At 43.9% G+C, this 44,661-nt stretch carries 44 protein-coding genes and 1 rRNA gene (1 of these 45 running past the window's edge); 26 read left to right on the plus strand and 19 right to left on the minus strand.

Features of this window, described 5'->3' with window-relative positions:
• The 3 genes from ACX17N_RS13780 to ACX17N_RS13790 all read left to right on the plus strand — a co-directional run.
• Positions 1-392, plus strand: partial view of a GNVR domain-containing protein gene (locus tag ACX17N_RS13780; protein WP_458893138.1) — the 3' portion only. It extends 1,732 nt beyond the left edge of the window; only the last 392 of its 2,124 coding nucleotides appear in the window; its start codon lies off the left edge, out of view; it ends in the stop codon at positions 390-392.
• Between the two features lie 189 nt (positions 393-581).
• A complete protein-coding gene (locus tag ACX17N_RS13785) occupies positions 582-1,286 on the plus strand; it encodes an FKBP-type peptidyl-prolyl cis-trans isomerase (protein ID WP_458893139.1) in 705 nt (234 codons plus the stop codon).
• 172 nt (positions 1,287-1,458) lie between these two features.
• On the plus strand, positions 1,459-2,148 hold the full coding sequence (locus tag ACX17N_RS13790; protein WP_458893140.1) for an FKBP-type peptidyl-prolyl cis-trans isomerase: 690 nt from the start codon (positions 1,459-1,461) through the stop codon (positions 2,146-2,148).
• A 99-nt stretch (positions 2,149-2,247) separates the two neighbouring features.
• On the opposite strand, the gene murJ is transcribed toward ACX17N_RS13790, so the two are convergent.
• Both murJ and ampD read right to left on the minus strand, forming a co-directional pair.
• The gene (gene murJ / locus ACX17N_RS13795) at positions 2,248-3,798 is read right to left on the minus strand and encodes a murein biosynthesis integral membrane protein MurJ (RefSeq protein ID WP_458893141.1); all 1,551 of its coding nucleotides are present in this window, start codon (positions 3,796-3,798) and stop codon (positions 2,248-2,250) included.
• A gap of 84 nt (positions 3,799-3,882) precedes the next feature.
• Positions 3,883-4,458: a 1,6-anhydro-N-acetylmuramyl-L-alanine amidase AmpD gene (gene ampD / locus ACX17N_RS13800; RefSeq protein ID WP_458893142.1), complete on the minus strand. Its 576-nt coding sequence runs from the start codon at positions 4,456-4,458 to the stop codon at positions 3,883-3,885.
• Between the two features lie 169 nt (positions 4,459-4,627).
• On the opposite strand from ampD, the gene nadC reads away from it, so the two are divergent.
• Entirely contained in the window at positions 4,628-5,473 is an 846-nt protein-coding gene (gene nadC / locus ACX17N_RS13805) for a carboxylating nicotinate-nucleotide diphosphorylase (RefSeq protein WP_458893143.1), read from the plus strand.
• Positions 5,474-5,602: 129 nt separating this feature from the next.
• A complete protein-coding gene (locus tag ACX17N_RS13810) occupies positions 5,603-7,444 on the plus strand; it encodes an LTA synthase family protein (protein ID WP_458893144.1) in 1,842 nt (613 codons plus the stop codon).
• Between the two features lie 4 nt (positions 7,445-7,448).
• Here ACX17N_RS13810 and ACX17N_RS13815 read toward each other — a convergent pair whose 3' ends face one another.
• Positions 7,449-7,610, minus strand: coding sequence for an ABZJ_00068 family colistin stress protein (locus ACX17N_RS13815; RefSeq protein WP_458893145.1), 162 nt, complete (start codon positions 7,608-7,610; stop codon positions 7,449-7,451).
• Positions 7,611-7,760: 150 nt separating this feature from the next.
• Positions 7,761-8,477: a ribonuclease PH gene (rph, locus tag ACX17N_RS13820; RefSeq protein WP_458893146.1), complete on the minus strand. Its 717-nt coding sequence runs from the start codon at positions 8,475-8,477 to the stop codon at positions 7,761-7,763.
• A gap of 205 nt (positions 8,478-8,682) precedes the next feature.
• Here rph and ACX17N_RS13825 point away from each other — a divergent pair, with 205 nt between their 5' ends.
• A complete protein-coding gene (locus ACX17N_RS13825) occupies positions 8,683-9,351 on the plus strand; it encodes a TetR family transcriptional regulator (protein ID WP_458893147.1) in 669 nt (222 codons plus the stop codon).
• A gap of 37 nt (positions 9,352-9,388) precedes the next feature.
• On the opposite strand, the gene ACX17N_RS13830 is transcribed toward ACX17N_RS13825, so the two are convergent.
• The gene (locus ACX17N_RS13830; protein ID WP_458893148.1) at positions 9,389-10,009 is read right to left on the minus strand and encodes a thiol:disulfide interchange protein DsbA/DsbL; all 621 of its coding nucleotides are present in this window, start codon (positions 10,007-10,009) and stop codon (positions 9,389-9,391) included.
• Positions 10,010-10,186: 177 nt separating this feature from the next.
• On the opposite strand from ACX17N_RS13830, the gene ubiG reads away from it, so the two are divergent.
• The 12 genes from ubiG to ACX17N_RS13890 all read left to right on the plus strand — a co-directional run bounded on the left by ubiG (position 10,187) and on the right by ACX17N_RS13890 (position 20,814).
• Positions 10,187-10,903, plus strand: coding sequence for a bifunctional 2-polyprenyl-6-hydroxyphenol methylase/3-demethylubiquinol 3-O-methyltransferase UbiG (ubiG, locus tag ACX17N_RS13835; protein ID WP_458893149.1), 717 nt, complete (start codon positions 10,187-10,189; stop codon positions 10,901-10,903).
• Positions 10,900-11,589, plus strand: a complete 690-nt coding sequence (locus tag ACX17N_RS13840; RefSeq protein ID WP_458893150.1) for an HAD family hydrolase — start codon at positions 10,900-10,902, stop codon at positions 11,587-11,589. Before ubiG ends, ACX17N_RS13840 begins: the two co-directional genes overlap by 4 nt.
• 32 nt (positions 11,590-11,621) lie before the next feature.
• Entirely contained in the window at positions 11,622-12,368 is a 747-nt protein-coding gene (locus tag ACX17N_RS13845) for a YciK family oxidoreductase (protein WP_458893151.1), read from the plus strand.
• A 177-nt stretch (positions 12,369-12,545) separates the two neighbouring features.
• On the plus strand, positions 12,546-12,701 hold the full coding sequence (locus ACX17N_RS13850; protein WP_458893152.1) for a hypothetical protein: 156 nt from the start codon (positions 12,546-12,548) through the stop codon (positions 12,699-12,701).
• Positions 12,702-12,958: 257 nt separating this feature from the next.
• Positions 12,959-13,357, plus strand: coding sequence for an RcnB family protein (locus ACX17N_RS13855; RefSeq protein WP_458893153.1), 399 nt, complete (start codon positions 12,959-12,961; stop codon positions 13,355-13,357).
• Positions 13,358-13,619: 262 nt separating this feature from the next.
• Entirely contained in the window at positions 13,620-13,982 is a 363-nt protein-coding gene (locus ACX17N_RS13860; protein WP_458893154.1) for an RcnB family protein, read from the plus strand.
• 130 nt (positions 13,983-14,112) lie between these two features.
• Complete coding sequence (argA, locus tag ACX17N_RS13865) at positions 14,113-15,462, plus strand: amino-acid N-acetyltransferase (protein WP_458893155.1); 1,350 nt, start codon at positions 14,113-14,115, stop codon at positions 15,460-15,462.
• Between the two features lie 612 nt (positions 15,463-16,074).
• Entirely contained in the window at positions 16,075-17,070 is a 996-nt protein-coding gene (locus ACX17N_RS13870; protein ID WP_458893156.1) for an aliphatic sulfonate ABC transporter substrate-binding protein, read from the plus strand.
• A gap of 27 nt (positions 17,071-17,097) precedes the next feature.
• Positions 17,098-18,273 carry an FMNH2-dependent alkanesulfonate monooxygenase gene (ssuD, locus tag ACX17N_RS13875; RefSeq protein ID WP_458893157.1) on the plus strand — a complete coding sequence of 392 codons (1,176 nt, stop codon included), beginning with the start codon at positions 17,098-17,100 and terminating at the stop codon, positions 18,271-18,273.
• Complete coding sequence (ssuC, locus tag ACX17N_RS13880) at positions 18,273-19,088, plus strand: aliphatic sulfonate ABC transporter permease SsuC (protein WP_458893158.1); 816 nt, start codon at positions 18,273-18,275, stop codon at positions 19,086-19,088. The genes ssuD and ssuC overlap by 1 nt, the downstream gene beginning before the upstream one ends.
• Positions 19,089-19,098: 10 nt before the next feature.
• Entirely contained in the window at positions 19,099-19,908 is an 810-nt protein-coding gene (locus ACX17N_RS13885; RefSeq protein ID WP_458893159.1) for an ABC transporter ATP-binding protein, read from the plus strand.
• A gap of 282 nt (positions 19,909-20,190) precedes the next feature.
• Positions 20,191-20,814 (plus strand): TetR family transcriptional regulator C-terminal domain-containing protein, encoded by a 624-nt coding sequence (locus tag ACX17N_RS13890; protein ID WP_458893160.1) that lies wholly within the window; start codon positions 20,191-20,193, stop codon positions 20,812-20,814.
• Positions 20,815-20,870: 56 nt separating this feature from the next.
• Here ACX17N_RS13890 and ACX17N_RS13895 read toward each other — a convergent pair whose 3' ends face one another.
• Positions 20,871-21,443 carry a phosphorylase family protein gene (locus ACX17N_RS13895; RefSeq protein WP_458893161.1) on the minus strand — a complete coding sequence of 191 codons (573 nt, stop codon included), beginning with the start codon at positions 21,441-21,443 and terminating at the stop codon, positions 20,871-20,873.
• 108 nt (positions 21,444-21,551) lie between these two features.
• Positions 21,552-22,682 (minus strand): TDT family transporter, encoded by a 1,131-nt coding sequence (locus ACX17N_RS13900; RefSeq protein ID WP_458893162.1) that lies wholly within the window; start codon positions 22,680-22,682, stop codon positions 21,552-21,554.
• A gap of 209 nt (positions 22,683-22,891) precedes the next feature.
• On the opposite strand from ACX17N_RS13900, the gene ribF reads away from it, so the two are divergent.
• The 4 genes from ribF (at position 22,892) to ACX17N_RS13920 (ending at position 27,813) form a co-directional block, all read left to right on the plus strand.
• On the plus strand, positions 22,892-23,893 hold the full coding sequence (gene ribF / locus ACX17N_RS13905; RefSeq protein ID WP_458893163.1) for a riboflavin biosynthesis protein RibF: 1,002 nt from the start codon (positions 22,892-22,894) through the stop codon (positions 23,891-23,893).
• Positions 23,894-23,956: 63 nt separating this feature from the next.
• Positions 23,957-26,803, plus strand: a complete 2,847-nt coding sequence (ileS, locus tag ACX17N_RS13910) for an isoleucine--tRNA ligase (RefSeq protein ID WP_458893164.1) — start codon at positions 23,957-23,959, stop codon at positions 26,801-26,803.
• The gene (gene lspA / locus ACX17N_RS13915) at positions 26,796-27,338 is read left to right on the plus strand and encodes a signal peptidase II (RefSeq protein WP_458893165.1); all 543 of its coding nucleotides are present in this window, start codon (positions 26,796-26,798) and stop codon (positions 27,336-27,338) included. The genes ileS and lspA overlap by 8 nt, the downstream gene beginning before the upstream one ends.
• Positions 27,331-27,813, plus strand: a complete 483-nt coding sequence (locus ACX17N_RS13920; protein WP_458893166.1) for an FKBP-type peptidyl-prolyl cis-trans isomerase — start codon at positions 27,331-27,333, stop codon at positions 27,811-27,813. Before lspA ends, ACX17N_RS13920 begins: the two co-directional genes overlap by 8 nt.
• Positions 27,814-27,878: 65 nt before the next feature.
• Here the strand turns inward: ACX17N_RS13920 and ACX17N_RS13925 are convergent, their stop codons facing one another.
• The 5 genes from ACX17N_RS13925 to ilvD (ACX17N_RS13945) all read right to left on the minus strand — a co-directional run bounded on the left by ACX17N_RS13925 (position 27,879) and on the right by ilvD (ACX17N_RS13945) (position 34,757).
• The gene (locus ACX17N_RS13925; protein ID WP_458893167.1) at positions 27,879-29,027 is read right to left on the minus strand and encodes a DUF1624 domain-containing protein; all 1,149 of its coding nucleotides are present in this window, start codon (positions 29,025-29,027) and stop codon (positions 27,879-27,881) included.
• Between the two features lie 116 nt (positions 29,028-29,143).
• Positions 29,144-29,431, minus strand: a complete 288-nt coding sequence (locus ACX17N_RS13930) for a chorismate mutase (protein ID WP_458893168.1) — start codon at positions 29,429-29,431, stop codon at positions 29,144-29,146.
• The gene (locus ACX17N_RS13935; protein ID WP_458893169.1) at positions 29,412-30,749 is read right to left on the minus strand and encodes a hypothetical protein; all 1,338 of its coding nucleotides are present in this window, start codon (positions 30,747-30,749) and stop codon (positions 29,412-29,414) included. Before ACX17N_RS13935 ends, ACX17N_RS13930 begins: the two co-directional genes overlap by 20 nt.
• 150 nt (positions 30,750-30,899) lie before the next feature.
• The gene (gene ilvD, locus ACX17N_RS13940) at positions 30,900-32,585 is read right to left on the minus strand and encodes a dihydroxy-acid dehydratase (protein WP_458893170.1); all 1,686 of its coding nucleotides are present in this window, start codon (positions 32,583-32,585) and stop codon (positions 30,900-30,902) included.
• Between the two features lie 342 nt (positions 32,586-32,927).
• Positions 32,928-34,757 carry a dihydroxy-acid dehydratase gene (gene ilvD / locus ACX17N_RS13945; RefSeq protein WP_458893171.1) on the minus strand — a complete coding sequence of 610 codons (1,830 nt, stop codon included), beginning with the start codon at positions 34,755-34,757 and terminating at the stop codon, positions 32,928-32,930.
• 415 nt (positions 34,758-35,172) lie between these two features.
• Here ilvD (ACX17N_RS13945) and fmt point away from each other — a divergent pair, with 415 nt between their 5' ends.
• Both fmt and rsmB read left to right on the plus strand, forming a co-directional pair.
• Entirely contained in the window at positions 35,173-36,132 is a 960-nt protein-coding gene (gene fmt, locus ACX17N_RS13950) for a methionyl-tRNA formyltransferase (protein ID WP_458893172.1), read from the plus strand.
• The gene (gene rsmB, locus ACX17N_RS13955) at positions 36,132-37,439 is read left to right on the plus strand and encodes a 16S rRNA (cytosine(967)-C(5))-methyltransferase RsmB (RefSeq protein WP_458893173.1); all 1,308 of its coding nucleotides are present in this window, start codon (positions 36,132-36,134) and stop codon (positions 37,437-37,439) included. The genes fmt and rsmB overlap by 1 nt, the downstream gene beginning before the upstream one ends.
• Positions 37,440-37,487: 48 nt before the next feature.
• Here the strand turns inward: rsmB and zupT are convergent, their stop codons facing one another.
• The 3 genes from zupT to ACX17N_RS13970 form a co-directional block, all read right to left on the minus strand.
• A complete protein-coding gene (gene zupT, locus ACX17N_RS13960) occupies positions 37,488-38,297 on the minus strand; it encodes a zinc transporter ZupT (RefSeq protein WP_458893174.1) in 810 nt (269 codons plus the stop codon).
• 89 nt (positions 38,298-38,386) lie between these two features.
• On the minus strand, positions 38,387-38,530 hold the full coding sequence (locus tag ACX17N_RS13965) for a methionine/alanine import family NSS transporter small subunit (protein WP_067725673.1): 144 nt from the start codon (positions 38,528-38,530) through the stop codon (positions 38,387-38,389).
• 10 nt (positions 38,531-38,540) lie between these two features.
• On the minus strand, positions 38,541-40,019 hold the full coding sequence (locus tag ACX17N_RS13970; protein WP_458893175.1) for a sodium-dependent transporter: 1,479 nt from the start codon (positions 40,017-40,019) through the stop codon (positions 38,541-38,543).
• 784 nt (positions 40,020-40,803) lie between these two features.
• On the opposite strand from ACX17N_RS13970, the gene ACX17N_RS13975 reads away from it, so the two are divergent.
• Entirely contained in the window at positions 40,804-41,481 is a 678-nt protein-coding gene (locus ACX17N_RS13975) for a TIGR04219 family outer membrane beta-barrel protein (RefSeq protein ID WP_458893176.1), read from the plus strand.
• 529 nt (positions 41,482-42,010) lie between these two features.
• Positions 42,011-42,496, plus strand: coding sequence for a lytic transglycosylase domain-containing protein (locus tag ACX17N_RS13980; RefSeq protein WP_458893177.1), 486 nt, complete (start codon positions 42,011-42,013; stop codon positions 42,494-42,496).
• A gap of 64 nt (positions 42,497-42,560) precedes the next feature.
• Here the strand turns inward: ACX17N_RS13980 and ACX17N_RS13985 are convergent, their stop codons facing one another.
• The 4 genes from ACX17N_RS13985 to rrf form a co-directional block, all read right to left on the minus strand.
• Positions 42,561-42,872, minus strand: coding sequence for an ankyrin repeat domain-containing protein (locus tag ACX17N_RS13985; protein ID WP_458893178.1), 312 nt, complete (start codon positions 42,870-42,872; stop codon positions 42,561-42,563).
• A 151-nt stretch (positions 42,873-43,023) separates the two neighbouring features.
• Positions 43,024-43,854 (minus strand): class I SAM-dependent methyltransferase, encoded by an 831-nt coding sequence (locus tag ACX17N_RS13990; protein WP_458893179.1) that lies wholly within the window; start codon positions 43,852-43,854, stop codon positions 43,024-43,026.
• A 123-nt stretch (positions 43,855-43,977) separates the two neighbouring features.
• Entirely contained in the window at positions 43,978-44,358 is a 381-nt protein-coding gene (locus ACX17N_RS13995) for a SpoIIAA family protein (protein WP_458893180.1), read from the minus strand.
• 215 nt (positions 44,359-44,573) lie between these two features.
• Positions 44,574-44,661, minus strand: a 5S ribosomal RNA gene (rrf, locus tag ACX17N_RS14000); the annotation flags it as partial.

Raw genomic sequence — 44,661 nt, forward strand, 5'->3', positions numbered from 1 at the left:
CTGATTATTTACGTGGTCAAGCTCAATTAGATCAAATCATTAGCCAGACAAGTCATATCAATTTAAGTTTAATTGCACGTGGTCAGAACAGCGATGAAATCTCTTTATCGGCATATCAAGACAAGATTGCTCAGTTAATGCAGCAAGTTAAAACTCAATACGATTATGTGATTTTAAATACTACACCTATCTTGGCAAACTCAGATAGCTTGAATTTTGCACAACACACTGGTTTTAATCTTGCTCTCGTTCAATATGGCAAAACCCAACTCAAAGAGATTGAAAAAGCGAAATCCTACTTTGAAAATGCAGGCTATTCGATTAATGGTGTAATCTTTGATCAGATTCCAAGTTATCAATTGAAAAACCACCATTATCAGACCAAGTCTTAATTCTAAAAAGGCAGTGCATTTACAATTCACTGCCTTTTTCTTTTAGTTGAATATTGGGGTGATTTAAAGCACTTGATCCTTATACAAAAATCTACTTTTTTTCATGCTGAATCATTCTCCGCTTAAATTCAGACATGCTAATATCGGAATTAAGTTTTTATTAGAATAACCCCCATTCTAGGATATCTCATGAGTAAAGCCTTACCCATCGCTGTTGCTGTAATTTTAGGCGGTGCTGCACTTGTTCCAGTTTACTATGCAACTCAACATCCTGAAGCTGTAACCTCAAAAGCTTCTAGAAATGCATCAGCAGTTGAAAAAATTAGCTATGCTTTAGGTTATGAAGTTGCACATCAAACACCGCCTGAACTCGATATTAACAGCTTTGTCACAGGCGTCCGTGAAGGGCATGCGCGTACCCAACCAGCATATACAGAAGAAGAATTACAACAAGCTTACCAGCAGTTCCAGCAAGAAATGCAGAAAAAACAAGCGGATCAAGCACAACAAACACAAACAGCCAGTGATAGCTTCCTGACTGAAAATGCCAAGAAACCTGGTGTCAAAACGACCGCTTCTGGCTTGCAATACCTCATTACCCAAGAAGGTACAGGTAAGCAGCCAGCAGCCAATTCCGTCGTGACTGTTCACTACACAGGCAAACTGGTCGATGGTAAAGTCTTCGATAGCTCGATTCAGCGTGGCGAACCCATTGAATTCCCACTAAATCAAGTGATTCCTGGCTGGACGGAAGGTTTGCAGCTCATGAAAGAAGGCGGTAAAGCAACCCTATTCATTCCGGCAAAACTTGGCTATGGCGAACAAGGTGTGCCTGGTACCATCCCGGCAAACAGCACCCTGATCTTTGATGTTGAACTCATCAAAGTGAAATAAGCATGAAAGGAGAGCTCGGCTCTCCTTTTTTCACTTTGCACAAGACCTCAATTGCACTAAGCTGTTAGAAATAAGACGTAAAGTCAGACGCAGATATGCCTGTTCAACAGCTAAAAGAAATTAAGGACATGTTGTTTCAGCATAGCCATAAAAAAATACGTTAGGAAGATTAATGAAAATACACATGACACTGGCATGTGCGCTCTTTTTAAGCGCAACTGCGTATGCAAAACCAATTACCAGCAAAAGTTCGAGCTCCGAACAGATCGGTTATAGTTTTGGTTATTTAATGGGACGCAGCAATGCTGACTCTTTGAAGGATTTAAACCTTGAGGCATTTATTCAAGGTCTTAGAGAAGCTGCACAAGGTAAAGATGCGACACTGAGCGATGAAGAAATGGCGCGGGTCTTAACCCAATATAAAAAACAGGCTGAAGCGCAACAACTCATTGAACTCAGAAAAAAAGCCGAAGAAAACAGTAAAATTGGTGCCGCTTTTCTGGCAGAGAATGCCACAAAATCTGGCGTGCAAACCACCGCTTCTGGTCTACAATATCAAGTCCTGAAAGTGGGTACAGGTAAAACGCCTAAAATCAGTTCCAAGGTCAAAGTGGACTATGAAGGACGCTTGATTGATGGTACCGTTTTCGACAGTTCCATTGCCCGTCAACACCCTGCCGAATTCCAAGTGAATCAAGTGATTCAAGGCTGGACGGAAGGCTTACAATTGATGAAAGAAGGTAGCAAATATCGCTTCTTTATCCCTGCGAATTTGGCTTATGGACAAATTGGTTCTGGCGACATTATTGAACCGAATAGCACCCTGATTTTTGATGTCGAATTATTAGCAGTACTACCTTAACAACAATTCAGGGACTGATACCGTATCAGTCCCCTGAAGTTTGATGCTACGCCTTCTGTGAATGCAAAATAAAGCTCTAGCGCGTGCCTCTATCCAACATCATGGGCGAATATCGCGCGGTCTAAAACCTGTCAGGAGCAGCCCAAGTAAATACGCCAACACACCGACGACACATAAAGCCGCCACTTCTGCCACACGCATCCACTGCGAAACTGTACCATCATACCAAGTTAGACCGTATGCCAATGCTGCAATCATCACGATATTGGCAATCGCATATTGAAAAAACAGTTTGCGCCAATGCACACCAAAACGGAAAATTTTTCGTTTATGTAAATAGAAATACAGCATTCCCGCATTCACCAAAGCCGAGCCTGAAGATGCAAGTGCCAAAGCCATATGTTCGGCATGCCAATCAATCAGCTTAAAGAAACCAATAAATACCACGTTTAAAATCGCATTCGCTGCAACCGCCATTAGACCGACTCGCACAGGGGTTTTGGTATCTTGCTGCGCATAGAAACCAGGGGCGAAGACTTTAATCAGCATAAATGAAATCACGCCCGCACTCATACACTGTAGGGCTAATGCCGTCATCTGGGTATCTTCGAGGGTAAATTCACCGCGCTGGAACAAGGCCTGAATAATCGGGGTCGACAGCATAAACAACGCAATACTGGCAGGCAGCCCGACCAATACAATGACTTTTGCAGCCCAGTCCATCATGCCACGGAATTTATGTTGGTCTTGCTCCGCATGGCGAGCCGACAAAGACGGTAAAATCACCGTGCCAATTGCTACACCAATCAATCCTAGAGGGAGTTCAGTCATGCGTTCGGCACTGTATAGCCAAGACACGGAGCCATCCTGCATAAAGGAAGCCCAAATGGTATTCAACAACAAGTTAATCTGCGTGACAGAAACACCAAATAAGGCTGGGAGCATCAATTTCATGATGCGGTCTACACCTTCGTGCTTAAAGTCGACCTTTGGTGGAATCAATAGATTCTTACGCCACAGTTCGGGAATCTGGATCGCGAGCTGCAACACCCCTGCGGCCACCACGGACCAACCTAAGGCCATAATTGGCTGAGCCATGTATGGTGTGAGCCACCATGCCCCCGCAATCATCGCGACATTCAATAATACTGGTGCAAAAGCAGGGGTAGAAAAGGAACCATAACTATTCAAGATACTGCTGGCAAAGGCTGTCAGTGACATGAACATCAAATATGGTATGGTGAGGCGGAACATGCTGACCGCGAGATCAAATTTTTCTGGATCGGCGTGGAAACCTGGTGCATAGATATACAAAATGGCAGGTGCAGCAATCATGGCAATAAAGGTCAGCAAAGTCATGACCGTTAATAAGCCACCAAAGACCCGACTGATGAGAATCTGGACTTCTTCGTGCGCCTTACTGGTTTTATATTCGGTCAGGACAGGAATAAAAGCCTGCGAAAATGCCCCTTCGGCAAATAAACGCCGAAAAAAGTTCGGAATTCGGAATGCAACTACAAAGGTATCGAAATCCTTACCTGCACCAAACACATTCAGCAAGACGATATCACGGACTAGCCCCAGCACCCGAGATAACATGGTCATTGCACTGACAATAAAGGTCGACCGCCAAAGCGCCATCGCATCCACCCAAATAAAAATTAAGTCGCTATTGTAATGAAACTGGTTTAAAAAAATCGTTGTTAAATGATTAAACTCAACGGAAATGTCTTTTTATTTTGCGTTCTTCATCTGCTGAAGCAACGTTCGGAATTTGACCCAGTCAAAGTATGGCCCTGGATCGGTTTTACGCCTCGGTGCAATATCGGAATGCCCCGCCACATGCTGCTGAATAGCTGGATAGGCGAGTTGCAAACTCAGCAACACCTGAGCAAGCACCTGATATTGTGTTTCTTCAAAAGCACAATCATCACTGCCCTCTAGTTCAATCCCTATGGAATAGTCGTTACACTCAGGCTGTCCTAAATAGGAGGAACGTCCCGCATGCCAAGCCCGCTGCTCTAAGTTGACAAATTGCAGCACCTCTCCTGTCCGTAAGATCAACAAATGTGCTGAAACCTTGAGATCTTGAATGGTTTCAAAGTAGGGGTGTACGGTTGCATCGAGCTGGTTCTGGAAAAATTGCTGGATATAACCTCCGCCAAACTGCGATGGTGGCAAACTGATGTTGTGAATCACCACCAGTTCTATCTTCGCCCCCTCGGGTCGCAGGTTAAAATTAGGCGATGGAATTTGCGTCGCACCGATGAGTTGACCTTCGACAACCTGAAAAGAAGGAGCCTGCTGCATAATCCATTCCTATCCATCATGGGGATGTGTTTATCATGGCATCATGCTAAAACTTTCGCAGCAAAATCTCAAATCTACAGAATAAACTACACAGAACAACGCTATTTATATGCGAACAGTGTTAAGATAACGCGCAATTTTCATGGGTTAAAAAAGACACGGAAAGACTATGAGCATTTCTCCAGCGCTGCTTGAACAATCAATTCAAATCAACATTCAACAAGCACTCCAAGAAGATATTGGCGATGGGGATATTACGGCTTTATTAACCCCAGCAGATGAACAGGCCACTGCGACTATTATTAGCCGTGAAGAGATGATTCTAGCCGGTCAGCCTTGGGTCAATGCCCTCATTCAGGCGTTTGATGCTTCCGTCGAAGTCATCTGGTTAAAACAAGATGGTGACCTGGTACATGCCAATGAAGCCTTCTTAAAACTCGCGGGTTCTGCGCGTAGCTTATTGACCGTCGAACGTCCTGCATTGAATTTTATCCAGACTCTATCTGCCGTAGCGACTAAAACTGCGGATTATGTAAAACAGCTGGATGGTTTAAATACCAAACTTTTAGATACACGAAAAACCATCCCGGGTTTACGGATTGCACAAAAATATGCGGTTGCCGTAGGTGGTGGTCAAAATCACCGTTTAGGCCTGTTTGATGCCTTTTTAATTAAAGAAAATCATATTATGGCTGCAGGTGGTATTGCCGAAGCCATTGCCAAAGCCCATCAAATTGCACCTGGCAAGCCTGTGGAAGTGGAAGTGGAAACTTGGGATGAATTAAACCAAGCCCTTGAAGCCCAAGCAGATATTGTGATGCTGGATAATTTTAGCCAGCAACAAATGATTGATGCCGTCAAACATGTTGCGGGACGTTGTAAACTTGAAGCGTCTGGCAATATCACCATTGAAAACTTACGCCAAGTTGCCACCACGGGTGTTGACTATATTTCGATGGGTGTGCTCACCAAAGACGTTAAAGCGATTGATTTATCGATGCGTTTTAATAACTAAATTATGCATAGAATAATGGCGAGCAAAAGTTAGCTTGCTCGCCTGTTTTTTATACACATTAAGTTGATTGAAAATTATCTCGAAAGTTTTATAATGCCGAGCTAACTTTTCTCCCCCATAGCAACTGTTATGAATATCTGGAAACAGCAAGCTTTGTTTTTGCTGATCGCACTCGTGTCTGTGGCTTTATTTTGCCTATACCCAGCTTTACCGAGAATTTTAAAAAATCCAGAAATCTATTTTCAATATAATGGTGCCCGACATTTTGTCTCGGTACTGATCAACTACGCACTAATTTCTTTCTTTTACTTATTGTTTCGTAAAACTTTTATTACCCTTTTCTTTAGCCAATTTATTTTCCTATTGCTGATTTTTATCAACGCACAAAAAGAAAAATATTTATCCGCCAGTTTAGTCCCAAGTGATTTCTTACTCATTAAAGAAACTTTTACTGTCGCACCTTGGTTACTTAAATTTTCGGTGCTCACAGGTGTTGCTTTATGTATCGCACTGATGATTTTTTTATACCGTAAAGAGCGTCTTGAGAAAAAAAGATTATTCTTTTCCAATGCACTCTTGTCACTCTTGGGTTTAGGCTTTTTTATTAGTGCCAATTTCAGCAATAACTTTAGTCAATTCTGTCGTGAAAATAATCAAAGCTGGCTGTGTAAATATCAACAAGCTTTTCCAAATACCCGCGGTGACTGGATTGGTGATCATCTGACCATTCAAAAAATTGGTTTTATTCCATTCTTCTTTTCTAAGTCTGTGGATAGCCTGAATACTCAACTGTTTAATACCGAAAATATTCCTGAATCCACCATTAAGGCGCTGTATACACCTTTTAGCCAAACTACGACTGTATCTACACATGCTGAACAGCAACCCAATATTGTGATGATCATGAGTGAAGCACATTGGGATGCACGTGAATTAGGCAAAAGTATTCCACAAAACATCACGCCAACATTGGATCGCTACCAAACTGCAAACCTGCTTTCTCCGAGTTTTGGTGGTGGTACAGCCAATGTAGAATTTGAAGTGCTGACCAGTCTGAATATTTACCTCAACCATAATGAGCTGATGTATGTATCCAAACTCAAGCGTCCCACCTATTCTTTGGCCACGTATTTAAATAGCTTGGGTTATGACACCACTGCGATGCATAACAGCGGCAAGTTTTTTTATAACCGCAATAGTGTCTATCAAAACTTAGGCTTTCACCGTTTTACTTCGCTGGAAAATATGACCAGTGCACAAGAGCGTGCCAAATATATCAATCAAGCAGGATGGGCAACGGATGATTTGCTCTATCAATCGATTCGCACACAACTCAAACATACCGAGCAACCACAGTTTATTTATGCGATTACTGTAGAAAATCACTTTAATTACAATGATGATCGCTACGGTAAAGATCACTTCAAAATTGATCAAAAGGGGCTAAGTGATACCTCCAAACGCCAACTGAATACTTATCTGACTGGATTACAGCGTGCAGATCAACACGTTGAAAAACTGATTCAAGATTTGAAACAACTGGATCGTCCGACCATTGTGATTTTCTTTGGTGACCATTTACCGAGTTTAGGCAAAGTATACGATGACTATCACTTCTTTGCTTCTGAACAAGAAAAAGCTGAAAAGAAAGATGCCCGTTTCTTTAGCACCCCTCTGGCCGTCTGGAGTAATTATCTGATTGATCGTAGTCTATTCCAGCAAAAAGAAATTGCTGCGCACTTTCTAGCGCCTAAAGTCTTGGCTGCAGCAGAGTTACCCCTCCCGCCTTATTATCAATTTATTCAAGAAGTTAGTACTTGTTATAGTGCGATTCATCAAACGGGCGTGGACATTCAGCCAGATTGTAAATACCCACATCCACAACTACTGAATCAGTATAAAGATTTGAACATGGATGTGTTAAATGGCAAAAACCATAGCTATCAATTATTGGTGAAAAAAGCAGGATAATGGTTTAAAGCTTAGATGCATCTTGTGGCGTGGATTGAGTTGTCGGTGAGGTGTTTTGCGCTTGCCCCCATGCTGAATCCGCTGGCTTTGATTCAGTCGGACGTGGATCACACGCCATTAATGCAAAAGTGACCACAGCACAAAAAATGATAAAGAATTGAGCCATCAAAACCTGCTCCAATAAAATTGATGGCATCAGTCTACAGGTTGATCATGATGATACAATTCAGTGCCTGTTATCGATTGATCTTGATTTGATTAGGTTTTGTAAAGCAAAAAAAAGCACCCATTAGGGTGCTTTTTTTTATAGATTCAATTACCAGCCCAGCGCTTCTTGCTGCTTCTGGATTAACGCTTGAATCCCCTTTTCCGCCATTTCCAGCATGTCATTGGCTTGGCTACGAGTGAATGGCTTGTCTTCTGCAGTACCTTGAATTTCAATGAATTCACCTGCCTGCGTCATGACCACGTTCAAGTCGGTTTGACAATTTGAATCTTCTTCATAACATAAGTCGAGCAAGACTTTATCCTTGTACATACCGACTGAAATTGCTGCCACCAAACCTTTCAATGGATCATGCTTAATTTTCTTTTGTTCAAGCAAAACATTCATGGCATCCACCAATGCCACCGCAGCACCAGTAATCGCCGCAGTACGTGTACCCCCATCAGCCTGAATCACATCACAGTCAATGGTAATGGTGTTTTCACCGAGTTTCTTTAAGTCCACCATGGCTCGTAAACTACGACCAATCAAACGCTGGATTTCTTGCGTACGTCCTGACTGTTTGCCACGTGCTGCTTCACGGTCGCTACGGGTATGGGTTGAGCGTGGTAACATGCCGTATTCCGCTGTTACCCAACCTTGTCCTTTACCTTTCAGGAAACGGGGTACAGAATTATCAATACTGGCTGTACAAAGCACTTTGGTATGACCAAATTCAACCAGCACAGAACCTTCAGCATAACGTGTGTAATTGCGGGTAATTTTTACATCACGTAATTGATCTAGAGTACGTTGGTCGATACGCATAATTCGCCTTTTATATTGATAGAAATCAGTTGCGCTCAAGTATAGCAGATGCCAACTGTTTGGTTGGTCTCTGCAAGGAATCAGCAAGAAAAAACGCAACCCCAGCATTTTCCTCAGCCATCAGATGGGATCACGCCGCTACATATCTGCTGTTTTTTTCAACATTAAGTTTGTTAAACTTTGATAAAGCCTTTCGAGAATAGCTATGTCGATACGGGATGAACGAAAACAGCAGAGCCACCAAGCCCTATTGGATGCCGCGTTAAGTTTAACGACGTCTGGACATTCGTTTAGTAGCTTAAGCCTTAGGGATATTACGCGCCCCGTTGGGCTCGTACCCACGGCATTTTATCGGCATTTTCAGGACAAAGAACAATTGGGCTTGGAACTGATCGACCAAGTCGCTCTTCAGCTCAAACGCGTTCTCCATCAATTAAAACTGGCCAGCCTGTTTCAGCCAGATGCCGATCTTGAAACCCATCTAGATCAGTTTTTTGCCGCTGTCGAACAACATCCTGAATGGTGGATGTTTTTTAGTGCGGAACGTTGGGGCGGTTCCCCCGTGCTCCGTCAGGCCATTGCCCGTGAAATTGATGCACTGATTGAGGACCTGACTCAAGATTTAAGTTTAATGAACCAGTCGCAGCAGCGATATGCAGCAGAGGATTTAGCCGCGCTCTCACATCTACTGATTAATTTGTCCTTTAATTGGGCTATTTCCTGGGTGAACTTTTGTATCAGCTCACCGCCAGCATCCTCGATTCAACAGCAAGCATTTAAGCAGCAAACCATGCGGCAAATTCAACTGTTATTGACTGGGATTGCCTATCTTGAGCCGATCTCACTAGCACCAGATCCAGATGCAAAGACATAAAAAAACCTGCAAAATCGCAGGTTTTTTTACGCTTGACCTATGATTTGGCTTTACGTTCTTTCTCTACCAAGTAGCTTACCACTTGCGTCACTTTACCATCTTCACCTTGCACCACGTACTTACCGTTGACCACGACAGCAGGCACGCCCGTTAACTGGTACTGTCTTGCCAATTGCTGTGACTGAGCCACTTTAGATGTGATTGGGAAAGAGTTGAACATGCTGTTAAATTTAGCTTCAGGCACCCCATATTTGCTAAAGAATTTCGCTTGCGATTGCTGATCAAAAATTTGCTGACCATTCACATGAATCGCATGGAACAATGGTAAATGGGTATTCTTGCGTACACCTAATGCTTCAGAAACATAATAACCACGTGCCCCCTGCTCCCACACTGGGTTCATGGCTGCTGGAGTACGCACAAAACGTACATCTTTAGGAATGTTCTTCAGCCAAGTTTGCATATGCGGTTCTAATTTGAAGCAGTGTGGGCAACCATACCAAAAGAATTCACGCACTTCGATTTTTCCTGGCACTTCAACTTTGCCTGGGTTAGCGACTACAGTATAGTCTTTGCCCGCAACAAAATCCGCTGCCATTACACTACCAGAAAATGCCAATACGGCCGTTGCAAGACTGCCCAAAAGGAATTTTTTCATTGCGTTTGTTGTCCTCTAAATCATTATGATGAGCTTATGCGAAAACTATAAAACAATTTAGTCGATTTCGTTTTCCTTCTGTGAACTTTTTTACTGCTTTTATCGCTTTTTTTAGAATTAACGCTACACTAGCCATATTGATCTTTATACCAAAACAACTTGATTGAGGTGGCGCCAATGTCGAAATTAAATGTTGATCCGCAAGAAATTGCCAAATTTGAAGCATTCGCTGCTATATGGTGGGATCAGCATTCTGAATTCCGACCTTTACATCAAATTAACCCACTGCGCCTCAACTGGATTGATGAACGGGTCAATGGTCTTGCTGGTAAAAAAGTCCTCGATGTCGGCTGCGGTGGTGGCATTTTGGCTGAAAGTATGGCGCGTCGTGGTGCGCAAGTGCTGGGTATTGATATGGGCGTTGCGCCTTTAAATGTGGCACGCATTCATGCTGAACAAGAAGGTGTACAGAATATTGAATATCGCCAAGTACCCGTAGAAGAACTCGCCAAAGAACAAGCCGGACAATACGATGTGGTAACTTGCATGGAAATGCTGGAACATGTGCCCGATCCTGCATCGATTATTCAGGCCTGCCAAACCTTGGTCAAACCAGGTGGTCACGTCTTCTTCTCGACCATTAACCGTAATCCAAAATCCTATTTATTTGCCATTATTGGCGCAGAATACATTTTAAGAATGTTGGCCAAAGGTACGCACGACTATCATAAATTCATTAAACCGTCTGAATTGGCGCATGACATCCGTCAGGCAGGACTGAATCTGAAAGATATGATCGGACTACATTACAACCCACTGACCAAACGCTACTGGCTGGCGCCGAATGTCGATGTGAATTACATGGTCTACACCGTAAAAGCAGGTGCAGAATGAAAGCCGTTCTGTTCGATCTCGATGGCACCTTAATTGATACTGCTGCGGACTTCATTCGCATTATTCAAGGCATGTGCCGTGAAGAAGGTCGTGCTGTCGTAGATGCCGAACTGATCCGCACCCAAGTCTCAGAAGGTGCGCGTGCCATGGTGAAACTGGTCTATCCCGAACTGGCCGTGGATGACCCGATTTTTCTAGCCCATCGCCAACGCTTTCTCGATTTATACGGCGCAGATATTGCGGTGGATACCGATTTGTTTACAGGCATGCATCCCCTGTTAGCAGAGCTCGAACAGCAAAATATACCGTGGGGCATCGTGACCAATAAACCCCGTGGCCTCAGTGAATCTTTACTGGCTGCGTTGAATCTGACCGAACGCTGTGCGGTCTTGGTTTGTCCTGAAGATGTCAGCAAAACCAAACCTGATCCAGAACCGATGTATCTGGCAGCACAACACTTGCAGCTTCCCGCCGAGCAATGTATCTATGTCGGAGATCATCCTCGTGATATTGATGCGGGACGTCATGCTCAGATGTACACCATCTTGGCAGCCTACGGCTATTTACCACTCGAATACAAAGATGACTTAACAGCTTGGCAAGCGAATTGTATAGTGAACACAGTGAGCGAATTACAACAGGTGATTCAACAACAACTGTCGTTGAATACACCAATAAATACCTAAACTTGATTGAGTAAAATAAGAAGGAGGTGACCATGAAATATTCTGAATATCAGCCTCGCCCAGATCTCCTAAAAGATCGCATCATTTTAATTACTGGGGCTGGCGATGGCATTGGTCGTGCAGCTGCACTCAGTTATGCCTTACATGGGGCAACCGTAGTGTTACACGGTCGTACCCTCAACAAACTCGAAGTCATTTATGATGAAATCGAAAGTTTAGGCGCACCGCAACCGGCCATCCTTCCTCTGCAACTCTCCAGTGCTTCACCACGGGATTATGAGTTGCTATACGACACCTTAGAGACCCAATTTGGTCGTCTAGATGGTATTTTGCATAATGCAGGCATTTTGGGTGAGCGTACAGAACTTGAGCATTATCCAATTGATGTTTGGGATGATGTTATGGCCGTTAACCTGCGCGCGCCCTTTATCTTGACGCAAGAATTGTTGCCCCTGCTACAAAAATCAGAAAATGCCTCTGTGGTTTTTGCCAGCTCAGGCGTTGGGCGTCAGGTTCGGGAAAAATGGGGCGCCTATTCGGTGTCTAAAATTGCCATTGAAGCCGTAAGCCAGTTGTTTGCCAAAGAAAATCAGCATCCAAATGTCCGTTTCAATTGTATTAATCCAGGCGCAACACGGACGGCAATGCGTGCCAAAGCCTATCCAGAGGAAGACCCTAAAACTCTTGCAACGCCGGAATCCATCATGCCAGCCTATTTATATTTAATGGGCGATGACAGTTTACAGATGAGTGGGCAAAGTATTGATGCGCAAGATTGATTGCCTGCGGTCTTAAATACGCACTGTTAAAATCCTTTGTGTCACACAAAGGATTTTTTTGGCGATATTAATCGTTTTAATTTATTAAACTAACCAAAATATTCGGTTTTATAAATCAACCTAACTTTTCTACACTGTGCTGACATTCTCAGCGACATATCTAGGAAGCCTTTTGCCATGACCGATCTACAGCACAAAGTTGAGCTGATTCGCTCCATTCACTCTCTGCAACTGCCTGAAACACTGCTACACGCCTTAGATGATGCACAACAGGCACAGCGTGTGATTGAAGCGGTCGCTTGCTTGCAGCATTGGGTCGAGCAGTGGAATTAATTGCTGTTTTCCCCTCGTACGAATACCAATGAAATGCAGGACTGAAGCTGAATAGCGATGTGATTCAAACTCATTAAACTCAGCACAGTGTGAAACATGTAAGCACAGAAAGATTTCCAAAACTGGATGATTTCATGGATAATATTCTTAATTTATCTATTTTTTTAAAGAATTAATCTAATTTCTTCACAGTTTCTCTGCATTTTTTTCGTACATTATTTACTGTGAAATGAACACATCGATAACGAGGGGTCAACATGAAAAAGATGATGGCAATATTGACCATTACTTTCAGTGCATTGATGGCAAGCAGCCTAAGTTCTGCTGCACCCCACTTTGATCATCGTGGTGGTGATGACCATCCCCGCAATAATCAAGGTAAGGGGCGAGACTTTCGTGATTTTGATCAAGATGATGACCGTATTCAAGACAAACGCCGCATGCGTGAAGAACGCGGGGTGAAACGTCTACAGCAGCATCAATGGCAAACTGGTTATGTCATGCCGCAGCATTATCGTGGCAACGGCTACAAAGTCGGGTATAAAGAGCATAATTTGCCTAAACCTGCACGCAATCAGCAATGGTACAAAATCAATAACGATTATATTTTAATCGATTCTGACAGTAACGGGATTTTGCGCATTGTGAACGACTAAGTACATCTCTCTGCTTTACGCTTTTTCGCCAGTCTGGCTCATCTCTAGGCTGGCTTTTTTATGCCTGAATGTTACTGATGATCCCCTAATAAAATCCAACATAATTCGCTGCTGCCCCTGTAGCCCCTGCATTTTATGCCTTTACAATCTCCGTTTTTTCTTCATCAAATTCACATTTCGACAATAGTGCTCTCATTATTTCTCTGCTGTTGTTGGTTACCTTGATCTCATCGAAACACATCAACAGACATTGAGGCACAGCATGAATAAATTAGTTTCCGCAATCGTTTTTACTTTAGGTACAGCCGTAACTGCATCTGCAATTGCAGCGCCAGCTTATGAACATCGTTATGACCAACGCCACTATGCCGAGCAGCATGACCACGACTGGAAAAAAGAAGATGGTCGTTGGAATGACAAACGTTATCAACGTATTAACCCAAGCCGCGATTGGCGTGTCGGTCAAACCCTACCACGTGGTTATGACTCTTCCCGCTATGCCGTAGATTATCGTGATGCGAAACGCTTACATAAACCAGCGCGTAATCAACAATGGTACAAAATTAACGGCGATTACGTCTTAGTCAACGAGCGCAATAACCGCATCCTGCATATTATTGGCTAATCCCTGCGGCCTCGATAGATTCCTTCCCTCGGCACCTTAACGAAAGTTAAGGTGTTTTTTTATCTAAGATTGTTCGCTCTGCATTTTTTTGATTAAAATCGACTATTGATTCAAATTTTTTGAGATAGGCATGCAAGCGAATTCGAACGATGTTTCACACAGCACAACTTTACAGTATGTGCACTGGTTTCGACATTCTGCACCCTATATCAATGCCCACCGTAATAAGACCTTTGTGATCATGTTTGATGGTGAAGCCGTCCAGCACGACAACTTCCAACATATTATCCATGACATTGCCCTGCTGAATTCCCTCGGGATTCGGCTGATTTTAGTGCATGGTGCGCGTCAGCAAATTAATCAGAACCTGAAAAGTAGTGGTTTGAGTACTCCATTCCATCAACATCGTCGCATTACCACACGCGAGTCACTGGGCTGTGTCATGAATGCCGTCGGCTCTGTCCGTCTGCAAATTGAAGCATTATTGTCGATGGGACTCGCCAACTCCCCAATGTACGGGGCACGCATTGATGTGGTTTCGGGTAATTTTATTACTGCCAAACCGTATGGCATTCGGGATGGCATTGATTTTCAATTAACTGGTGAAGTTCGCAGTGTCGATACCGATGCCATTCAAAAACACCTGCAACAGCACAACATTGTCATGCTGGGCCCTGTGGGTTACTCCACAACTGGGGAAGTCTTTAACCTTCCTGCGGAAGAAGTGGCAACCCGAACGGCGATCAGCTTAAAAGCCGATAAACTGATTTTCCTTGGTAAACAACATGGTTTACAAAATGCCCAAGGGCAACTGCAACGGGAAATTACCCCACAACGTTTAGACCAGTATATTCAGCAGCAGGGCAGCAATCCCGAACTGGCACAACAACTCCGCAGTGCACAAGAGGCTTCACTCAAAGGCGTACATCGCGTCCACCTGATCTCTTATACTTATGACGGGGCTTTGCTGGAAGAGCTGTTTACCCGTGATGGTTCGGGCACCATGGTCACCGATGCGCATTATGAAGATGTGCGCATGGCCAATATTCAGGATGTCGGTGGACTGATCAATTTACTGCGCCCACTCGAAGAAGACGGCATTTTGGTTTACCGTTCGCGGGAACGACTGGAAACTGAAATTGAACAGTTCGCGGTGATTGAACGTGACGGCATGATTCTCGCCTGCGCCGCCCTGTATCCAATACCCGCCCAAGCCAATGAATTACGCTCTGCGGAAATTGCCTGCGTCGCGGTACACCCGAGCTACCGTAAATCCAATCGTGGCAGTCAAATCCTGCACTATTTGGAAGGAAAAGCCCGCAGTATGGGCATACAGCAATTATTTGTGCTGACCACGCGTACCGCACACTGGTTTTTGGAACATGGCTTTGAAACCGCCAATGTCGATGATCTGCCGAATGCGCGTCAAGCTTTGTATAACTATCAACGAAATTCCTTGGTATTTAAAAAACGGATTTAATCGCCTCATCCCACTGCTTTAGATTTCGGATCTACACAGCAACGACTTGAGCGAGAGTAGCTTGCTCAAGTCCAAGCGCAATTACTCGACATAGCCCCATATTTTTTTACAAGCAGCATGACCAAGGTTTAGCAGGATTTATGCTATCGATATCTTGCAGCTTGCAGAAACTCGGTTGTGACAATATGCAATTGCAGCATAAGCTTATACAGATTCTTTAATTAAAAAATAAAATTAATATTTTCAATATCTTAAATTACTATCAACTTATATTCTATTTTTACGCTAATTGAATTTTATATCTAAGTTTTGCTTTTTTTGATTTATCTTTTTTTTTCATGACCAATCCCTATTTTTTTATTTTTTCCGCATAACAAAGCGCTATAGCGTATCTGCTTGACATCAATTCTGATTAATTTTTCGTGGAGCAGGTCTGATATGGGCAAGCCGCTTATCCCTTGGGCAAAAAACATCTATCCGTACAAATGTGATGCTAGCTGTAATGTGTATGCCTGAGTGTATTACACGACAACAAGAAAATCCTTCTCCACTCAAGTGCAATATTCAAATCACACACTTAAAAACAACACCATAATAATCAGGAACAGTATCATGCAACATTTTAAAACTATTAGCTTTGTGGGTTTAACCACACTCAGTATTGCCCTCAGCGGCTGTCAAAAAACTGAATCACATCAGACTGCTGCTGCAGGCAAAGACACGGCGGTTCCTGTCGAAACTTTGGCCATTGGTTACCAAAAATCTTCACTCAATTTATTGGTCGCGCGCCAGCAAAAACTGTTTGAACAGGAATTTCCGCAAGCCAAAATTGAATGGAAAGAGTTTCCTGCGGGTCCTCAAATGCTGGAAGCCTTGGCTGTTGGTGCCATTGATTTTGGTGCAGTGGGTAATACCCCACCCATCTTTGCTCAAGCGGCTGGTAAAGCGTTGAGCTATGTCGGTTATGAACAAGTCCCTGCCAATTCTCAGGCCTTATTGATTCCCAAAAACAGCGCCATTCAATCTATTCAGGAATTGAGAGGCAAACGTATTGCCGTACAGAAAGGTTCGAGTGCGCATGAATTACTGGCAAAAATTTTACAACAGGCAGGCTTAAGCTGGCAGGAGATTCAACCGATTTGGCTCCCCCCTGCCGATGCACGTGCAGCCTTTGACAAACAGTCGGTAGATGCTTGGGCAATTTGGGAACCCTACCTCAGTGCGGCTGAACAAGATGCCCATGCCAAAGTGCTGATTGATGGCAGCGCCTTCCCGAAAACCTACTCATTTTACATCGGCAATCCCAAATTTATTGCGGCACATCCGCAAGCTACCGCACAGTTTTTACATGGCTTAAATCAGGCCGATCAATGGGTACTCAAAAATCAGCCACAGGCTTTAACGGTGTATACCCAAAGTACAGGTTTGCAAACATCGATTGCACAACGCGTGATTGATAAACGTCTAAAGCCGTCACCGATTCAGACCTTAAACCCTGAAGTGATTCAGGCACAGCAGCAAATCGCTGATCTGTTCCAGCAGGTGCAACTGATTCCAAAAAATATTCAGGTGCAAAGCAGCGTTTGGGCAGCCCCGAAAACGCACTAATTTGTAAATAATGTAAGGATATTAATAATGAAAATTTTCTGGTTTATTCCCACACATGGCGATAGTCGTTATTTAGGCACCAGCAAAGGCGCACGCCAAGTGGATCATGCCTATATGAAGCAAATTGCCGTTGCGGCAGATCATTTAGGCTATGAAGGGGTACTGATTCCCACGGGGCGTTCATGTGAAGATCCGTGGATTACAGCGGCCAGTTTGATTGATGCGACCCAGAACCTGAAATTTTTAGTGGCGCTGCGTCCAGGGGTAACCACCCCAGCATTGGCTGCGCGTATGGCAGCCACTTTTGACCGCCTTTCCAATGGGCGCGTGCTGCTCAATCTGGTCACTGGTGGTGATGAACAAGAGCTCAAGGGAGATGGCATTTATGAAGACCATGCCACACGTTATCAAACCGCGAGTGAATACACCAAAATCTGGCGTGAAATTCTGACCCGCTCGCATACCGGTGAAGCCTTCAGTTTTCACGGCGAGCACTTAAAGGTTGATGATGCCAAACTGCTCTATCCACCAGTACAACACCCTTACCCACCGCTCTGGTTCGGAGGTTCATCGGATGCCGCGATTGAACTGGCGACCGAGCAAGTCGATACCTATTTAACCTGGGGTGAACCACCTGCAGCGGTCAAAGAAAAACTGGCGCAAGTGCGTGAAAAAGCAGCCGCCAAAGGACGCCAGCTCAACTATGGTATTCGCCTACATGTGATTGTGCGTGAGACCAATCAGGAGGCATGGCAAGCCGCCCATGAGCTGATTCAGTATGTGGATGATGCCACCATCGCTGCCGCACAACAAAAATTCAAGCAAATGGATTCGGTTGGACAGCGACGCATGGCAGAACTTCATAATGGTGACCGCAGCAAATTGGAAGTTTCTCCGAATCTATGGGCCGGTGTAGGACTGGTGCGTGGTGGTGCAGGAACGGCGCTGGTGGGCGACCCACAAACCGTAGCAGATCGCATTCAGGAATATGCCGATTTGGGCATCAGCACTTTTATTTTCTCTGGCTACCCACATTTGGAAGAGTCGATTCGCTTTGCCGAACTGGTGTTTCCGCTTTTACCTTTGGAAACCCGTAAAAAATTATCGCAACCCAATCTCACGGGGCCTTTCGGTGAAATTGTCGCGAACAATTATGTCCCGAGCCAGACGCTGGCTGCACGTCCCATTAAGGAGTCCGCCTAATGTCTAGAATCACTGCGGCTGGAACTTTTCCCAAGCGAAAAGTTTCACGTGGAACAAAATTTGGGCAGCGTTTGCTGCCCTGGCTGGTACCTTTATTGCTGATTCTGCTCTGGCAAATCGCCTCAACTTCAGGTCTGCTGCAAAGTCGAATTTTGCCTGCGCCTACGGCGGTCATCAGTGCATTCTGGCACTTACTGATCAGTGGTGAACTTTGGCATCATGTCCAAGTCAGTGCAGGACGTGCCTTACTCGGTCTCGCTCTTGGTGGAGGTCTGGGCTTAGCTTTGGGACTGTTGAATGGCTCCTCCAAAACCGCCTCGACCCTGCTCGATACCACCTTACAGATGATTCGGAATATTCCAGCTTTGGCTTTAATTCCACTGGTGATTCTCTGGTTTGGCATTGATGAAAGCGCCAAGCTGTTCTTGGTCGCTGTGGGCGTGTTCTTCCCGATTTATATCAATACCTATCACGGTATTCGCTCTGTCGACCCGCAACTGATTGAAATGGGCAAAAGCTACGGACTGAGTCGTTGGCAACTGTATAAAAATATTATCCTGCCTGGGGCGATGCCCTCAATTTTGGTCGGTTTGCGATTTGCCCTGGGCTTGGTTTGGGTGTTGCTGATTGTGGCAGAAACCATTTCAGCCCAAGCAGGAATTGGTTATATGACTATGAATGCGCGTGAGTTCTTACAAACCGATGTGGTTTTGGTGGGCATCTTGTTATATGCCCTACTCGGTAAACTGGCCGATGTACTGGCTGTCAGCTTAGAAAAATACTTATTGCGCTGGCACCCTGGCTATCAAAAATAAGGAGCAGAAAATGACCGATCTCAGCATTGGCGACCATGTCGCTGAACAGATACAACAGTCCAAACATCAACCTGCCGATATACAATCGAATGCGCTACTGGGTGCAGAAATTTTAATTGAGCAACTGCATAAATTTTATGGCGATGTCCAAGTCTTGCAAGATTTGGACTTACACATCCAACCCGGTGAGTTTTTGGCAATCGTCGGGCGCAGTGGCTGTGGCAAAAGTACCTTATTAAGGCTGATTGCCGATCTGGAACAGCCGAGCTACGGTGAAATCAAATTCAAGTCGGCTCGTCATCTGCGCGAAGGCATTACCCGTGATGATATCCGCGTGATGTTCCAAGACCCGCGCCTGTTACCTTGGCGCAGTATTGAACAAAATGTCCATTTGGGTTTGAACAAGTCCGCACATCAACAGGCCAGTGCCTTACTGGAAAAAGTCGGCTTAAAAGAAAAAGCCGCCTTATGGCCGGCGCAACTTTCTGGTGGTCAGCGGCAACGCACCGCCCTCGCGCGTGCCTTGTCCCATCAGCCTCGGGTTTTATTATTAGATGAACCCTTAGGTGCCTTAGATGCGCTCACCCGCCTAGAGATGCAAAAACTGATTGAACAGCTGTGGCGCGAACAAGGCTTTACCGCCATTTTGGTCACGCATGATGTCAGTGAAGCCGTACAATTGGCAGACCGGATTATTTTATTGGATCAGGGTCATATCGCACGTCAATTTCAGGTAGACCTGCCACGGCCACGGGGAAAAAACTGGCAATTTGCCGAGCTAGAACAGCAGGTTTTAAATGCCGTTTTAGCCACGAAATAATCATGTCGCAACCCAATCCTCGGATGAGGATCGGGTTCGAGACAAAATTTCACTGTCATAAAAATGTCACATAAATGTCATATTTGAAACAAATATGGTCTCAATTGGTGCATTTCCCGATACATTTGTCCGTTTCATCTTTTTAACTGGCAGATTGTGAAATCACGCCATATTATTTCATCCCGAAATTTCAGGATTTCATCAAATTACTGGATTTGTTGATGCACAAATCTGATGATTTGCCGTACAATTTAGCCTTCCCTGAATTTTTTAAAGCTGCGAATGGAACAAAAAAAGAGTACTCAAAAGCGCCATCAATTGCTGAATGCCGCACTTGATGTTTTTTCCTTATATGGATTTAACGGGGCTAGTTTAGATGAAATTGCTCAACTTGCTGAAATGCATAAGTCGAACATTTTCTATTACTATGAAAATAAAGAAGCATTGTATGTTGAAGTACTGACCACGGTCTTGCAAAAATGGTTAGCACCTCTGCAAATGCTCGAAGCAGAATTAGAGCCGACGGAAGCGATTACCAATTATTTACTGCAAAAAATTGAACTGTCACGCACGCAACCGAAAGCTTCGCGTTTATTTGCCTTAGAAATTATTCAAGGTGCACCACATATTTTAGAGATCTTAAAAGGTCCACTAAAAAAACTGGTAAAACGCAAAGCCAAAGTGATTAGCATGTGGCAAGAGCAAGGTAAAATTTCTGCAGACATTGATCCGGAATTGCTGATTCTAAACATTTGGGCCGTGACGCAAAACTATGCCGACTTTGCCACGCAAATGGAAATGGTGACGGGTAAGACCTTGCGTAACCGTAGCATGCAACAGCGTGTCATTCAGCATACCGTGCACATGATGCTTTACGGGATCTTACCGCGCGAGCAAAACAGCTAATTCCTGCTCCCTTGTATTGGCAACACGACCATAGCCCTCTATGGTCGCCAAGCCTGTTATTCCACTCTGAAAGATTGGTATAAGGACAACAATTTTTCTGCCCCCAACAGTAAATTTTCTTCCCAATCCATATGCGCAGTATCATTGGCGCCATCAGTAATGTATTTCACTGAAATCAGACGCACCCCCAGCTTTTTACACACTTTAGCCATCGCATAGCCTTCCATGTCCACCAAATTACAAGGCACTTTGGGCTGACCGATTTCAAAATTGTCCCCTGTCCCACAAATGCCTTTTGGTAACTGGCTAAAATAAGGCTCTAAATCAATCGCTGCGGGATGATCATGATCCATCGGAGTGACCCCGACTTCAAAGCCGAGGGGTGAAACATCCATATCGCGTTGCACAAAGCTGGTAACTTCAACTAAGGCATGTCGGTCAAAATGCGAACTGCCTGCACTGCCCAAATTGAGCAAGGTGTTACAGCCTGTTGCCTGAATCACCTCAAAGGCTTTAAAGGCGGCATTCACTTTACCAATGCCACTGTAATGCACATCAATCTGAGCCTGTTCAAACAGACCTTTCGACTCATTGGGTAAAGCCATAATTAAGGCTAATGGAGATTTCATGCGGATGACTCAAAACAAAACCCTGCTATTAAAAATCAAAACCACGCAGGCTGCAAATCAGGCCTTTTTTGCATTAAAAGCTCTCGGTGGCATACGGATATTTCTGTCCTATTTTTGCTGTAAATACAGATGCAGGCAGGGCGAAAAGAATAAGCGTCCAGCGTAAAAGCCTGCCACCGTTTTGCTCATGACCAAGCCCCATAACAGCATTAATAAGATCGCGAAGCCATAGCCAATGCTGCGTAATCCATCCAATTGTAACTGCTGTGCCAGCTGCAAGATGGCTAAACTAAAGACGCCCAAGGGAAAAGTCATTCCCCACCAGCCCAAATTAAACGGTAAATGCTTTAAGGCATGCTTCAGACTAATCAGCATAGCGATACCCAGCCACCACAGACCAAATCCCAACAACAGCAAACTGCTCAATATCCCGGCCTGATGCAAGAATTCACCCAAGCCGGTTATCGGCAACTGCATGCTGAGTCGTTGCGCTTGCTCACCCAAAAGTAACAAGGCCAACGCGCCTGTACCAATTGGGCCCACTGCTAACCAGCCTGTCATCGCCAGTTCTTGATTCGGCAATTGATGCAAGGCCAAACGTAAAAACAGAATCCCTAAAATCAGCAAGGCAGGAAAAACTGAGATTCCCCAGAGTAAATAACTGCCGAATAAGATGCTGAGCGCATGCGCATTTGCAGGTAAATGCTGCAATAAACTACCACCTGTCGCTGCGGCAACTTCACACGCCACAATCGGCAATAACCACACGGCGGTCATCTGAGATAACTGATGTTGCTGACAACTGAACATACAGAAGGGCACCACAAACGCCACACTGAATGCCAGCACGACATCGACATACCACAACCACTGAGCAATATCGACCACAGCTGGGCCGTACAGGGCGATACCATATTTCAGGCTCCCATTGATCAGCGTTGCCAATGCCATCGGAATCGTACCCAAAAACAGGCTCATGCTCGGATGGCTAAAAATTTGCTTGGCTTCCTGCGGGTAGAAGAGCCAACGTAAGCCATAAAGCAGACTAAACAGCGTAAAGAGCACCAGATTAAGATGCCATAAAGCGGCACCAGCAGCCTCAAACCAAGGATGAATAGTGCCAAATTCAGCCAGAATCACAGCCAAAATGCCAGTTCCCATACAGACAGTAAACCAGTTTGGAGTAAACTGACGAATCAGGTCATGCCATTGGGGTAATTGATAAAAAGGCTTTTTCATCGGGTTTTCATCCAATATGAGCAGTTATGTTGATCTTACAACGTCATATTAATAAGAAAAATTGATTATTTTTTATTTTTAAAATCATTTTTATTGATTAATATTTGCCGCATTAATAAATTTTACTGAGTAAAAACACAACAACAAGACGAAACGAACAGAATATGGCAATATATAAGCCTGATTATTTTTCATTTATTGATTAGCCCATGAAGCTGCTCCGCCTGAATGCTTTAGCACCAGACTTTCAATTACCCAAAACCGCTGTGACGATTGGTAATTTTGACGGTGTGCATTTGGGGCATCAAGCCATGATTCAGCAACTCAAAAGTGTGGCCGCACAACAACAACTGCAGACCTTGGTCATGATTTTTGAGCCGCAACCGCTGGAATTTTTTCAAGGTTATGAAGCACCTCCTCGTATTACCTCACTGCGCGAAAAAGTCGAATATTTAAGTGAGCTGGGGGTGGACTATATTGCCGTGGCCAAATTTGACCATTATTTCCGTGGTTTAAGTGCAGAAGCTTTTGCCGACTTACTCAAACATCAACTCAATGCTGAACATTTGGTACTGGGCGATGATTTCCATTTTGGCAAAAACCGCCAAGGCAATAGTGAATATTTACGTAACTACGGTTTTCAAGTCACCAATTTGACTACCATTTCTCTGCATGGAGAACGCGTCAGTTCAACCCGTATTCGTCAAACCCTGCAAGCTGGGGATTTGGCCCTGGCGGCCCAGTTGCTGGGACGACCTTATAGTATTACGGGGCGGGTGCAATACGGCGATCAAATTGGCCGTACCCTTGATTTTCCGACCATTAATGTCCGTTTAAACCGTCATAAACCGTGTCTGAACGGGATTTATGGGGTCGATGTCATTTGCGAAACCACCTCTTTACAAGACAAAGTGCGACAAGACAGCCCAGAACAAAAAGGAGTTTTGGGTTATCAGGCGAGCGCTTTGTTTGGTGCGGGGCACGTTGGAACACGACCAGCCATCCAACAAGAACGTCCAGAGTGGCGATTAGAAGTACATTTCCCTAATGTTTCTGCTAATCTGTATGGCTTGTTAATGCGGGTCACCTTCTTGAACTATTTACATGGTGAAAAGAACTACCCTTCGCTGGAAGCACTAAAAGCGGGAATCGATGATGATGTGGAGAAGCTCCTTGAGTTTCGTCACAACAACCCAACCTTTCCCTTTTAAATACCGAAAATTTTATGTAAAACGCGTCAGTCTTAAAGCTGATTAAATTGGAAGAAATCTTGCATGAGCGATAAGCAAACTCCTGAAAATGCAGTGGATTATAAAGCCACACTAAACCTCCCAGGTACTGAATTTGCAATGAAAGCAAACCTTGCAGTACGTGAAGCTAAATGGTTAGAAGAGTGGTATGCCGACAACATTTATCAGCAGATTCGTGCATCGCGTATTGGCAAGAAAAAATATGTGCTGCATGATGGTCCTCCGTATGCGAACGGTCAGATTCACTTAGGCCATGCCGTCAACAAAGTACTCAAAGACATTATTATTAAAAGTCGTGTCCTCGATGGTTTCGATGCGCCATACGTACCAGGTTGGGACTGCCACGGCCTGCCTATTGAACTGAAAGTCGAAGAAAAAGTCGGTAAAGTCGGCGTCAAAGTCGATGCCTCAACGTTCCGTAAAGCGTGTCGTGAATATGCTTACACTCAAGTTGAACTGCAAAAGAAAGACTTTGTCCGCATGGGAGTGTTTGGGGATTGGGACAATCCGTACCTCACCATGAACTTCAAGCAAGAAGCAGACATCGTGCGTTCTTTAGGTGCTATTGCCAAAGCGGGTCATATTGAACCGGGTCTGAAACCTGTGAACTGGTGTTTAGACTGTGGTTCAGCACTCGCTGAAGCCGAAGTGGAATATGAAGACAAAAAATCAGACGCGATTGATGTTGGCTTTAGCGTTGTCGATTTAGCCGATCTTGCTGCACGTTTAGGTGTAGCGGTTACCGAGCGTACCGACATCGTGATCTGGACCACAACGCCTTGGACCTTACCTGCCAACCAAGCGGTGGCTTTACATGCCGAACTTGAGTATCAGTTGGTGAAAGCACGTGGCGAAGAAAAAGAGCCACAAAACTTTATCTTGGCGAAAAACTTAGTAGAGTCAGCAACTGAACGTTATGGTTTTAATAGCGTTGAAGTTTTGGCTGAGTTCACAGGTAGCAAGCTTGAGCATTTAAGCTTGCAACATCCCCTGATTGCTGAGCGCCAAGTGCCCGTGATTTTAGGTGAGCACGTGACTGCCGACAGCGGTACAGGGGCAGTCCATACCGCACCTGCACACGGTGTCGACGACTATAAAGTCGGCTTGACTTATAACCTCAGCATCGACAACCCAGTTGGTGGCAATGGCGTTTACTTGCCAAGCTCTCCAATTTTTTCGGGCGAACATATTTATAAAGCCAACCCGCAAATCATTGCCGCTTTAGGCGATGCAGGTAAATTGTGGGCACATAAGCCTATCAAACATAGCTATCCACATTGTTGGCGCCACAAAACACCAATTATTTTCCGTGCGACCCCGCAGTGGTTCATCAGCATGGATGCCAAAGGCTTACGCCAAGGTGCCTTGAACGCGATTGAAAACGAAATCAGTTTCGTCCCAGATTGGGGTAAAAACCGTATTCAAGCCATGATCGAAGGTCGTCCAGACTGGTGTATCTCGCGTCAACGTACTTGGGGTGTGCCAATCCCGTTCTTCGTGCATAAAGATACCAATGAGCTACACCCGCGTACGGCAGAACTCATTGAAGAAGTGGCGACCCTGATTGAGCAAGAAGGCATTGACGCGTGGTACAACCGTGAAGCCAAAGACTTTATTGGTGACGAGGCTGAACAGTACAACTGCGTACGAGACACCTTAGACGTTTGGTTCGACTCAGGCACAACGCACTATGCCGTGCTGCGTGAGCGTGAAGAACTGACCGATCCAGCCGATTTGTACCTTGAAGGTTCAGACCAGCACCGTGGCTGGTTCCAGTCGTCCTTATTGACTTCGGTAGCCATCAATCAACGTGCCCCATACAAAGGCTTATTGACGCATGGTTTCGTGGTCGATGAAAAAGGCCGCAAGATGTCAAAATCTTTGGGCAACATCATTACCCCGCAAGATATCATTAAAGATATGGGTGCCGACGGCTTACGCTTCTGGATTGCCTCAGCCGATTACCGCTATGAAATGACGGCGGGTAAAGAAATCTTTAGCCGTGCTTCAGACGGTTACCGTCGTATTCGTAACACGCTACGTTTCTTATTGGCGAACTTGAATGGTTTCAAACCATCAACAGACGCCTTAGCTGTAGATCAATTGATTGCGCTCGATCAATACATCTTGCAACGTGCCGCTGATGTACAGAAAACCATTCAACAGGCCTATGAAGATATGAACTTCCATATCGTCACCAATGCCTTGACCAACTTCTGTATTAACGACTTGGGTGGTTTCTACCTCGACATCATCAAAGACCGTCAGTACACCACCAAAGCGGATTCACAAGCACGTCATTCAGCGCAAACCGCGTTGTATCACTTAGTACAAGCCTTTGTGCGTTGGATGTCACCAATCTTGAGCTTTACCGCGCAAGAAGCATGGCCACTCATTCCAGAACAAACTGAGAAATACGTGTTCACGTCAGAGTGGTATGACATTCCTGTGGCATCGACAGCAAACTTGTTGTCTGAAGCCGACTGGCAAACGCTGATTGCCGTCAAGTCTGCCGTGAATAAGCATATTGAAGTTGCACGTAACGAAAAACTGGTGGGTTCGAATTTGTCTGCCAAAGTCGAGCTTTGGGCCAATCAAGAACTGAAAACTGTGTTAGATCGTTTAGGTGATGAACTGCGTTTTGTTCTGATTACCTCACAAGTACAGGTACATGCCTTTGACGCGGCTCAAGGTCAGGCATCTGATCTAGACGGTTTACAGGTGAAAGTGTCTGCTGCGGAAGGTGAAAAATGTGCGCGCTGCTGGCATGTGCTTCCTGATGTGAATACACATCACGAACATCCTGGTCTATGTGCGCGTTGTATTATTAACCTCCCTACTGGTCAAGGCGAAGAGAGAAAATATGCCTAATCCACAACAGAAAGCGGGCCTGTTTCAATTCTACCCACACAATTTGCTGTGGGTGGGGTTATCTATTTTGGCCATTGTGTTAGATCAATGGACCAAGTGGATTGCCTCAACACATTTGAATTATGCAGATCCGGTACCTGTGCTGCCTTTTTTAAATTGGACTTTACTGCATAACTATGGCGCAGCCTTTAGTTTCTTGTCCGATGCTGGCGGCTGGCAACGTTATTTCTTTACCTCACTTGCAGGATTGGTTTCGGTGATTTTTGTGTTTTGGCTCATGCGTATGCCGAAACACCTCACTATTTTACCGATGGCGATTGCGCTGATTTTAGGTGGTGCTGTAGGGAATCTGATTGATCGCGTGACCTTGGGTTATGTGGTCGATTTTATTCATGTCTATTACAACAATAGTCACTTCCCTGCCTTTAATATTGCCGACAGTGCCATTACCCTCGGAACCATTCTGTTGCTTATAGATACGTTTTTCTTAGAAAAACATCGAATTCAACGTGCGGATGCGCAACATCATGAATGAAATTATGAATCCCAATGAAGAAACTCGGATTGAACAAGGTTCAAAGGTTGATCTTCATTTTTCAGTCGCCATTGAAAATGGTGTAGAAATTGACAATACCCGTAGCCGAGATGAACCGGTCAGCTTGGTGATGGGTGATGGCAGTTTACTGCCAGGTTTTGAAAAAGCCCTGTTTGGTCTACGCGCGGGTGACCGCCGTACTGTCAGCCTGCCGCCAGAAGATGCTTTTGGCCCATGGAACCCTGAAAACGTACAGAAGTTTGACACGGTGAAATTTGAGCAGCGTCCAGTTGAAGGGCACATGATCGAGTTTGAAGACAAGGCCAAACAAAGCCTGTACGGCGTGGTGAAATCCGTCGCGGATGACATTACCGAAGTGGATTTTAATCATCCATTGGCGGGCAAAAATATTACCTTTGAAGTGGAAATCTTCAAAGTCACTCCTGCGGGTCAGCAAGGCGTGAAATTCATGTAAAAGCTCGCTTTTACAATCCAAAAAACCCTTCACACATGAAGGGTTTTTTATTTCATACGGAAAAACTAAAGATATTTTAACAGCGCAATCTGCTTGTTTTGATGCTTAAATTTGGAAAACCAGCGCATCAATGGATAAAGCCCTATGGACAGGATAATCGCGATCCACCAAAGGGTGGATACCTGATTTACACCAAAATAATGGCCCTGATTGCTTCCCCATAGCGATACAGCCCCAAGATAAAGCAGCTTTAACAGCAATAAATGCACAATATAAAAGAACATTGGCACTGAGCCAAAAATAATCAGGGGACGTACCCATGCCCGATGCTGTACTTTTGCCAAAGCCAGCAATAACAACAGCCCGACGCCAACATTCCATAAAATAAACAATAAAGAAGGTGGATATTTGGTCAGGTTAAAAAAACTCATCAGCGTTTGTAGCGGTGTTGGGAACACCTGCCAAGCCGTATCACCATAAACATTGAGACTACGTAAAATAAAAAACAACACTAGACTGCCGCAGGCAAATCCCAATAAACGTTTGTTGCGTTGCTGTTCGGTGATACTCGGCTGAAATAAAGCCTGCCCCAGACTATAGCCCAGCACAATCACACCGATCCAAGGCAATACAGGATAAGAGGTGCGCAGTTTAATCACCTCGCCAATCTCAATCCAGCCACGCTCATGCAAGATCAGCCAAAATGGCTGCAAAATTGAAATCTGGGCTAATGCGATTTGATCCAGCAGGTTATGCGCAAAAATAATCAATCCCGCAATCAGCCAGAGGATTTTCTGTGGCAGTCCAATCAATACCGCCAAGGCGATCATACTGATCCCAATGGCCCAAATGACTTGCAAATAAATCACTTGTGGAGGGAACTGCCCTGTCCAAGCAAAGTTAATGACCAGCAGTTCCAGCACCACCAGAAATAGTCCTCGCTTCAATAAAAATTCACGGGTCATCCGCAGACTGTTGTGCTTGGCTTGATATAAATAGGCCGATAATCCCGTCAGAATCACAAATATTGGGGCACACAGATGCGCCAACAGGCGACTCAAGAACAGACTGGTTTCAGTCTGTGCAATGTTCATGGGGTCGGAAACTTGATGATGCAAATAAAAGGTTTCACGGACATGGTCTACCATCATAATTAAAATGACCAGACCGCGCAGTGCATCAATCGCCTGGAGGCGTTGAGAAAGTGCAGACATAATGAGATACAATAGATATGTTATAATATTACATATTCTATGCAGTTTTGAACTCAAAAGAAACCTCAACCACGGCTGAGTCCGCAGGTTGTAGATGGGCTAAATAAACATACAGTTTATGGACGAATTTCTTTGAGTTCGCGGCGAATAAAATGCTGAATCATTTCCCGATAGATCTGTTCGATGAGGTCAGGATCGGTGCCCTTCTGTTCCGCCTGCTGACGGACTTTGGCAATCACCTGTTCAACGCGTTCAGGCGACTGAACCTCATGTTCTGTGCGTTTAAAACGAACTGCCTGATCAACATAAAACTGTCGGGTGGTAATTAATTCAATCAGGTGCTGATCAATCACATCAATTTTGTCTCGAACTTGCTCGAGTGACTCACATTTCTCTTTCTGCATTGGTTTGATCTTCTGGTGTTAAGCTGGAGTTTTCCGCTTCATTTTCTAGTTTATATTGTTCTTCTAACACATTACTGAAAATACTTTCAATCATCCAGACCCGATATAGACTATTAAAGGTATAACTTTGCCCATCAATCCGTAAATCGAGTACGGGGAAATCGGGCTGCGACTTCATTTCACACAGCACATCATTTTCTTTGAGTTTGGCTTGAATGTCATCCTGACTCAATTGCAGGATGCCCAATTCATGCTGTAATTCCTGAAAATGTGCCTTAAAGGACAAGTCCTTCCCTTGCGTCCACACCGCTTGCAAAATGCGGTGCATGCTCTCAATCCGCTGTTCTTCAGGCACACTGTAATACAACTGGGCCATGGCATAGGTCGACTCTTTGGTCGGACGGCAGAACGGGGTAAACGCCACTTCGGTACGTTGAGACAAGCGCGTCGCCAGACTCCAGTCAAACCAGTCACGTCCATGATAACTGAGCGGATAAACCGTCAACTGAATATTATAGTAAGCCGCCAATTCTTCTTTAATATAGGCCAGCAACAGCCATGAAATTGGGTCTTCTAAGGCTATATACAAATCCAGCTCAGGATCAAGGGCCTGAATCTCATTCAGTTCTTCAGCATCACTAATTAAATGCTCACGCCATTCAATATGATTGATCAAGAAGATCGGATTGCCGGTCAGCAGTTTTTGTCGCTTTAACCGACGAGTTAAACGCAGCAGATCATCCACGGCATGATATTTACGGTCCGAGAATTCAAAATAACTGGCCAGTACCGCCTCATCATTAAACACCCGTTCTGGGAAATGCTGTTCCTGATGATGTTTGCTCGCCATGGCATACAAAGTGCGCAACTTGCCATACTGCTTTTGCCAGAGCATATGGAAGACATCTTCCAGCAAATACAGGAAATCCTGCCCTTGCAAGGGGGTATTTCTGAGAATGGTTTCGGCCTGAGCAATCGCTTCTTGTGAGGGCTGTTCAGGCGTGTCATGGAAACTAAAACGATGCTGCTTGGATAAGATCTGCGCATCATTCAAACAGTACTGCTGCCATTCCTGCGCTGACATATGATTGGGAGGTTCAGGCGTGCGGCTGGAAATAATCACTTTCAGCGGTTTAAGTTCATCACTCAGGATTTCTTCAAGTTGCGGCAACTGCTGCACAGCCAAATAACTATACACATCATCTAAACGTAAATGAATGTTTAAACCATGCTCCGTAGGCAACACCTCTTGACGAGTTGGCTTTTGATAAAACCATCTCGATCGGATCGGATCGAACCAACGGCGTAACAGTGACATGAGTTGCCTCTAATCTAGAAATAGCGAATGAAAGGGTTTCCAGTTCGCAGAAAAATAACCAGTACAGTGAACAGAAAGTCTTAAAATACAATAAGTCTCAAGCAAAACGTAGCATAATTCAAGACTAAATATTCAATCCTTCCCGACAGGCTACAGTTCCAAATTTAAATCGGTTACTGCACCCTTTTCAGCCCCAGTGGTGAGTTTAGCAAACTTCGCCAGTGCACCGTGGGTATAATTCGGTTTTGGCTTGACCCAGCGGTTTTGCCGTGCAGCTCTTTCTTGTTCCGAGACATGCCAGGTCATTTCTCGGGTTTCCGCATTAATCGAAATCCGGTCGCCATTTTGTACCAAGCCAATCGGTCCTCCTTCATAAGCTTCTGGCGTGACATGTCCAATCACAAAGCCGTGACTGCCGCCAGAAAAGCGTCCATCGGTAATCAGTGCAACGGAACTGCCCAGCCCTTTGCCAATAATGGCCGAAGTCGGTTTCAGCATCTCCGGCATGCCGGGTCCCCCTTTGGGGCCAACTCCTCGAATCACCACCACTTCACCAGCTTGGACTTCACCATCCAGAATACCGCGCATGGCCCTAATTTCACCTTCAAATACCCGGGCAGGACCTTCAAAATACAGCCCTTCTTTCCCCGTGATTTTAGCCACAGCCCCTGTGGGCGACAAATTGCCTTTCAAAATGACCAAATGCGAGTCCTTTTTAATCGGAGCAGTAAACGGCAGGATAATCTGCTGCCCTTCTGGATAGTCCTCAACCTCCGCCAGATTTTCTGCCAAGGTTTTACCCGTGACGGTTAAACAGCTGCCATCCAGCATGCCGGCATCGAGCATACGTTTCATCAAAGGCTGAATCCCACCAATGGCAATCAGTTCCGACATCAGGTATTTGCCCGAAGGACGCACATCTGCAACGACTGGAATCTCTGCACCAATCCGCACAAAATCATCCAAGCTCAATTCAACTCCTGCTGAATGTGCCATGGCAATTAAATGTAGCACCCCATTGGTTGAACCGCCCAACGCAATTAAAACTTTAATTGCATTTTCAAAGGCCGCTTTGGTCATAATGTCACGCGGTTTAATGTCCAACTTCAGCAGATTCATCACGGCGGCACCTGCCCGTAGACAGTCTTGCTGCTTATCGGCTGAAATTGCGTCCTGCGCAGAAGAGCCTGGTAAGCTCATCCCCAAGGCTTCAATGGCAGAAGCCATAGAATTGGCGGTATACATACCACCACACGAGCCTGGACCAGGCAACGCCACTTCCTCAATCTGTTTCACTTGTATCGCATTGATCTCACCTTTGGCATATTGTCCCACCGCTTCAAATACCGAAATCATATCGGTATGCCCTGCACCGGGCTGAATGGTACCGCCATAAATAAAAATTGCAGGTCGGTTTAAGCGCGCCATCCCCATAATGCAACCCGGCATGTTTTTATCACAACCACCTATCGCAATCACGGCATCATAGGCTTGGCAACCAACCACGGTTTCAATTGAATCTGCAATAATTTCCCGCGACAGCAAGGAATATTTCATGCCCTCTGTGCCATTGGAAATACCATCTGAAATGGTGATGGTATTGAAAATAATGCCTTTGCCACCTGCAGTATTTACGCCAGATTCTACATCCCGAGCCAAAGCATCAATATGCATATTACACGGCGTGACATTGGCCCAAGTCGAGGCGATCCCAATAAAAGGCCGCTCAAAATCGGCATCTTGAAAGCCTGTGGCACGCATCATGGAACGTGCCGGTGCATTTTCAATGCCTGCATAAACAGGGGCCGAATGTTCGCAGATATTGTTTTTACTCATTATATTGGTCCTTGGCATGGGCTGCGTATGTGCGAGTCTGGATTATTTCTTCTGTTTTTTAAATTGTATAGAAAGTAGACGGCACATGAAAGTCAGCTGCGATCTATCCCATTCAGCTATTCTTGTTTTCTACCCAACTCAGCTCATAGGATGAATCGACAAAGATCTTGCTGTTTCACTGTATGGTCAGGATGCCATATCAGGGGAAACAAAGGTGTTTTGTTAGTTTTCTACGCTCTAATCGGGCCAATCTTAAAGAAAAATATGACTGTACTATTTGTATTCCCCCATAAAAAAGCACCCCGAATGGAGTGCCCTTTTAATCTGTCAAAGCATTACAAATTAAATTTCACGAACCGCACCTTTGGATGCGCTGGTGGTATGCATTGCATAGGCTTTTAAGGCTTTAGACACTTTACGTGGACGCGGTTCCGCTGGCTGCCAACCTTTGACTTCTTGTGCTTCACGGCGCGCTGCCATGGTTGCCTCATCCACGGCCAAGTGAATGCTACGGTTTGGAATATCAATTTCGATACGATCGCCATCTTCAACCAAACCAATCGCACCACCTTCAGCGGCTTCTGGTGAAACGTGACCAATCGAAAGACCAGAAGATCCACCAGAGAAGCGACCATCGGTAAGTAAGGCACAGTCTTTACCCAAACCTTTCGATTTTAAATAGCTGGTTGGGTACAACATTTCTTGCATGCCCGGACCACCACGTGGACCTTCATAACGAATCACCACGACATCGCCTGCCGTGATTTTTCCACCTAAAATGGCTTCTACCGCAGCATCTTGGCTTTCAAAAACACGGGCTGTGCCGTTGAATTTCAAGATGGAATCATCTACACCTGCGGTTTTGACAATACAACCATCCAACGCGATGTTGCCGTAAAGCACCGCTAAACCACCATCTTGAGAGAACGCATGTTCAGCATTACGAATCACACCGTTGTTACGGTCGCCATCCAAACGTGAATAATAACGATCTTGTGAGAATGCCGTTTGCGTTGGTACACCACCAGGTGCTGAACGGAAGAACTGATAAACCTCTTCATCTTCAGTGCGGATGATGTCCCATTTATCCAAAGCATCTTTTAATGTTTTTTCATGCACAGTAGGTACAGTCGTATCTAACAAGCCCGCACGGTCCAACTCACCCAAAATCGACATAATACCACCGGCACGGTGGACATCTTCCATGTGTACATCTTGCTTTGCAGGGGCAACTTTACACAGTACAGGTACTTGACGTGACAAACGATCAATATCGGTCATGGTAAAGTCGACTTCAGCTTCATGCGCTGCCGCCAACAAATGGAGAACCGTATTGGTTGAACCGCCCATAGAAATATCAAGGGTCATGGCATTTTCAAAGGCTGCTTTGGTGGCAATTGAACGTGGTAACAAGCTGTAATCGTTTTGTTCGTAATGGCGTTTAGTGATCTCAACGATCAATTGACCTGCTTTTTCAAATAATTTTTTACGATTCGCATGTGTCGCTAAGGTTGAACCATTGCCTGGAAGTGAAAGACCCAAAGCTTCGGTTAAACAGTTCATTGAGTTCGCAGTGAACATGCCTGAACATGAACCACACGTTGGACATGCAGAACGTTCGTATTCAGCCACTTCTTCATCGGTAAAGCTGTCATCTGCCGCGACAATCATGGCATCAACCAAGTCAATCGCATGTTCATTGCCACGGATTTTCACTTTACCCGCTTCCATTGGACCGCCAGACACAAATACCACTGGAATATTCAGACGCATAGATGCCATCAGCATCCCTGGGGTAATTTTGTCACAGTTCGAAATACAGACCATAGCATCGGCACAGTGTGCATTGACCATGTATTCAACTGAGTCGGCAATCAAATCGCGTGATGGCAATGAATACAGCATGCCATCATGCCCCATCGCAATCCCGTCATCGACCGCAATGGTATTGAACTCTTTCGCCACACCACCTGCAGCTTCAATTTCACGCGCAACCAACTGCCCTAAATCTTTAAGATGCACATGGCCCGGAACGAATTGGGTAAAAGAGTTGACCACCGCAATAATCGGTTTGCCAAAATCTTCATCTTTCATACCTGTCGCGCGCCATAAACCACGTGCGCCAGCCATATTTCTTCCATGTGTTGATGTTTTTGAACGATAATCAGGCATTTGCGTTTCCAACAAAGTTTGTGCTTGATATGAATCTGCGATTCACTCTGGCTAAAGAAGACTGATATTTGATCTTGAATCAGTCGAAACATAGGCAACATCATACTTAAGTGTTTAACAGACAACCAGCTTTTCACTTTGCTGCATCACAAAATACCGGCTATATTTCGACAAATGATCTCAAAGAAAACTCTACTGAGCCTACTATAAACTGCGCAAGGCAAATTAAATACAAAACTTTCATGAATATTTTTTTAATTTTGCATAACTAAAAGTTTTCAAATCTAGCTTGGCCTCCACGGGCTTGTGAAAAAAACAGGTCAGCAGCCATTGGAATGTTACAGCAGATGTTCTTCAGTCGGATTGGTGCTGGTTTTGGCATATAATAGGCGCAATTTTCTATGGAATTTGATGTGTGAAAATCATCTTTGCAGGTACACCTGAATTTGCTGCTTGTGCTTTGGCTGCTTTACTCAAAACAGAACATGAAATTGTTGCGGTATACACCCAACCCGACCGCAAAGCAGGTCGTGGACAAAAGCTCACAGCATCTGCAGTAAAACAGTTGGCGCTGGAACATGATTTACCTGTCTATCAACCTTTACACTTCAAATACTCCACTGAAGAAGGCTTAGCCGCACAACAGCAGCTCAAAGAGTTAAATGCTGATGTGATGGTGGTGGCTGCTTATGGTCTGATCTTGCCACAAGTGGTGTTAGATACCCCGAAATATGGCTGTCTCAATATTCATGGCTCACTGTTACCGCGCTGGCGGGGTGCTGCACCCATTCAACGTGCCATTGCTACGGGCGATGCCGAAACAGGGGTGACCATTATGAAAATGGCGGCGGGCTTAGATACGGGTGACATGATGTACAAAACCTATTGCCCAATCGAAGCCACAGATACCTCTGCGACGCTGCACGATAAACTGGCCATCCAAGGTGCTGAAGCGATTGTGGCGGTATTGCAGTCGGAACAGACTTTACAACAATATTTAGCCGAGCGTGAAGTGCAGGATGAAGCCTTAACGGTGTATGCACATAAACTCAGCAAAGCTGAAGCACAAATTGATTGGTCACAAGACGCGATAAGCATTGATCGTAATATTCGTGCTTTTAACCCATGGCCCGTGGCATTTATCGCACTCGATGAGCAAAATAACTTAAGAGTCTGGAATTCCGTCTTATCAGATGAAATGACAGACAAGACCCAAGTGGGTGAAATTATTGCGATTGATAAACACGGTGTACATGTTGCCTGTGCCAATCATACCGTCATCATACTCACAACGTTACAATGGCCAGGTGGCAAGCCACTGAATGCTGTACAAATTTTACAAACCCAAAAACTGAATATTGGACAAATTTTATAATGAAACAATCTCCCCACGCCTCAGGTAAGACCTTAAACTTACGTGCTCAGGTTGTTAAAACGTTATTGGCTGTCCAAAATGGTCAATCACTGGCATCGCTGCTTCAACAACACATGGCGATTGTGTCCGACAAAGACCGTGCCTTGTACCATGAATTAGTTCTTGGCTGTTTACGCCAATGGCATGCACTGAAACAGGTGACCTTACCATTGCTGTCTAAACCATTAGAAAATCAAGTGGTTGAAACCTGTTTATACGTAGGTCTATACCAATTGCTGTGTACTCGCGTTGCCGCCCACGCTGCGATTTCTGAAACGGTAGATGCAGCAAAACAATTGGGTATGGAAAGCTTAAGTGGTGTGGTCAATGCGATTTTGCGCCGTGCAACCCGAGAAACAGAGCAGTTCTACGATGTCTTAGAACAAGCATCGAATTTGCCAAGCTGGTTATCCAAACGTTTGAAAAAAGACTGGGGGGATCAACTGGCTGAAATCAGCTATGAGCTAAAACAAGTTGCCCCCCTAACCTTACGCGTCAATACCTTACAGGTCAGCCGTGACGAATATTTGGAAATCTTAGAAGATGAAGGCATTGAAGCACATGCATGTGAACTTTCTAATGTCGGTATTGTGCTCGATGAGAGTATTCATGTGCCTAGCCTTCCTGGTTTTGAAGCGGGCGGTTTTTCAGTACAAGATGAACATGCGCAACTCTGTGCAACCTTGTTGCCCGACTTAAATGGCAAATTTGTGATTGATGCCTGTGCAGCACCTGGGGGCAAAACAGCACATATTTTAGAGAAATATCAGCCGAAAAAACTGATCGCCCTCGACCAAGATGAAAAACGCTTAAAACGTGTCGCTGAAAACTTAGAACGTTTGGCTTTAAGCGAAGAGCCTGTAGAAATTATTACCGCCGATGCTGTGAAATGGACATCGCCTGAACTTGCCGATTGTATCGTCCTCGATGCCCCTTGTTCCGCCATTGGCGTGATCCGTCGTCATCCCGATATTCGTTTACTACGTCAATCGAGTGATATTGCCCAAACCGTTGAGTTACAAAAGCAGATTCTTGAAAATATGTGGCAACAACTCAAAGTGGGCGGCACATTGCTCTACATTACCTGTTCAATTTTAAAAGCAGAAAATGAACAGCAAATGGTCGATTTCTTTGCCAAACATACGGATGCTAAAGAAATTAAAATTAATGCCGATTGGGGGATTGAGCAGATTCATGGTCGCCAATTGTTCCCACAAATAGGGCATGGCGATGGTTTTTATTATTGCTTAATCGAAAAAACTGCCTAAACCAGACAAGGAAACAGAAGCTCAGTCTTCTGTTTCCTTATTACTGCATTAACTCAAAAACTTAAACAGCACTAAACTCAGCGCTAAACATGCCATCCCGGTAACCAAACCATAGACGGTTTCATGCCCCCGTGCATATTTTTTCGCCGTTGGTAGCAATTCATCCAATGCCAAATACACCATCACCCCGCCAATCAGGCCAAATACCGCCCCATAAACACTGAAACTCAAATACGGTGCCAAAATAAAATAACCGATCATCGCTCCTAAAGGTTCAGCTAAACCGGAAACAAAACTCGCGATTAAGGCCGAGCTTTTTTTCTGTGTTGCCATGTAGACAGGCAAAGCAATCGCAATCCCTTCCGGAATATTATGAATTCCTATGGCCACAGCAAGCGGTGCTCCCAATGCAGGACTTTCCAGAGTTGCGAAAAATGTGGCCAAGCCTTCGGGAAAATTATGTGCCGTAATGGCAAATAACGTCAGTAATCCCGTCCGTAATAATTGTTGCTGGTTAATGCCATGCGCACTTTGTTCTTCGATGGTTTCATGCGGATTAGGAATACAACGATCTAAAATCAGGACCAGAATGACACCGAGCAATAAGGATAAAGTCCCTAAAGCATAGCCCGTTTTGTCATCAAAGGCTTGAGTAAAGGAATGGATGGATTTGTTTAGAATTTCGGTCAAGGACACATAAATCATCGCCCCAGCAGAAAATGCCAAACCAAAAGAGAGAATACGATAACTGGGTTTTTTAAAGAACAAAACCAGTGCACCTCCCAAAACCGTTGCCAGTCCCGCAAGAAAAGTCACGCCAAAGGCGATCCACACCTGATACGGCAAGAGAGGATCCATACCGTCATGCTCTAAAAATAAGAAAGCCACTATCTTAAATGATAATGGCTTTCATTTGCATATGCTCAGTATTTACTGAAACAATTTATTTACAAGGTGTGCTGGTCTTTCACTTCTTCCAACACTTCATCTAGTTCTTCTGGGTTTTTCATCAAATGTAGAATCGACAACGCCAATCCGCCCCAGAGAAATACCATTGAAATAATCATCATTACGATAGCTGAAGTATTCATTTTGCTTCTCCTAGCGGTCTTTCATTTTGCTGAGTACAACTGCAACTACAGCACAGAAAATCACACTGCCCCATCCAAATACACCTTGCAAGCTCATGCTATAAGTGTCGTAACCATTCTTCACTAAGTTAATTAGGGTTAATCCTAGTGTAGTCGTTAAGATGAAGGTTGTAATGACCGTTAATGTAAATGCCCAGCCTTTACCTAATTGAATGGTTGAAATGCGGTTTACATGATCACGTAACTCAATCAATGCAGAACGCTTAAACCATGCAACACTGATAATTGAAGCTAAAGCACCGCCGATAATGCCGATGTTATTGATAAAGTGGTCAATAATATCAACCAATTTAATGGCATTTACGCTAGAGAATAAGAAGATTGAAACTAATGCACTACCGCCACCAACAATAGTTACGGCTTTAGAACGGCTCCATTTCAACTTGTCTTGCATGGCAGCAATTGGAACTTCCAAAATACTCACCATTGATGAAATACCCGCTACAAACAGTGACGAGAAGAATAAGAAACCAAATAAATCTGCACCAGCACCTAAGCTCGAAATAATTTTCGGGAAAGCAATAAATGCCAGACCAATACCACCACTGACCACATCTTTAACATCAGTACCTGCTGCATGTGCCATAAAGCCCAATGCCGCGAAAATACCAATACCCGCCAAGATTTCTGTTGAAGCATTAGCAAAGCCAACGATTAAACCTGAACCCGTTAAGTTGGTTTTTGGTTTTAAATATGATGAATACGTCACCATAATACCGAAACCGACTGAAAGCGAGAAGAAGGTATGGCCATAGGCAGCTAACCAAACCTTATAGTCCATCATTGCAGACCAGTTAGGAGTAAAGAAAGCATTTAAACCTTGTGCTGCACCTGGTAAACGTAAAGCTTGAACCACTAAGAAAGTGAACAGAACGAATAACAAAGGCATAAAGATTTTGTTAGACAGCTCTACCCCTTTCTTCACACCACCAAACAAGATGATGAGCGTAAGCGCCCAAATCCCAACGATTGGCCAGAACAAATGACTCACAAATTGTAAATCTAAGCCAGTCGCCTTCGTGGTTTGTAAATAAGTATTGAAGAAGAAGCTTTCAGGATCATTACCCCATGCCTGACCAATCGAGAAATATACATAACTTCCCGCCCAAGTCAGTACACTGGCATAGTACAAGCCAATAATGATACACACGCATACTTGCCACCAGCCTAAGGTCTCACCGCCCTTGAACAGAGAGCGATAGGCTTTTGGTGGAGAATTGTTGCTACGATGCCCAACGGCATAGTCTAAGAATAATAACGGTAGACCTGCAGTAATCAATGCAAGTAAATAAGGAATAAGAAACGCACCGCCGCCATTTTCATACGCAACGTAAGGAAAGCGCCAAATATTACCTAAACCAACAGCCGAACCTACGGCTGCAATAATAAAACCAGATCGTGACGTCCAGTTTTCACGAGAATCTGCCATGAAACACACCTAAACCTTGGGGTATTTTTATTGCTGCTTGTTATACGGATTAATATGGCAAGCAAAAAAACACCATTCAAAAATCTTTTTGTTGTTTGATTTAGCTTCCACCTTTTGAGTGTCTCGTTCTAAATTGCAAACAGATGAAATGCACACAAAATCTTGGTTAAAGTCTTCTGGATTTTTTTCACCTCTTAATAATTGAACAATACCCACTTTTGTTATTTTTTGCTGTAATTTCTGGATGAAAGATCATGCTTTTATATTATATTTTTAATCAATTGATCAAAATATAGCTCTTCAAGTGATCTATTTTTTAAAATAGGTTAACAAAGTAAAAAAAGCAAGAACTTTAAAAAACGAGAAAATTCTCCTATTTTTTCCACTATTTCTTATCCCAAGTGAATCTGCTTTGTGTAGCCATTTATCCACTCAGCCCAGTTTTCAAGAAATGATTGTGTTGTTTCCGCTTTTGCAACTATTCAGCAATGCATACCATTAAAATTGAGCGGATCCGCCACTCAGCCTCTCCTCTTCAGATCATTTTAATCGGGCTTCATCTCTAGACTCACAGAATTTATTTTGCGACAAACTTCTGATTTTTATATTAAAACTTATTTTACTTCTCAAATTGAAGAACCATCCATCTGTTCCTTTACGCAAAATAGCATTTTGACTACTGCATCTTGGATCACATCGCTATATGATGCTCTGAAATACAACTGAAAGACTATTTTTTAAAACTTTTCTAACACCAAGACACAACACAATTTAGGATAAAAGTATGAAAGCAGTACAAGCAGGATTATTGACATTAGGCCTAGGATTAAGTGGCTTAGCACAAGCCGATTTAATCGCACTCAAAGGTGATGTAAGTTATTGGGCTTATGATGGTCATGCTGAAATGACCAATTCTGTGCCTGGTACAGAAGAGAAATTAGACAATGATGGCGCGGTGCAATTCTCAGTGGCTTTTGAACATCCTGTACCAATTATTCCAAATGCCAAAATTCGCTATGTCAATTTGGATACGCAAACCAAAAATAATGCTTATGATCTCGATCTTGATCATGCTGACTTCATTCTCTATTACGAAATTTTAGATAATGTGGTCGACCTTGATATCGGTGCAGGTGCAACAACCTTAAATGGTCATATCAACAGTTTAAGTAAACGTACGAATATTGATGAAACCTATCCTATTCTTTACGGTACAGTAGGTGGCAAATTTCCTTGGACGGGTTTAAGTGCTAAGGCAGAATTAACCTATAGCAATTTTGATGATGCACAATTAACCGATGCTTTGGCTGAAATCCAATACAACTTTATTGACACGATGTTGGTCGATGTCGGGCTTAAAGCAGGTTACCGTATTTTTACTGTTGATTTAGATGACTATGACCATAGCGACATCAAACTTGAATTTAAAGGTCCATATATTGGTTTAGATGCGCACTTCTAATCACCAAAATAACGAAGAAACAGCTGAATGTTGCACATTCAGCTTTTTTTTTGGGCGATTACATTTATCCCAAGCTCACACCCAAATGATCGTGCCATGTAAGCTTTTACTTACAATAACTCTGGCGATTTTCAGCTATTATCAGCATGATCAATGGATTAAAATGAAAAAATACAGAGACAGGACGTCTCATGAAATAAACATAAAAATCGCAGGAAGCGTCGTAATTGACAGCAGTTGATGACTAACACCGCATATAGAAATCCCTGTCAGGATGACGGGGCTTTTCTTTCTTGCACAAAGCGCGCTATGTAAAATTCATCAAGCTCAAGTCATCTCATATCAATTACATAATGCTGTAATTCATTAAAATAATTCATATTGACGCAGTATATGGCACTGCCTAACATCCTTATCATTTGAATTAAATCTGGAAAATATTTTGTCACGCTCACAAAGCTTCACACACACCACTGCCCTAACAAGATATTCGGAAATTAAAGTTGGCATTTTATCTTGCAGCCTTTTAATGCTGGTCGGATGCTCTAGTTTGGGGGGAAATTCTGTTGAAAAGCGTGCAGGCAAGCTATCTTCAGGCATTCAAAAGGCATACGCTATCGACTCAACAACAGCAAATCGTGTGGCACCGATGATTGTGCAAAGTGCCGATCAATATCAGGTCGATCCTTTACTGATTGCCGCGATGATTCGACAAGAATCAAGTTACCGTAACTATGCAATTTCACCAGCTGGCGCAGTCGGATTAACGCAGGTCATGCCGACATATTGGCAACAAGTGTGTCCTGGAGATTTATTTGAAGAAGCCAGTAATATTAATTGTGGCACTTACATTTTGGCGAAATATAATCAATCTGCAGGAAGCTGGAAGAAAGCCCTTGCCTACTATAACGTAGGGCCAACTGGTTACGAATCAAGCTGGAAGATGCGCCGCCAGGGCAAAAAATACGCCAAACAAGTCAAACAACACGAAGAAAAATTAAAAGGATCACTATAAATTTAATCTTTATTAAAGATTATAAGCCCAATTTGAAATTGGGCTTATTTTCAAAATTCTTCATTTATAAACTTTTTAAATACTCGATTATGGCTTTATTTTCAGCCATTTCTGCAAGTTCAAGCGCAGTATATTCGGATCGGTAGTCGATTCTCGCCCCTTTGCTGACCAATAATTTCACTACCTCCAAATGATCATTCTCCGCTGCAGCTTGCAGTGCACTATAGCCATCTTCATCAGCTTGATTCGGATCAGCACCATCGAGTAATAATTGTTGCACTTGATCGGCATCACCTAAAGACGCCCAATACACAAGCTCTGGGAGATGAAGTTCTTCATCATCTTCAGGGATCGGTGAGAAAGAGTTAAGTTTCATAGGATATAACCGTTATTTATTGTAGCTCTCAGATCACAATTAGAACCTAAATTTCATGTCTGTTCTACAGGGAAATTGAATCAATTTCTAAGGTTAAAAATAAGCTCACCGCCAATATGCCTAGCAACCCTAAACTTGTCTTCGATAGTACCTATTTCTTTGCGATCACTTGTGCAAGAATAATTCTCCCCTCTTCAAGATTTCGCCGCTGATTTTGTGCCATCACTTGAAATTCTGGTCCAAGTAAAAGATGAAATCCAAGAGGTGCTAAACCTTCATTTTTAATCTTGTCAGCAAGTGTCACAAACCATTTACGGGCTGCATCTGTGCTATCCGACCAATCTTGAATCGTAAATCCAGCATCAACCAAGAGTTGACGAAGTTCAGCAGGCTCAACCAAAAAGCTACTCTCTTGTGTTGTTGCCCAAGGTACAGGAAAAAGCACTTCCCCAGATGGACCAGCAAGAACATCATAAATCGCAAGTGTCCCACCTGACTTTAGTACTCTGTACATTTCTTTATAGAGCTGCGCCTTATCTGGAATGTTCATCGCTACATGTTCAGTCCAAACAACATCAAAGGTTTGATCAGCAAATGGCAGTACAGTTGCATCACCTTGACGAAAATCGACAAGATGCTGAAGGTTGGTTCGGGCAGAAAGCATCTCGGCAGCCTGACAGTATTCTTCTATCAAATCGATACCTGTAACATGACAGCCAAAAGCTTCAGCTAAACAACGTGACGTTCCGCCAATACCACTACCAACATCAAGGACATGCATGCTTTTTTCAAGCCCGACTGCTCGTGCTAATTCGAGTGTTGCAACTCTTCCACGAATATGAAATTCATCAATCGGGGCTAAATCCTCAGGTGTTAGACAGTAAACATCTTTTCCTGCTTTTTCGAGTGCAGCTAATATAATCTCACCCAAATTAATACGAGTATAATGTGTCTGAATGACATTATTGACATCTGATTTCATCGATGAGACCTCCTCATCAAAATGTTCACTTTTCTTCACGACTGATTTAAATCATGCCTTTTTTTAAAATCTCAATCTTGCTCAAAAGATCAGTCTCATCATTTTAATAAAAATTCAATCATATCAATCTAATAACCACTTATGAGCAGATTGATAATCATCGAAAAACGTCATTTCACCAGAGATAAACCAATTTCCAATCTTAGCCGCCAATTCCTGCCATTTTTGATCACCATAGATTGCAACTTTATCTATGTTAAAACCAATTTTTAAACCCAGCTTAAAATCATCCCAAACTGCTCGTGGTTCCCATCCTGAAAAATCAGTTATATCAACTAGCATTTTGATATGTTCAGAATTGATATCTTTAAGGCTAGACTCCAAAGCAGGAATAATTTGCTCATAATCATGATGGGTTAACTTTCCAGTAACTTTGAATACCCAAATTGACTCTGAATCGATAGTCTCAATAGCTATCGTAATTCCGTGATGCTCTTTACTCATAGCAACCACCTCGTTCTAATATGTCCTAATACAGCATGAAAAATATAGAAAATAAGATAGTGAAGCCTTTTACTCATTAATTTTGCTCTTTTTCCGTCTTTTTATGGAGTTATTCTAGTTACAACGGGTTTTAATTCTGTATTTTAGTTATTTAAATTTTATTCCGCATATAAAAAAACACCCCCTGTTTTGACAGGGGGTGTTTAGAATTAATGAGCTGGCGATGACTTACTCTCACATGGGTAACCCCACACTACCATCAGCGCTAAGAGGTTTCACTTCTGAGTTCGGGAAGGGATCAGG

The organism is Acinetobacter sp. GXMZU3951, assembly GCF_054457875.1.

Bases quoted from the DNA above. Each gene is read 5' to 3' on its own strand.
- ACX17N_RS13785 (WP_458893139.1), top strand. From the start codon at position 582: ATGAGTAAAGCCTTACCCATCGCTGTTGCTGTAATTTTAGGCGGTGCT.
- ACX17N_RS13790 (WP_458893140.1), top strand. From the start codon at position 1,459: ATGAAAATACACATGACACTGGCATGTGCGCTCTTTTTAAGCGCAACT.
- ampD (WP_458893142.1), bottom strand. From the start codon at position 4,458: ATGCAGCAGGCTCCTTCTTTTCAGGTTGTCGAAGGTCAACTCATCGGT.
- nadC (WP_458893143.1), top strand. From the start codon at position 4,628: ATGAGCATTTCTCCAGCGCTGCTTGAACAATCAATTCAAATCAACATT.
- ACX17N_RS13810 (WP_458893144.1), top strand. From the start codon at position 5,603: ATGAATATCTGGAAACAGCAAGCTTTGTTTTTGCTGATCGCACTCGTG.
- ACX17N_RS13815 (WP_458893145.1), bottom strand. From the start codon at position 7,610: ATGGCTCAATTCTTTATCATTTTTTGTGCTGTGGTCACTTTTGCATTA.
- rph (WP_458893146.1), bottom strand. From the start codon at position 8,477: ATGCGTATCGACCAACGTACTCTAGATCAATTACGTGATGTAAAAATT.
- ACX17N_RS13825 (WP_458893147.1), top strand. From the start codon at position 8,683: ATGTCGATACGGGATGAACGAAAACAGCAGAGCCACCAAGCCCTATTG.
- ACX17N_RS13830 (WP_458893148.1), bottom strand. From the start codon at position 10,009: ATGAAAAAATTCCTTTTGGGCAGTCTTGCAACGGCCGTATTGGCATTT.
- ubiG (WP_458893149.1), top strand. From the start codon at position 10,187: ATGTCGAAATTAAATGTTGATCCGCAAGAAATTGCCAAATTTGAAGCA.
- ACX17N_RS13840 (WP_458893150.1), top strand. From the start codon at position 10,900: ATGAAAGCCGTTCTGTTCGATCTCGATGGCACCTTAATTGATACTGCT.
- ACX17N_RS13845 (WP_458893151.1), top strand. From the start codon at position 11,622: ATGAAATATTCTGAATATCAGCCTCGCCCAGATCTCCTAAAAGATCGC.
- ACX17N_RS13850 (WP_458893152.1), top strand. From the start codon at position 12,546: ATGACCGATCTACAGCACAAAGTTGAGCTGATTCGCTCCATTCACTCT.
- ACX17N_RS13855 (WP_458893153.1), top strand. From the start codon at position 12,959: ATGAAAAAGATGATGGCAATATTGACCATTACTTTCAGTGCATTGATG.
- ACX17N_RS13860 (WP_458893154.1), top strand. From the start codon at position 13,620: ATGAATAAATTAGTTTCCGCAATCGTTTTTACTTTAGGTACAGCCGTA.
- argA (WP_458893155.1), top strand. From the start codon at position 14,113: ATGCAAGCGAATTCGAACGATGTTTCACACAGCACAACTTTACAGTAT.
- ACX17N_RS13870 (WP_458893156.1), top strand. From the start codon at position 16,075: ATGCAACATTTTAAAACTATTAGCTTTGTGGGTTTAACCACACTCAGT.
- ssuD (WP_458893157.1), top strand. From the start codon at position 17,098: ATGAAAATTTTCTGGTTTATTCCCACACATGGCGATAGTCGTTATTTA.
- ssuC (WP_458893158.1), top strand. From the start codon at position 18,273: ATGTCTAGAATCACTGCGGCTGGAACTTTTCCCAAGCGAAAAGTTTCA.
- ACX17N_RS13885 (WP_458893159.1), top strand. From the start codon at position 19,099: ATGACCGATCTCAGCATTGGCGACCATGTCGCTGAACAGATACAACAG.
- ACX17N_RS13890 (WP_458893160.1), top strand. From the start codon at position 20,191: ATGGAACAAAAAAAGAGTACTCAAAAGCGCCATCAATTGCTGAATGCC.
- ACX17N_RS13895 (WP_458893161.1), bottom strand. From the start codon at position 21,443: ATGAAATCTCCATTAGCCTTAATTATGGCTTTACCCAATGAGTCGAAA.
- ACX17N_RS13900 (WP_458893162.1), bottom strand. From the start codon at position 22,682: ATGAAAAAGCCTTTTTATCAATTACCCCAATGGCATGACCTGATTCGT.
- ribF (WP_458893163.1), top strand. From the start codon at position 22,892: ATGAAGCTGCTCCGCCTGAATGCTTTAGCACCAGACTTTCAATTACCC.
- ileS (WP_458893164.1), top strand. From the start codon at position 23,957: ATGAGCGATAAGCAAACTCCTGAAAATGCAGTGGATTATAAAGCCACA.
- lspA (WP_458893165.1), top strand. From the start codon at position 26,796: ATGCCTAATCCACAACAGAAAGCGGGCCTGTTTCAATTCTACCCACAC.
- ACX17N_RS13920 (WP_458893166.1), top strand. From the start codon at position 27,331: ATGAATGAAATTATGAATCCCAATGAAGAAACTCGGATTGAACAAGGT.
- ACX17N_RS13925 (WP_458893167.1), bottom strand. From the start codon at position 29,027: ATGTCTGCACTTTCTCAACGCCTCCAGGCGATTGATGCACTGCGCGGT.
- ACX17N_RS13930 (WP_458893168.1), bottom strand. From the start codon at position 29,431: ATGCAGAAAGAGAAATGTGAGTCACTCGAGCAAGTTCGAGACAAAATT.
- ACX17N_RS13935 (WP_458893169.1), bottom strand. From the start codon at position 30,749: ATGTCACTGTTACGCCGTTGGTTCGATCCGATCCGATCGAGATGGTTT.
- ilvD (WP_458893170.1), bottom strand. From the start codon at position 32,585: ATGAGTAAAAACAATATCTGCGAACATTCGGCCCCTGTTTATGCAGGC.
- ilvD (WP_458893171.1), bottom strand. From the start codon at position 34,757: ATGCCTGATTATCGTTCAAAAACATCAACACATGGAAGAAATATGGCT.
- rsmB (WP_458893173.1), top strand. From the start codon at position 36,132: ATGAAACAATCTCCCCACGCCTCAGGTAAGACCTTAAACTTACGTGCT.
- zupT (WP_458893174.1), bottom strand. From the start codon at position 38,297: ATGGATCCTCTCTTGCCGTATCAGGTGTGGATCGCCTTTGGCGTGACT.
- ACX17N_RS13965 (WP_067725673.1), bottom strand. From the start codon at position 38,530: ATGAATACTTCAGCTATCGTAATGATGATTATTTCAATGGTATTTCTC.
- ACX17N_RS13970 (WP_458893175.1), bottom strand. From the start codon at position 40,019: ATGGCAGATTCTCGTGAAAACTGGACGTCACGATCTGGTTTTATTATT.
- ACX17N_RS13975 (WP_458893176.1), top strand. From the start codon at position 40,804: ATGAAAGCAGTACAAGCAGGATTATTGACATTAGGCCTAGGATTAAGT.
- ACX17N_RS13980 (WP_458893177.1), top strand. From the start codon at position 42,011: ATGCTGGTCGGATGCTCTAGTTTGGGGGGAAATTCTGTTGAAAAGCGT.
- ACX17N_RS13985 (WP_458893178.1), bottom strand. From the start codon at position 42,872: ATGAAACTTAACTCTTTCTCACCGATCCCTGAAGATGATGAAGAACTT.
- ACX17N_RS13990 (WP_458893179.1), bottom strand. From the start codon at position 43,854: ATGAAATCAGATGTCAATAATGTCATTCAGACACATTATACTCGTATT.
- ACX17N_RS13995 (WP_458893180.1), bottom strand. From the start codon at position 44,358: ATGAGTAAAGAGCATCACGGAATTACGATAGCTATTGAGACTATCGAT.